This is a genomic window from Ottowia massiliensis (assembly GCF_900240305.1).
Taxonomy (GTDB): Bacteria; Pseudomonadota; Gammaproteobacteria; order Burkholderiales; family Burkholderiaceae_C; genus Ottowia; species Ottowia massiliensis.
The window spans coordinates 1-56145 of the sequence record NZ_LT964854.1; the positions used below are offsets into that span (position 1 = coordinate 1).

The window sequence follows — 56145 nt, forward strand, 5'->3', positions numbered from 1 at the left end:
CGCGATCTGTGGTCCGTTTGTTTGTGTACAGCTGCCGCGTCCACCGATATCTCCCTCATCCTCTTTGTCGGCAGCGTCAGATGTGTATCAGAGACATGATCGCGACTGCTCGTCCGCAGCGTCAGATGTGTATAAGACACATGGCAACACCCACTCCGACGCCCACCCCGACGCCCACTTCCACTCCCGCGCCTGCCGCAGCCAACCCTTTTGACGCCCTCTACGCCAGCAACTTCCAGCTCAAAGCCTTGTCAGCGGATGCCATTGCGCCGCTGGCGCGGCCCGCGCGGGCGCAGACCCTGGAGCAGGCCACGCTTGACCCGGCCTACGGCACGCGCATCTACCGCGCCACGGACGCCAGCGAAGGCAGCAGCGGCAGCACTTTCGTGCGTCACGCCTACAGCCGCAAGCAGGCATTCAATGCCGACAGCACGCGCTATCTGGTGCGAGACAGCAAGAGCTACTGGCACTTGTACGACGCCAAAACCCTGCAAAAAATCAGGCAGCTGCCCAAGCTGCTGGGCGAAGCCGATCCCATCTGGCACCCCACTGATCCCGGCAAGCTCTACATGACCAGCAACAACGGCGGCAGCGCCTGGTGGCTGTATGACGTGAACACGGACGCCATCGAAACCGTGTTTGACTTCACCCTGCCCGCCACCGGCTCGCCCTGGCCGCAAGCCACCCAGTACTGGACGCACAACGAAGGCACGGCCAGCGCCGATGGCCGCTACCTGGCGCTGATGGTTTCGTCTTATGACAGCGCCACCCGGCAGACCACCATGCACGGGCTGATGACCGTGGACCTGGCGGCCCGCAAAATCATCGGCACGCTGCCAGCCTCCCGGTTTCCCAAACCCGGCGCAGCGCCCGATCACGTCAGCATCTCGCCCAGCGGCAAATACGTCGTGCCCTCCTGGCCTGCCGAAAACAGCGGCGACACCGGCGCAGGCACCTACGCCTATGCGCGCGACTTTTCCGGCGCGCCCAAGCGTTTGCACACCACCTCCGAACACTCCGATCTGGCCTACGGCCCCGCCCGGCAGGATTACTACGTATTCGCCGATTACCAGGCGGGCCGCATCCGCGCCGTGGACATGGACACGCTGCAATCCATCGACATCGAAGCGCTCTACCCGCAGCCGGGCGAAAGCTACGCGCTGCACATCAGCGGGCAGGCCTTCGACAAACCGGGCTGGGTCGTCATCTCCACCTATCAGGACTACAGCGGCTATGACCAAACCAGGCCCGCCGCCGAGCTGCGCGCGCCCATGCGCAAAGTCTGGCTGGCCGAGCTGAAAGCGGGCGGCCGCAAGCTGAACGTGACGCACACCCGCCTGGCGCGCTACCCCGTGCCCTACTTCTTCGAGCCGCAAGCCAGCGCCTCGCGTGATTTGAGCCGCATCATCTTCACCAGCGACTTCGGCGCTGGCGGCAACGCCGACGACTACATCGCCGGCCTGCCCAGCTGGCTGGGCCGCTGAGGGAAGGCACCCGGGCCCTGACTCCAATGGCCCGGGCCGCCTGCCGCAGCCGGGATGGCCTGAAAGAGCTTTACAAAGCTTCATCAGGCTTTGACTGGCGCGGCTGATGGTGACAAGCAGAATCAAAAATTTTCCGGTTTCCAACTGGCCTTCAACTGTTTCCGCTTTTGCCATGACTTCACCCTCTCTGCCCGAAGCCACCTCCGCCTCTGCACGGCCTGCCCGCTGGCGGGGGGCGCTGGGGGTGCTGGCGCTGCTGGCCGCGCTGGCGGCGCTGGGCTGGTGGCTGGTGGAGCGCGCGCAGGCTGGCCCGCAGGCATCCACGCAGGGGTTTGGCCCGGGCGGCGGCGGGCGCAGCCGGGTCACGGTGGGCACGGCGCTGGCGCAGCAGGGCAAGCTGGCGGTGCAGGTGCAGGCGCTGGGCACGGCCACGCCGCTGGCCAGCGTGACGCTGGCGCCGCAGGTGTCTGGCGTGCTGACCGAGGTGCTGTTTGAAGAAGGGCAGATGGTGAAAAAGGGCGATGTGCTCGCCCGCATTGACCCGCGCCCTTTCGAGCAGGCGCTGGCGCAGGCCAGGGCGCAGCGCGCGCAGCAGCAGGCGCAGCTTCAGGCCGCGCAAGTGACGCTCAGGCGCTATGAAACGCTGTGGAAGCAAGACTCCATCGCCCGCCAGGAGCTGGATACGCAGGCCGCGCAAGTTCAGCAGCTGCAAGCGGCCGCGCAGGCCGCCGCCGCCGCCGTGGAGACGGCGCAGATCAACCTGGGCCACACGCGCATCACCGCGCCCATCACGGGCCGCATGGGCTTGCGGGCGGTGGATGCGGGCAACCTTGTTTCCAGCGCCACGGCCCTGGCCACGCTCACGCAGATGCATCCGATGGACGTGCTTTTTTCCGTGCCGCAAGACCACGTGCCCGCCGTGCTGGCCGCGCAGCAGGCCGGGCAGGCGCTGCCCGTGACGGCGCTGGACCGCGCCCGCGCGCACGTCCTGGCCGAAGGGCGCTTTGCCACACTGGACAACCAGATTGACGCCGCCACGGGTTCTGCACGCGCCAAGGCCCGTTTCAGCAACGAGGGCGCAAGCCTTTTTCCGAACCAGTTTGTGAACGTGCGCCTGCAACTGGGCGAGCGCGAAGGCGTGCTGATTCCCGTGACCGCCGTGCGCACCGGCCCCGAAGGGCACTATGTGTATGTGGTGGATGAGGCGGGCGTGGCGCACACGCGCGCCGTCACGCCCGGCATGGCCTCGGCCGAGGCCGTGCAGATTGAAAAGGGCCTGCAAGCGGGCGAGCGTGTTGTGACCGAAGGCGGCGACCGCGTGCGCGACGGCCAGCCCGTTCAGCTTCAGGGCCAGGCGCAGCCGCAAGCCGCCCCCGGGGCAGGCGGCGAAGGGCGCGGTCAGCGGCGCGGGCGCGGCGCGCAGGGCCAGCCGCCAGCGGTTTGACAGGAAGGGAGACTTGAAAATGATCAGAAAAATATCGTGGTGGATTTTGTTTTTGTTTTATGGGATACCGCTTCTGGTGAATGTCCCGTGGAGTTTTATTTCAATCAGCCGCATATTGATTACAGATTCAAATATATGGCAAGAGGCTATGGCTTTTCCATATCCGCTTCCAGAGTTTCTGGCGAAAATGATGCCGAGCAGACTCGGCACGATGCTCGTGGCGCTTTTTCTTCTGAATCTGCTGTTGGCTGTTTTTCCGGCGCATCGCGTGTGGCTCATGCTTTCAGGCCGGGAAAAAGGTGTGCCGGCGGCCTATAACGGGCTGGCGCAATGGCTGGGCATGGCGGGTGCGTTTTTCATTGCGGCTTTTGTTCTGGGAATCATTGTGACCATGGTTTTGCGGGCAGGCTCTGGCGTGCCAGCCGCCATGCTGCTGATTCCCACGCCCTATTTGATGCCCACGAGTTTTGTGCTGACGGAAATCAAGAGTTTCATGCAGCACCGGGCGGGAAAACGCCGCAAGGCGCGCGCCATGCGCCCAGAAAGATAATGGCCGGAAATGATTTTCAGGATGCGCCGCTGAACGCATGCAAAACAAGGTGATCAGCCCGCCGCAGGCAGGCAGAATTGCTTCAAAATAAAGAGCGAATTCAGGCTATCTGAAAAGCTGCCCACCGCACATTCCTCTAGGACGTATTGCTATGAATCAAGGAGCGGAAAAATGGTTTGCCGGGCTTCAACGGGAGCGGGCGGCATGATCAGAAAAATATCGTGGTGGCTCATTTTCATCTTCTCGGGCCTGCCGCTGCCCCTGATTTTGCTGCTGACTTTGGCGCGTTCCATGTTTCATCCGGCGTGGTCGTTTTTGTCGGATGCGGAATCCGTGCTGATGCCGTTCCTGATCTTTCCCGCCATCGTCCATACCGGTTTGTTCAGCTTTATTCATCGAATGATTCTGGAGCCGCTGGGGCTGGCTTCTTCTTCTGAATGGCTGTTGGGGTGGATGTTTTTTTTGCTTTCAGCGCTGCTGGTGTGCGCCGTGCTGCACCGGCTGTGGCAAATGGCGGCGCGGCGTGAAATGACGCCTGCCGTTTACCGGGGCGGTTTGCAATGGGCAGGCATGGCGGGCATTTTGATTTTCGCCATGCTTTTTGTTTTTGTACATTGGCCGTATTTTGGGCTGGAAAATCTGGAAGATGTTTTTCCGCTGGACTGGTTTTTCGTGCTTGCGGGCGTGCTGCTGCCCTGGAGTTTCATATTGAGCGAATGGGCCAGTTTCAGGCAGCGCCGGGCTGAAATGCGGGCTGGCAAGAAAAACGCCCTTGAAAATCATGCCCAAAAGGGCGGCTGATGGCGCGGGCGGCTGAAATGCAGTCTGAAATGCGGATAGGTTTGGCGCGGGAGCGCGCAGCGGCGCGCATGCATGCGCGGATGCATGCGCGCGTGGATGGCGGGCTGAAAAAACTGTCGTGGTGCGCGTGCTGGCTGGGCGCGGCCTGGCCGGGCGCGGCGGCGCTGCTGGCGGCGCTGGTGCTGGCGGCCAGCTGGCCGCCCTTGCTGGGGCAGTGGCAGGCGCTGGCGGCGGCGGCGTGGATGTTTTCGTTTTCGGCGGCGTGGACGGCGCTGCCGGGCCTGGCCGGGCTGGCGCTGGCGCTGGTGGCGCTGCCGCTGGCAGTGCGGCGGGCGTGGCGGGCGGCGCGGGGCCGGGGCGCCGTGCCAGCGGCCTATGACGGGCTGTTTGAGACGGCGGGCGTGGCGGGGGGGGTTTTTTTTCTGCTGGCGCTGGCGCTGGCGGCGGCGGGCGCGCTGGGCTGGCCGGTGAAGGCGGTGTGGCAGCACCGCGCGCTGTGGCCCGCTGGCGTGCTGCTGCCGTGGGCCTTTGTGTCGGCGGAGCTGGCCGAATGGTTTGGAGCCGGGCGCGAGGGCCGCTCCATGCAGGAGAAATCAGCAAGATGAACGTTTCGCGCCCTTTCATTCAAAGGCCGGTGGCCACGGGGCTGTTCATGCTGGCCATTGTGCTGGCGGGGCTGCTGGGCTGGCGCTTTTTGCCGCTGGCGGCGCTGCCGCAGGTGGACTACCCGACGATTCAGGTGCGCGCGCTGTATCCGGGGGCCAGCCCTGACGTGATGAGCCGCACGGTGACGGCGCCGCTGGAACGGCAGCTGGGGCAGATGTCGGGTCTGGCGCGCATGGCCAGCACGAGCGCGGCGGGGGTGTCGCAGATCACGCTGCAATTTGCGCTGTCGCAGTCCATGGATTCGGCCGAACAGCAGGTGCAGGCGGCCATCAACGCGGCCAGCGCGCTGCTGCCGGCGGATTTGCCCGCGCCGCCGGTGTATGCGAAGGTGAATCCGGCAGACGCGCCGATTCTTTCGCTGGCCATCACTTCCGGCAGCCTGCCGCTGCCCCAGGTGCAGGACATGGTGAACACGCGGCTGGCGCTGAAGATCAGCCAGATCAGCGGCGTAGGGTTGGTGACGCTGGCTGGCGGCCAGCGCCCGGCCGTGCGGGTGCGGGGCAACGCGCAGGCGCTGGCGGGCATGGGGCTGGGGCTGGATGCGATTTCGTCGGCCATCAGCGCGGGCAACGCCAGCGGGGCCAAGGGCAGTTTTGACGGCCCCGCGCGCAGCTACACCATCAATGCCAATGACCAGCTCGTTTCTGCCGACGACTACCGCGAGCTGATCGTGGCCTACAAAAACGGCGCGCCCGTGCGCCTGAAAGACGTGGCCGAGGTGACGGACGGCGCCGAAAACGACCGCCTGGGGGCCTGGGCCGCCATCCAGGCGGATGCGGCGGATGCGGCGAACGAGGCCCATGCGGGCAGCGGGGCGGCGGCCCTGCCGCTGTCGCCCGCCATCATCGTGGACGTGCAGCGCCAGCCGGGCGCGAACGTGATTGCCACGGCCGACGCCATCAAGGCCCGGCTGCCCGAGCTGGCGCAAAGCCTGCCGGGCAGCGTGCAGGTGGCCGTGCTGGCCGACCGCACGCTGGGCATCCGCGCCTCGGTGGCGCACGTGCAAATGGAGCTGGCGCTGGCAGTGGCGATGGTGGTGCTGGTCATCTTCGGCTTTCTGCACAGCGCGCGCGCCACGGTGATTGCGAGCGTGGCGGTGCCCATTTCGCTGCTGGGCAGCCTGGGCGTGATGTACCTGCTGGGCTACTCGCTCAACAACCTGAGCCTGATGGCGCTGACCATTGCCACGGGCTTTGTGGTGGACGACGCCATCGTGATGATCGAAAACATCGCCCGCCACCGCGAAATGGGCAAGCCGCCCATGCAGGCCGCGCTGCAAGGGGCGGGGCAAATCGGCTTCACCATCGTCTCGCTCACCATCTCGCTGGTGGCGGTGCTCATTCCGCTGCTGTTCATGCAGGAAGTGATCGGGCGGCTGTTTCGCGAATTCGCGGTCACGCTGGCCATCACCATCCTCATCTCCGCCGTGGTCTCGCTCACGCTCACGCCCATGATGTGCGCGCGCTGGCTGGAGCCGCTGCAAGAAGGCGCGGGCCGCCTGGGCCGCGCCATGCAGCGCGCGCTGCACGCCACCGTGGCCGCCTACGGCCGCGCCCTGCAAGCCGTGCTGGCGCGCCAGACGCTCACGCTGCTGGCCGCGCTGGGCACGGTGGCGCTCACGGCGCTGCTCTACGTGGTCATCCCCAAGGGCCTGTTCCCCACGCAAAGCAGCGGGCAGCTCATGGGGCGCGTGCAGGCGGCCAGCGACGCCTCCTTTGCCCGCATGGCGCTTTTGCAGCAGGCCGCCGCGCGCGTGGCGCTGGCCGATCAGGCCGTGCAGTCCGTCAGCGCCGTGGCCGGCGTGGACGGGGCCAACAACACCGCCTTGAGCGAAGGGCGGCTGACCATCAACCTGCGCCCGCGCACCCTCTTTGGCGACAGCGAAGCGGCCATCATGCAGCGCCTGCGCCAGGCCGTGGCCGCGCAAGTGCCCGGCGCCACGCTCTACCTGCAACCCACGCAGGATTTGACGGTGGACAGCGCCACCGGCCCCACCGAATACCGCTTTGACCTCGAAGGCGCAGACACCGCCCTCGTCAATGAATGGGCGCAGCGCCTGGCGCAAGCCTTGCAAACCGTGCCCGAAGTGCGCCACGCCACCACCAGCGCCGGCGCGCAAGGGCTGGCCGCGCAAGTGCAGACCGACCGCGAAACCGCCTCGCGCCTGGGCGTGACGGCCAGCAGCATCGACAACGCGCTCTACAACGCCTTTGGCCAGCGCATCGTCTCCACCATCTTCACGGAAACCAACCAGTACCGCGTCATCCTCGACGCGGCGCGCCCGCCCGCCTCCGGCCCGTCTGCTTCAGGCCCGTCTGCTTCAGGCGCGGCAGGCGGCGCCAGTTTGCAGGCGCTGCAAGAGCTGCCTGTCAAAACCAGCAGCGGCGCCAGCGTGCCCCTGGGCAGCATCGCCGCCATCACCGAAGCGCCCGCCGCCCTGCAAATCACCCGCGTGGGCCAGTACCCGGCGGCCACCGTCGGCTTTGACGTGGCCCCCGGCGCCAGCCTGGGCGCGGCCGTGCAGGCCATCCGCCAGGCCGCCAGCGCAGCGGGCCTGCCCGCCGCCCTCACCCTGCGCTTTACCGGCGCGGCCGGGGCCTGGCAGCAATCGCTGCAAGGGCAGCTGTGGCTCATCGCCGCCGCGCTGGTGTGCGTCTACATCGTGCTGGGCGTGCTGTATGAAAGCTACGTACACCCGCTCACCATCCTCTCCACGCTGCCCTCGGCGGGCGTGGGCGCGCTGCTGGCGCTGTGGGCCACGGGCCACGCGCTCGACGTGGTGGGCATCATCGGCCTCATCCTGCTCATCGGCATCGTCAAGAAGAACGCCATCATGATGATCGACTTCGCCATCGACGCCGAACGCACCCAGGGGCTGCCTGCCGCGCAGGCCATCCACCAGGCCGCGCTGCTGCGCTTTCGCCCCATCCTCATGACCACGCTGGCCGCCCTGGCCGCCGCCTTGCCGCTGATGCTGGGCTGGGGCGACGGCGCCGAACTGCGCCGCCCGCTGGGCCTGGCCATCTTCGGCGGCCTCGTGCTCTCGCAGCTGCTCACGCTCTTTACCACCCCCGTCATCTACCTCTGCTTCGACCGCCTGGGCCGCGCCCGCGCTGGCAAGCCGGACAACGAACCCGGCGAGAAGGCCCCCGCATGAGCGCCGTTCGTATCAATAAAAGGAGCGAATTTGCACCCCTCAAAAAGGCATCTGTCGCACGTTTTGCGGAGACCTCATGCTATCGAACCAGGAGCGAATTCATGAGGGATTCAGACCCTTGCCTGCGGCCAGACGGCAAACAGGCTCTGGGCATCCGGCCAGCGGCATGAGGGGCGCGGCATGAACCTCTCGCGCCCCTTCATCACGCGGCCCATCGCCACCACGCTGCTCACGCTGGGGTTGGCGCTGGCGGGGCTGGCGGCTTACTTTGTGCTGCCGGTGGCGCGGCTGCCGAATGTGAATCAGCCGGTGATCACGGTTTCGGCCAATCTGGCGGGGGCTTCGCCGGCGGACATGGCGCGCACGGTGGCCACGCCGCTGGAGCGCACGCTGGGCGTGATTGCGGGGGTGACGGAGATGACCTCCAGCAGCGATTCGGGCAGCACACGGGTGACGCTGATGTTCGAGCAGTCGCGTGATATCGACAGCGCCGCGCGCGATGTGCAGGCGGCCATCAATGCCGCGCGGGCCGATTTGCCGGCCACGCTGCGCGCCATGCCCGCCTGGCGCAAGCGCAATCCGTCGGCGCAGCCGTTCATGATCCTGGCGCTGTCATCGGCCACGCGCTCGCCGGGGCAGATTTACGACGTGGTGAGCAACCTGGTGAGCCAGCGCCTGTTGCAGGTGCCGGGCGTGGGCGATGTGGAGCTGGGCGGCGGCTCGCTGCCGGCGGTGCGGGTGGCGCTCAACCCTTTCGCGCTGGATGCGCTGGGCATGAGCAGCGAGGATGTGCGCGCCGCCATTCAGGCGGGCACGGCCAACCGGCCCAAGGGCGTGCTGGAAACGGACGCAGGCGAAGGCAGCGGCGCTGCGCAAGGGCGGGCGCTGCAAATCGTCACGCCCGCGCCGGGGCTGAAGGCGGCTGACTGGCGCGATCTGATCGTGGCCGTGCGCAATGGCGCCGGGGTGCGCCTGTCTGACGTGGCGCAGGTGAGCGACAGCGTGCAGAACACGCGCACGCGCGGCATGTTCAACGGGCAGGCGGCCATCATCGTCTCCATCACGCAGGAGCCGGGGGCCAACCTGATTGCCACGGCCGACGCCATTCACGCCCTGCTGCCGCAGCTGCGCGCGCAGCTGCCGGGCGATATTGCGCTGAACGTGGCCAACGACCGCACGGCCACCATCCGCTCGTCGGTGCATGAAGTGGAGCTGACGCTGGCGCTGGCCGTGCTGCTGGTGGTGGACGTGGTGGGGCTTTTTCTGCGCAATCTGCGCGCGGCGCTGATTCCGGCGGCGGCCACGGTGGTGTCGCTGCTGGGCACTTTCGGCGCGATGCACGTGCTGGGCTATTCGCTGAACTATCTGACGCTGATGGCGCTGACGGTGGCCACGGGCTTCGTGGTGGACGACGCCATCGTGGTGCTGGAAAACATCTCGCGCCATCTGGAAGAAGGCATGCCGCGCCGCCAGGCCGCGCTGCGCGGCGCGCGAGAAGTGGGCTTTACGGTGCTGACCATCAGCGCCTCGCTCATTGCGGTGTTCATTCCGCTGTTGTTCATGAGCGGCTTTATCGGGCTGATGTTCAGGGAGTTCGCCGTCACGCTCTCGATTGCCGTGCTCATCTCGCTGCTCGTTTCGCTCACCACCACGCCCATGATGTGCGCCGCGCTGCTGCCGCGCAGCCTGGCGCGGCCCGCCGCAGCGCCGCAGCGCCAGAGCCTGCTGGGCCGCCTGCGCCAGCGCGTGGCGGGCGCCGCCGTGGCCGCCTACCTGAAGGCGCTTGACGGCGCGCTGGCCGCGCCCTGGCTGGCGGTGCTGGCGCTTGCGGCCGTCATCGGCATGAGCGGCTGGCTGTTTGCGCACATGGCGCGCGGCTTCTTTCCGGAGCAAGACAGCCGCCAGATGCAGGGCCACATGCGGGCCGACCAGAGCATCTCCTCCAGCCTGCTGGCCGACAAGATTCAGCAGGCCGTGGACATCGTGCGCGCCGACCCCGCCGTGGGCGACGTGGTGGCCTTTTCCGGCGGCGGGCGCGCTGGCGGCGGCTTTCTGGCCGCCGCGCTCAAGCCCGCCAGCCAAGCGCCCGAAAGCTCGCGCGCCGTCATCAACCGCCTGCGACCGCAGCTGGCGCAAATCACGGGCCTGAGCGTGTTCATGAACCTGGAGCAGGAAGTGCGCATGAGCGCGCGCAGCAGCAATTCCGGCACGCTCTACGTGCTCAAGAGCGACAGCGCCGCCAGCCTGCGCGAGTGGACGCTCAAACTCGCCGCGCAGCTCAAAACCGACCCGCGCCTGACCGACGTGGACGAAAGCCAGAGCGACAACGGCGTGGAAACGTTCATCACCGTCCATCGCGACCGCGCCACGCAATACGGCGTGAGCAGCAGCGCCCTCAATGCCGCGCTCTACAACGCCTTCGGCCAGCGGCAAATCGCCACCCTGTATGCCGACCTGAACCAGTACGCCATCGTCATGGAATGGCTGCCGCGCCTGGCCCAGTCGCCCCTGGCCCTGCAAGACGTGCGCGCGCCCTCCAGCTTCAGCGCCAGCGCCAGCGCACCGGCCAACCCCGGCCTGCGCGACGCCTCCACCGGCCAGAGCCTGTCCACCAGCGCCCGCAGCCTCGTGCCCCTGACCTCGTTTGCCAGCTACGCCGAGCGCGCCGTGCCCACCAGCGTGCAGCACGACGGCGGCGAGCTGTCATCCACCCTCTCTTTCAACCTGGCCGACGGCGTCAGCCTGCAAGCCGCGCAAGAAGCCGTGCGCGAAGCCGAAAACGCCATCGGCATGCCCAACAGCGTGCGCGGCCAGTTCGCGGGCAACGCCGCGCAAATGCAGCAGCAGCAAAGCGAGCAAATGTGGCTCGTCATCGCCGCCGTCGTCGTCATCTACCTCGTGCTGGGCATCCTGTACGAGAGCCTGATTCACCCGCTGACCGTGCTCACCACCTTGCCCAGCGCGGGCTTCGGGGCCGTGCTGGCGCTTTTGGCCATGAAGATGGAATTCACCATCATGGCCCTCATTGGCGTGTTCCTGCTCATTGGCATCGTCAAGAAAAACGCCATCCTCGTCATCGACTTTGCCCTGAGCGCCGAACGCGAGCGGGGCCTGGACGCGCGCAGCGCCGTGCGCGAAGCCTGCCTCAAGCGCCTGCGCCCCATCCTCATGACCACGCTGGCCGCCGGCCTGGGCGCGCTGCCGCTGGCCATTGGCTTTGGCCAGGGGGCCGAGCTGCGCCAGCCCCTGGGCGTGACCATCATCGGCGGCCTGCTCGCCAGCCAGTTCATGACCTTGCTCACCACCCCCGCCATCTACGTGCTGCTGGACGGACTGCGCCAGCGCGCGGCGGGGCGCGAAAAGCCGGACGCCTGCAATTAATTGCTGGACAAAAGATTCAGGCAAGAGCGATGCGCAACCATCATTGACTTTTTGAAAGCGCCTGCCATGAAAGCCCCATCCGTGCTGCTGGCCATTGCTGTTTTCGCGAATTTTTTAACGCCGGTTTCCGGTGCTGAAAACGCAGCTTCCAATCATCGCCTGCGCGCCTACAAGGAATCGCTCGCCAGCGATCTTTCAGAAACATTCCGGCAAAAGCATGGCGAAAATGCAAAAACGCTGACGGCCGATCATATTTCTGACGCGGCCGTCATGAATCACATGCAGAAAGCCAATGCGCTGAACAGGCTGGAAAATGAAATAAAAACCCGGTTCGCCGACCGGTTTACCTCCAGTTATGTTGAAGAAAGAGACGTTGGCGATCTGGTATTGCACATTTCCATCAAAAATCTTCAGGATGAAGAGAAAACGCGGCTTTTACACGATTATGAATCCGTCATTTTTCACGCATCTCCCTACAGCAGGCCTGAAATCAGGCATCTGGTTTCCAGAATTCTGAACAAGATACGCGATGCAGGTGCACTAGGCCTGCTGGGCGGCGGATACGCAGATCAGTCCGGCCATTTCATCGTTTCTGTTCTGGATGGATGGGAAACATTCGTCCGCCACGTGATTCAGGGCGATTCCGAACTCAGTGAATTACCTATAAAAATAGAAATATCCAGGCCGCTGGTAGCCAATGCATCGCCCAATTTATGGGCCGGCATGCCTATTAACAACTTTACGCAACACGGAGGTTCTTTTTAGGCAATTAATTGCACAGCTGGATTCAATGTGGTGGGAGGCATATACCCTTTTACCATTACTGCGGGCCATTGTGGCAATACGGGCGATAAAATTTACACAGTAAAACATCCTAATACTGCCGGAGAATTTTATGGCACTATCACTGAATCAGTCTTTAGGTCGGGCGATCGGTCTGATGATGCCATCATAGGAAATGACAATTTTAAACATAGTACACCCGGCAAATATGTTTATATTACGCATCCATTTTACGCAGGTTTTCCTGTTTATTGGAATGGTGGGGTTCAAATATCTCAAGACGTTCACGCTTATTTTGATCCGGTTATTGGTATAAGATATTGTGCTTTTGGCTCCGTAGGAGGATGGAAATGCGGTCTCACAATTCAGAATGGAAGGCGAGAAACATACTTTGGCAGAACGATAGATAACCTCTCTATTATGAAGTTCTGCAGCAAACCGGGGGATTCGGGAGGGCCTCTGGTTACTGGAGAAGAGGTAAGAGGCGGCAATTTTGCTGTAGGTATCGTTGTTGCATCAACTGATGCCTGTGCTTCTGCAGGCCAATTTGGAAGCGCTCCATCTCCCATTACGGCTGTGATACCCATAAGCTTTATATTGAATAATCTTCACGTGAATTTGGCTCCAGTCTATTGATGATTCATAAATGATTTCATCTGAAATCGTCGCTTTAATGAATTACCTTGCGCAGCAAGCCGTGAAGTTCACGACCTTGCTCACCGCCCCAGCCATCTACGTGCCGCTGGACGAGTTGCGCCAGCGCGTGGCGGGGCGCAAGAAGCCGGACGCCTGTGATTAATCGCCAGACCAAAGATGCGGGCAAAAGCAATGCGCAACCATATTGCACAACAAAGAAATCAAGCAATTGGCTGGAATTTCTGTAAGGTAGCAAGGTTGTTATCATGTTTTATGTCGGACCAGATTTTGGCAAATAGTTGTATGCGGAAAAATTCGCCAAAAAGTGACGAAAGGACAGGGTAAATGCATGGCATTATTGCCTGTACATTTCATGGTTTCTATCTTGGATGGATGGGATGCGTTCGATCGTAATATTATCCAAGGCGACTCCTATCTCAGCAGGTTGCCCATAAAACTGGAAATAAGGTGATACTGCAGTATCGCGACATTGCAACTTTTGTGGGTGTATTCACTCATCACAAAAACTCACGCCACAAGCAGCGGGCAATCTGGCCGCCAAAGATTCAGGCCCCCGTTGCCATCACAACCACGGCAAGGACGGGCATGCCTTGAAGCTCGTTTTACTATGAAATAAATAGCTGCCCGCGCCCATTCCACCAGGACTTGAGGCCGGTTTGATGCCTGAAATCCAGCCCTGTAATCCAAACCCGAACTCCGCTTCTGAACGCCATGCGCTCCACCCCTTGCGCCGCCTTGCTTGCCCTGGCCGCCCTGCTTGCCGCCTGCTCGCAAGCAAGCCGCCACGAAACCCCGGCCATCGACTTGCCTGCCACATGGAAAACCCTGCCCGCCGCCAACGCCGCCCCCGAAGGCTGGATCAGCGCCGATCAGGCCGCCCGCCCGCTGGCCGCCGACTGGTGGCGCGGCTGGCAAGACCCCGTCCTCTCGGCCCTGATGGAGCAGGCCGCCGCCCATAACCAGACCGTGGCCGCTGCCGCCGCCAGCGTGCGGCAGGCCCAGGCGCTGCTGGAGCAGCAGCAAGCCGCGCTCTGGCCCACGCTGGGCCTGCAAGGCAGCCAGCAGCGCAGCGGCGGCGACGCGCGCGCAGCTGGCGGATCGGGCAGCCTGAACCTGTCGGCCAGCTGGGCGCCTGACCTCTGGGGGCGCGCCGCCAGCGCCGCCAGCGCCCAGGCCGCCGCCGTGCAGGCCAGCCAGGCCGACCTGGCCGCCGCCCGGCTGGCCGCGCAAGCCAGCCTGGCGCAAAGCTACTTCGCCCTGCGCGAGGCCGATGCCGAGCTGGCCCTGCTGGACGACATCATCGAAGGCTACGAACGCAGCGCCGCCATTGCCCAGCGCCGCTTTGAAAGCGGCACGGTGGCCCGCACCGACGCCCTTCAGGCCCAAAACACGCTTGAGTCCGCCCGCGCCAGCCGCGCCGCGCTGGAGCGCAACCGGCATCTGGCCGAAAACGCCATTGCCGCCCTCACGGGCCAGCCGGCCGCCGCCTTCAGCCTGCCGCCTGCCCGTTCGCTGCATGACTGGCAGCGCGCCCTGCCAGCCATCCCGGTGGATGTGCCCGCCACCCTCTTGCTGCGCCGCCCCGACGTGGCCGCCGCCGAGCGCGCCGTGGCCGCCGCCAACGCCCGCATTGGCGTGGCCCGCGCCGCGTGGTTTCCCACACTCAACCTCAATGCCAGCGCGGGCGGCAGCGGCGCAACGCTGGCCGATGTCATCTCCGCCCCGCAATTGCTGTGGTCGCTGGGCCTGAACCTGGCGCAAACCCTGTTTGACGCTGGTGCGCGCTCCGCCGCCGAAAAGCAGGCCATCGCCGCCCACGAGCAAGCCGCCGCCGCCTACCGCCAGCGGGCGCTGACGGCCATGAAAGAAGTGCAAGACCAGCTCGCCACCTTGCAAACCCTGGCCCGCCAGCAGCGGCACGCCGCCGCCAGCGCCGAAAACGCCGCCGCCATCGAGCAGCAAATGCTCAACCGCTACCGCGCCGGCCTGGTGGCCTACACCGAAGTGGTCACCGCCCAGGCCAGCGCCCTCACCGCCCGCCGCTCGCTCATGCAGCTGCAACTGCAACGCCAGCAGGCCGCCATTGCCTTGATTCAGGCGCTGGGCGGCGGATGGCAAACGCCGCAGCAAGCGCCGCAGTAAACGCCTTGAAATGCAGCCTTCATGTGTCCGGGCGCTTGAGCTGCTTGAGCCGTCCGGGGCCGCGCGCGCTGGCCGCCTTGCGTCCCGTCTATTGCGCAAAAAGCGCGGTCCGGCTGGCAAGGCGCAAAAAAAGCGGGGCCTGGCCCCGCGTTCATGCCGGCTCCAGGCCCGCTCCTACTGCATCACCACGCTGGCGCCCTGCGGCGGCTTGAACTGGAAGCGGCTGGCGGGCAGGCTGGGCTTGAGGGTGAAGCGCTCGAAAGTGATGAGCGACTGCTGGCCGAAGCTGTCCACGATTTCAAGCGTGGCCAGTTGCGGCGCGCCGCCTTCGCTGGCGGCAGGCGCAAAGCCGATGCGGATGCTCTGCAACTGCCCGTCTTTGGAGCGCGGCAGGGCCTTGACCCAGTCCTGCCCGTTGCGGCGCGGCTCTTCGCTCAGCTCAAAGTCTTTTTGCAGCGCCTGCATGGTGGTGGCCGAGGCGATGATGGCTGCCGGACTGGCGCCCAGGGCCTGCTCCTGCGGGCGGGCCGTGACCTGGTCCAGATCGGCGTCGTACATCCATAAAGTCGTGCCGTCGGCCACGATGGTTTGCGTGAAAGGCTTCTGATAGTCGAAGCGAAAGCGCCCGGGCCGCTGGAACTCGAATTGCCCGCTGGAGGTTTTGCTGCGCGCGGCCTGCTCCTGCCGTGGCGGGGTGGTCACCACCTGCGTGAAGGCGGCCTGCCCGGCGCGGGCGGATTCCACGAATTGCGCCAGCGCCTGCATGCCGCCAGCGTGGGCGGGCAGCGCGGCAGACAGGCTGGCGGCAAAGGCGGCGGAGGCAAGAATGAGCGTGCGCAAGGTTTTCATGGCTGGCGTGGAGCTTGGGGCATCCGGGCAAGTTCCGGCCCGCAGCCGGGCCGTCGGGAAAAGGGCGAAAGGCGGCAGCAAAGCTACCGCCCCAGGGCATGCAGCAGGCGGTCAAGGCCGCCTTCGTTGATGAGCACGGCGGCCCGCTCGCGCACCCTGGGCTTGGCATGGTAGGCCACGGAAAGGCCGGCGGCGGCCATCATTTCAAGATCATTGGCGCCGTCGCCCACGGCGATGGCCTGCGCAGGGGCGATGCCCAGCAGGCCGCACACGTCCAGCAGGGTCTGGCGCTTCATGGCGCCGTCCACGATGTCGCCCCAGCTTTGCGGCAGCAGGCGGCCCGTGAGCTGGCCCTGCCGGATTTCAAGCTGGTTGCTGCGGGCGAAATCCAGCGCCAGGCGCTGGCGCAGACGCTCGGCAAACCAGGTGAAGCCGCCGCTGAGCAGCAGCGTTTTCAGCCCCGCCGCCTTGGCGGCCAGAATGAGTTCCGCCGCGCCGGGGCTGGGGCGCAGGCGCTCCTGCCACACGCGCTCCAGCTGCGCCTCGCTCACGCCTTGCAGCAGGGCCACGCGGCGGCGCAGGCTCTCCTTGAAATCGGTGATTTCGCCGCGCATGGCCGCTTCGGTGATGGCGGCCACTTCAGCGCCGCGCCCTGCGGCGGCGGCGATTTCGTCCACGCACTCGATGTTGATGAGGGTGGAGTCCATGTCAAAAGCGATGAGCCTGAAATGGCCCAGCGGCGGCAAGGCGGCGGCGCTGCGCACGAGCAGGCCAGGGGCGATTTCGTGCAAGGGCGCGGACGGTGAGGCGGTCATGATGGGCGGAAGCGGTTGATCATTAAAAAAAGGAGCGGATTCAGAGCGTGAAAAACGTGTAACGTCTTAGTGGAATCGAGAGAGCTTGCTATGGTTTTCAAAGCTATTTCCGGCTTGCCTGGGAACCTGTTCAAAGAGCGGGACGGGTAAGACGCAAGGGGCGCAAGGGGCGCTCATTCGCGGCCCGCATCTGCCGCCGCCAGCGTTTCCGCGCGGATTTCTTCGGTCAGGCGGGCCTTGAGCTGCATGAATTCGGGCGAAGTCTTGAGCGTGTAGTGGCGCGGGTGCGGAAAGTCCACGGCGATTTCACTCTTGATGCGGCCCGGGCGGGCGCTGAAAACAGCCACGCGGCTGGCCATGAAGATGGCTTCGTCAATGTCGTGCGTGACAAAGAGCACGGTTTTCTGCGCCTGCTCCCAGATGCCCAGCAAAAGCTCCTGCATGAGCACGCGCGTCTGGTTGTCCAGCGCGCCGAAAGGCTCGTCCAGCAGCAGCATCCTGGGGTCGTTGGCCAGGGCGCGGGCAATGGCCGTGCGCTGCTGCATGCCGCCGGAGAGCTGCTTGGGGTAATGGTGTTCAAAGCCGCGCAGGCCCACTTTGGCAATGAAGAAGTCGCTGCGCTCTTTTTGCTGCGCCGCGCCCATGCCGCGCTCGCGCAGGCCGAAGCGGATGTTCTGCTCCACCGTCAGCCACGGAAAGAGCGTGTAGCTCTGGAACACCATGCCCCGGTCCGCGCCGGGGCCGCGCACGGGCGCGCCTTCCAGCAGCGCCTGGCCTTCGGTGGGAAAGTCCAGCCCCGCAATGATGCGCAGCAGGGTGGACTTGCCGCAGCCGGAAGGGCCGAGGATGGTGATGAAGTCGTTTTCGCGCACTTGCAGGTTGATGGGGCGCAGCGCCTGCGTGGGCGGCTTGCCGCGTGCGCCGGGAAAAATGCGCGTGACGCCCTGCACATCCAGCTGAACGGCGGGGGCGGCGGGGGCGGAGGAGAGCGCTGGCGGGCGCGGCAGCGCCTGCTCTGGCGCGTTCGTGGCAGCTATCGCGGGGGACATCATGGCGGTCATCGTGCTGATCAGGGCGGTCACGCGGTTTTCAAAAGCCTGGCCTGGCGTGGAAAAGCAAGGCGGGCAAAAGCGGGAAACAAACGGTATGGGAAACAGGGCGGAGGCGTTCCATGCACGCAGCTCGTTGGCAGGGTGAAGGGCGGGGCGGCATGCGGTTATTTTGCTTCGCTATTCATAGCAATATGTCCTAGTGGAAACTGCGCGAAGCGGCATTTTCGGCCTCTTGAATCTGCTCTTTTTTATGAAGCATTCTGGCGAGTGGAGCCGGAACCTGTTCTCAAAGTTATCCCGGAAGTTCGATCATGCGCCGAATGCAAGCGATCTTGACGCAGGCTTCACCGGGGCCGCGCTGACCTGGCCGTCCTTGCTCAATCTTCTCGATTGACTCAGCCAGGTGAAGGCTTTCTCCACAATTCAGCGCTTGGGCAGCACTTTGAAGGCGCGCTGTTGGCTGCGCTTGATCACTTGCATCTTCCCGCCAAGCATGTGCCTGGCGCCTGTCCGATAAGCGTGCCCGTGTAGCCGCCATCCACAAAAAGGGGCTGGAGGCACTCAAAGCGCATGAACAGCCTCTCAGGCCGAAGCATGAATGTTCATCTCGCGGCGGTACCACTCGTGGAAGTGGCGCATGCCGTCCTCCATTGGGCTTTGGTAGGGGCCGGTTTCGCTGGCGCCGCGCTCGAACAGGGCGCGGCGGCCCGCGTCCATGCGCTCGCCAATTTCGTCGTCTTCCAGGCAGGTTTCCATGTAGGCGGCGCGCTGCGCCTCCACGAATTCACGCTCGAAAGCGGCGATTTCCTCGGGGTAGAAAAACTCCACCATGTTCAGCGTCTTGTCCACGCCCATCGGAAAGACGGTGGAAATGGTGAGCACATGCGGATACCACTCCACCATGATGTGCGGGTAGTACGTCAGCCAGATGGCGCCGCGCCCTGGCTTTTGCCCGCCCTGGTAGTCCAGCAGCACCTGATGCCAGAGCCTGTAAACGTCAGTGCCCGGCTTGAAGCCGGGCGACACGCCCACGGTCTGCACCGAATAGTCGCGGCCAAACTGCCATGCCAGATCGTCACAGGTCACGAAATTGCCCAGGCCGGGGTGGAAGGGCGCCACGTGGTAGTCCTCCAGATAAATCTCGATGAAGGTCTTCCAGTTGTAGTTGCACTCGTGCAGCTCCACGTGGTCGAGCACAAAGCCGTCAAATGAAAGCTGCGGGGCCACGGCCATGTCCGCCAGGTCGGCCCGCACGTCGCGGCCGTTGTCTTCAAACAGCAGGCCGTTCCATTCGCGCAGGCCGTAGTTGTTCAGGCTCAGGCCAGGGTCCTGCGGAAAGTGCGGCGCACCCAGCAGCTGGCCGCTGGGGCTGTAAGTCCAGCGGTGTATGGGGCAGACGATGTTGCCCCCCGCGTGCGCCTGCCCCTGCTCGCGCAAATTGCCCCGGCCCTTGAGCATGATGGCCTGACGGTGGCAGCACACGTTGGAAATCAGCTCCAGGCCGCCATGCGCGTTGCGCACCAGCGCGCGGCCGCCCTTTTCCTGCGGCAGCGTGAAGTAGTCGCCCGGGCGGGGCACGGCCAGCGCATGGCCCACATAGCGCGGCCCGGCGTCGAAAAGCCGGTTTTTCTCGCGCGCAAGCAGCGCCTCGTCAAAGTAGAAAGGGACGGGCAGCTGGCTTGCCGCCTGCTGCAATGGAAGACTTAAGTCAGACATCGTGGGTTTTCTCGCAAGCGCGCCGCTTCCGTGCTCCGGCAAAGGCGGCGCGTCATCGCTAGCGCGCTCTTCCGGAGACTGGCGCATGAAAAAGAAAAAGCCCCGCCAACACAGAAGGCCAAGCGGGGCGGGCGCATTCTAGTCAGCCCCCCGCCAGCGGGCAGCGCCACAGGCGCATGCCCTGGGGCGCGTCCCTACAATTGCCCGCTTTACCTTCTCATCACCGCCAGCCGCCATGCCGCCCCGCAAAACCGCTTCTCCGCCGCTGCCCGCCACTTATGGAGAGGCCGTGGCGCAGCTCGAGCAAATCGTCTCGGGTCTGGAATCGGGCCAGTTGCCGCTGGAAGACTTGCTGGGGCAATACCAGCGCGGGGCGCAGTTGCTGGCGTTTTGCCGCGAGCGGCTGCAAGCGGTGGAAGAGCAAGTCAAGCGCCTGGACGGCGATGTGCTGCGCCCCCTGACGCAAGGAGACGAGGCATGAGCGCGGAGCAAGGCGGCTTTGCCGCCTGGCAGGCCGCGCAACTGGCGCGCGTGGAGCGGGCGCTGAATGAATGGATGCCCGCGCAAGCCCCCGCCGGCCTGGGCGAAGTCATGCGCTACGCGGTGCAAGGCGGCGGCAAGCGCTTGCGCCCGCTGCTGGCGCTGGCGGCGTGCGAGGCGGTGGAAGGCGCGCCGCAGGCGGCCTTGCGCGCAGCCTGCGCGGTGGAGCTGATTCACGCCTATTCACTGGTGCACGACGATATGCCCTGCATGGACAACGACGTGCTGCGCCGTGGCAAGCCCACGGTGCACGTGCAATTTGGCCAGGCGCAGGCGCTGCTGGCGGGCGATGCCTTGCAGGCGCTGGCCTTTGAAATTCTCACGCCCGAACCTTCGGCAGCCACTTCAGCCGACATGCCCGCCGCCATGCAGGCCGCGCTGTGCCGCCTGCTGGCGCGCGCCGCCGGAGCCGACGGCATGGCAGGCGGGCAGGCGATTGACCTGGCCAGCGTCGGCCTGCCGCTGACTGAACCTGAACTGCGCGCCATGCACCGCCGCAAAACCGGCGCGCTGCTGCTGGCCAGCGTGCGCATGGGCGCCGCTTGCGCAGCGCACCCGCTGCCCGCCGCCGCGCTGCAAGCGCTGGACGCATACGGCCAGGCCCTGGGCCTGGCCTTTCAGGTGGTAGATGACGTGCTGGACGTGACCGCCGATTCCGCCCTGCTGGGCAAAACGGCGGGCAAAGACGCGGCAGCGGGCAAGCCCACCTACGTTTCGCTGCTGGGGCTGGAGGCGGCCCGCCAGCTCGCCGCCGATTTGCTGGCGCAAGCCGAAAACGCCCTGAACGCCTTGCAAGCCAGCGGCCTGGCGCACACGCAGCCCCTGCACGCGCTGGCGCGGCAGGGGGGGCAGCGCCAGCACTGAAGCGCGCGGCCACAGCGGGCCACCTCCTCAAAAAACGCCCGCAAGCCGCCCGCCGCAGCGCCACACCGCAAAAAAGCCGCTTCACAAGAAGGCAGCCATGACCGACAAACCCACACTGCTTGAAAACGTCCATTTCCCGTCTGATCTGCGCCAGCTCACCCGCGCGCAACTCAAACAACTGGCCATCGAGCTGCGCGAGTGCATCCTGCAAAACGTCTCGCGCACCGGCGGGCACCTCAGCTCCAACCTCGGCACGGTGGAGCTGACCCTGGCGCTGCACTACGTGTTCAACACGCCCGAAGACCGCCTGGTGTGGGACGTGGGCCACCAAAGCTACGCCCACAAAATCCTCACCGGCCGGCGCGCGCGCATGCCCACGCTGCGCCAGCTGGGCGGCCTGTCGGGCTTTCCCAGGCGCGCCGAAAGCGAGTACGACGCCTTTGGCACAGCGCACTCATCCACCAGCATCTCTGCCGCGCTGGGCATGGCGCTGGCGGCGCGGCAAAAGGGCCAAGCGCGCAAGGCCGTGGCCGTGATTGGCGACGGCGCCATGACGGCGGGCATGGCTTTCGAGGCGCTCAACCACGCGGGCGTGGAGCGCGACGCGCGCCTGCTTGTCGTGCTCAACGACAACGACATGAGCATCAGCCCCCCCGTGGGCGCGCTCAACCGCTACCTGGCCCAGCTCATGAGCGGCCAGTTCTACGCCGCCGCCCGCAACGTGGGCAAAACCGTGCTCGGCCCCGTGCCGCCGCTGCTGGAGCTGGCGCGCCGCCTGGAAGAAGGCGCCAAAGGCATGGTCACGCCCGGCACCCTGTTCGAGAAATTCGGCTTCAACTACATCGGCCCCATCGACGGGCACGACCTGGACGCGCTCATTCCCACGCTGGAAAACATCCGCAGCCTCATGAGCGCGCAGTCCGGCCCGCAATTTCTGCACGTCGTCACCAAAAAAGGCCACGGCTACAAGCTGGCCGAAGCCGACCCCATCGCCTACCACGGCCCGGGCCGCTTCGATCCTGCCGTGGGCCTGGTCGCCCCCGCCGCGCCGCGCCAGACCTTCTCCCAGGTTTTCGGCCAGTGGCTGTGCGACATGGCCGCCCAGGACGAGCGCCTCGTGGGCATCACCCCCGCCATGCGCGAAGGCTCCGGCATGGTCGCCTTTCACCAGCGCTACCCCGCGCGCTACTTCGACGTGGGCATCGCCGAGCAGCACGCCGTCACCCTGGCCGCCGGGCTGGCCTGCGAGGGCCTCAAACCCGTTGTCGCCATCTACTCCACCTTCTTGCAGCGCGCGTATGACCAGCTCATCCACGACGTGGCCCTGCAAAACCTGCCCGTGGTCTTTGCGCTGGACCGCGCGGGCCTGGTCGGCGCAGACGGCGCCACGCACGCGGGCAACTACGACATCGCCTTCTTGCGCTGCATCCCCAACATCAGCATCGCCTGCCCCGCCGATGAGCGCGAATGCCGCCAGCTGCTGACCACCGCCTACGAACAAAACCACCCCGTGGCCGTGCGCTACCCGCGCGGCGCAGGCGCGGGCGCCGCGCCCCTGCCCGATCTGTCTGCCCTGCCCTTTGGCCGGGGCGAAACCCGCCGCCAGGGCCGGCGCATCGCCATCCTCGCCTTCGGCACCCTGCTCTACCCTGCCCTGCAAGCGGCTGAAAAGCTGGACGCCACCGTCATCAACATGCGCTGGGCCAAGCCGCTCGATCTGGCCCTGCTGCGCGAAGCGGCCGAAGCGCACGAAGCCCTCGTCACCCTTGAAGAAGGCTGCATCGCAGGCGGCGCGGGCAGCGCCGCCGCCGAAGCGCTGCAAGCCATGCGCATCACCCGCCCCATCCTCCACCTGGGCCTGCCCGACCGCTTCATCGACCACGGCGACAGCGCCCAGCTCCTGGCCCTGCACGGCCTGAACGCCGAAGGCATTGAAGCCGCCGTGCGCCAGCGCTTTGCGCAGCCCTGAGTTCCATCCGGGAAAAGGAGAAAGAGCGAATCGAGACGAAACAGAGCAACAGCACGTGCCAGCCAAGCTGAATATGTGCTTATTTTCGCTCTTTAAACCATAGCAATATGTCCTAGTAGAAACTGCGCGAGACGGCATTTTGACCCCATCAAATCAGCTCCTTTTTTTGATGGTATCAGGCTACCCAGGCGCGTTCCCTTTCTTTCGTTCGGCGAAGATTCGCCACGCCGCGCACCGCCCTGCCAGCCTCGCGCCCGCATGGCGGCCCGGCCCTCGTTGCGGCCCTCGCTGCGGCCCTGTTTCCCGCTCCATTTCCCGCCTCACTTTCGCACCCTCGCTCCATGCGCGCCGCTCTTGAACGCACCCTCACCGCCGCCTGGCAGCGGCGCGGGCCTTTGGCGGTGGCGCTTTGGCCGCTTTCGCGGCTGTATGGCGCGCTGGCGGCGCTGCGGCAGGCGCGGGCCGTGCCGCAGCGCCTGCCGGTGCCGGTCATCGTGATTGGCAACGTGGTGGCAGGCGGCGCGGGCAAAACGCCTGCCACGCTGGCTGTGGCGCAGCACCTGTTGGCGCGCGGCTGGCGGCTCGGCATCGTCTCGCGCGGGCATGGGCGCGCCAGCCGGGCCTGCCTGCCCGTGCAGCCCGGCAGCGATCCGCGCGAGGTGGGCGACGAGCCTTTGCTGCTGCGCCGCCGCGCGGGCGTGCCCGTGCAGGTGGCCCCTTGCCGCGCCGAAGCGGGCCGCGCGCTGCTGGCCGCGCACCCGCAAGTGAACATCTTGCTGTGTGACGACGGCCTTCAGCACCACGCCCTGGCGCGCGACGTGGAAATCTGCGTGTTTGATGGCCGTGGCATCGGCAACGGCTGGCTGCTGCCCGCCGGGCCGCTGCGCGAAGCCTGGCCCCGGCCCGTGAGCCTGGCGCTGTTCACCGAAGGCCGCATCAGCCTGGCCGCTGCCGGGCTGCCCTGTCCCGCTTTTGCCGCCACGCGCCGCCTGGCATCCAGCGCCTGCCGCGCCAATGGCCAGGGCGTGCCGCTGGCCCGCTTGCGCGGCCAAAGCGTGGTGGCGCTGGCGGGCATTGCCCGCCCGCAGGCTTTTTTCGACATGCTCCGCGCCGAGGGCCTGACGCTGGCGGGCCCCATCGCCTTGCCCGACCACGCCCCACTGGAGCGCCTGCCGCCGCTGCCGCCGCAAGAAGCGGCCTTGCCGCTGCTGTGCACGGAAAAAGACGCCGCCAAGCTCTGGCCCCATGCCCCGCAGGCGCTGGCCGTGCCGCTGCGGCTGCAAGCGCCCGCCGCCTTTTTTGACGCGCTGGACGCGCTGCTGCCTCCGCCGCCCGGCAATCAGCCCGATGCCGCCTTGCCACAATCGCCCCTTTCACCGCCCTGAAGGAAAACCGGCATGGACTCCAAGCTCCTTTCCCTGCTCGTCTGCCCCGTCACCAAAGGCCCGCTGGACTACGTGCGCGGCCAAAACGAACTCATCTCCCGCTCCGCCCGCCTGGCCTACCCTGTGCGCGACGGCATTCCCATCCTGCTCGAAGGCGAGGCGCGCGCCGTCACTGAAGATGAAATCGCCCAGCTGCCCGCCCGCGCCCCGCTGGTGTGAGATTCATGATCTGGCCGCAAAGGGCGGGCAAGGGGCCGAAAGCGCCAGAGACGGTTTGCGCCTTGCGCCCCGCTCCGGTCCGCAGCCCTCGCAGCCAGGACAGGCCCTGAAAGGCATGGCGGCCAGCGCCTGAAAATGCTCCTTGATTCATAGCATGAAGTCTTAGTGAAACGTGCGCTGGCGCCGTTTTCAACCCTCTGAATTTGCTCCTCTTTTAAAACCCCAATCTTCCGCTCCGCATGGCGGAATCCATGCGGGCGGCGGCAGGGGCCACTGGCACACAAGAAACCATGACCTCCCCCACGCTGCAAGGCCTTATCGAGCGCCTCAACCAGGCCCCTTTCATCCTGCCCAATGAGCAAGTCATCTGGGCGCCGCGCCGCGCCACGCCCGAAGCCATTGCGCAAGTAGAAAACGCGCTGGGCCAGCCCATTGCTGGCGCGCTGCGCGAGTTTTTGCTGCTGCGCGGCGGCGGCGGACTCAAAAGCCTGCCCCTGTCGGGCATCGACCCGCTGCACCCGCTGGCGCGCAATCGAGGCTCCATCCTCGGCGACACCCTGCACTGGCGCGCGCACGGCATGCCCGGGCGCTACATCGCCATTCAGCGCGACGCCGCCGACCAGGCCCCGCTGTGCCTGGACGCCCAGGGCGGCAGCGAGCCGCCCGTCATCCGCTGGGCCAGCGGCCAGGCGCAGCCCGTGGCGTCCGGCTTCATTGACTTCTACGCCGCCAGCCTTGAACCCGTCTTCAGGCAGGCGGGCATTTGAGAGGCCTTTGTTCAAAGTCTGGCCGTGGGCGCAAAAAGCGCCGCTCCGTGCGCTTTGCCGCGCTTTGCCGCGTGTCTGCGGCCAGCCTGTGAACAGATGACAAAAACCGGAAAACAACCGCCCCCATGAACCTGCGCCCCCTGCATCACTGGCCGATTGAAGCCGTCATGGCCGTGCAAGCCAGCGCCTACGAGCCGCACTTGCTGGAAAGCGCCCACGTGCTGGCCGCCAAGATGGCAGCGGGCCGCAACCTGTGCCTGGGCCTGGGCGCGCCGCCAGCCACTGGCGGCGGCGAGGCCCTGCGCGGCTACGCCATCGCCCTGCCCTGGCACAGCAGCCGCGCGCCGCAGTGGAACCACGCAGCCGCTTCAACCGGCGGCCCGGCTGCCGCCTCCGCGCCGGACTGCGTGTATCTGCACGACTTCGCCATTGCGCCCGCGCATCGCGGCCAGCGGCTGGCGGCCCTGCTGCTGCGGCAGGTGCTGCAAAACGCCCGCGCCGCCGGTTTGCGGCAAGCCGTGCTGGTGGCCGTGCAGGGCGCCGATGCCTGGTGGCTGCGCCACGGCTTCACCCCCGCCGCGCCGCCCCAGCCGCTGGCCAGCTTCGGCGCGGCCGCAGTGTGGATGACGCGCGGGCTGAAGGAGCCGTGAACTTGCCTGCGGCCAGGCCGGGGGCGGCTTGCCAGAACATCAAAAACAAGAGCGGATTCAGGGCCGGTAAAAACGGCGTTTGCGCCCGTTCCACCAGGACCTCGCGCTATGGATAAAAGAGCGAAAAACTGCCGTCCGCCCAAGCGGCGCGCAGCCCGGGGCCGTCTGCGGCCTTGTGCCTATCCCGGCCGCCCCTCGCGGCCAGACGCTGAACGGGTTCCAGGGGCAAGACCTTCGACCCTTGCTGCCAAGCTCTTGAAGCACTCTTTGATGCTGGGGCGCTGCCGCCCAGCACTCTTGCGCAAGGCGTCATGGAATTGGGGCACAGCCAGCGCTGAACCGCCCTGGCGCGCATTTTTGCTGGCACGCTGAATTTCTTTCACTGGCGTCAGCGTCAGGATGTGATCGCCTATTCTGGTTATTTTCCATTCCACAACGCCGCCATTTATCCGCCTGATTTGATCTGCGGAATATCTGGAGGTATCTGCGCGGCAAGATATTCCGCCAGCGTGCGCAGCAGCGTTTCGGGGCAATCCGGGTTTTCAGAAAAAAAGAGGAAATCGCCATAAATGCTGTGGGCGCTGAACCGATGGCCGCGCCAGCGCCAGTCGATCCATGTTTCGCCTGTCACCAGATCAGGAAGATAGGCGGTGGGCAGCGCGGGCAAACGCAAGATGAGCCACAGCAGGCGCAGCGGCGAGCAGTTTTGCGGCCATGTGAAAAACAGGCGCGAGCCGCCCGGCATTAACTCGTTGGTCAGATGAACTGGCATGGGAAGCGATGTGGAAATGCCGGGTTTTGCTGGTTGTTGCCCGTTGCCGTTTGATGCTGGATTGCCATGATGATGGCGGCATGAAATCAATCGTGCGCAAATCCGTTAAATTGAATCCAACCGATTAGGTCTGCCCGAATTGCCGCTCCATGTGCCTGCCTGATTTTCAAGGATATATGCCGAACGGCAGAAAATAACAGCGCCAATCAAAATGGCTGGTTTTTGTTTTGCCAGCCTCCATCTTGTTTATTGGCTTCGTCTTTCATCCAGGCAGGCATTGCGCAAGGCCCCAGGCGGCCAGGGCGGCGGCCATGTCGGCGGGCAGGGGGGCTTCAAAAGCCAGCGGCTCGCCGGTGACGGGGTGGGCCAGCGCCAGGCGGCGGGCGTGCAGGGCCTGGCGGGCCATGCCTGCGGCGGGCGCGCCGCCGTAGAGCGCGTCAGCCACCAGCGGATGGCCGATGTGCGCCATGTGCACGCGAATTTGATGGGTGCGGCCCGTGCCCAGGCGGGCGTGGACGAGGCAGCCTGGCTCATGCGGCGCGTTGCCCAGCAGGGTGAAAGTGGTCAGCGCGGGCTTGCCTGCGTGCCGGGCCAGATCAACCACGGCCATGCGCTGGCGGTGGCGCGGATCGCGGCCAATGGGGGCCTCCACCACGCGCTGGGCCGCGCCCTGCCACGGACGATGGGCCAGCGCAAGGTATTCGCGGCTCACTTGCCGGGCGGCGATGGCGGCCACCAGCGCATCCATCGCCGGGCGGGTTTTGGCCACGGCCATCAGGCCGCTGGTGTCTTTGTCCAGCCGGTGCACGATGCCCGCGCGCGGCAGACGGGCAAAAGCCGGGCCGTGGGCCAGCAGGCCATTGAGCAGCGTGCCGCTCCAGTGGCCGGGCGCGGGGTGAACCACCAGTCCGGCGGGTTTGTTCAGCACGAGCAGGTGCTCGTCTTCATGCAGCACGGCCAGCGGCATGGCCTGCGCGGTGAAAGCCTGCGCCTGCGGCGTGGGGCGCAGCGTGAGGGTCAGCGGCTCGCCCGCCTTGACGCGCCGGGCGGGTTTGAGGGCCGGGCAGCCCGCCAGCGTGACGGCGCCCTCATGGATCAACTGGCTGAGGTAGCTGCGTGAAAACTCGGGCGCCAGCGCGGCCAGGGCGCGGTCCAGCCGCTGGCCATGCCAGGCGGCGGGCACGGCCAGCTGGCGCTCTTCGGCCAGCGCCGCGCCGTCCTCCTGCGCGTCATCCGCAGCGCTGGCGGCATCAAAAGCTGCATCAAAAGCGGCTTCAGGGGCGGGCGCAAGAGTGGATGCAAGGGGCGCGATAGACTCCATCGTTTCGTTTCAGCTTCGTCTCAAGAGGGGAAAGACCCGTGAATTTCTACGCCAGATTATCGGCAGCCGCCCTGGCCGCAGCCCTTGCCGCCGCGCTGGCTGGCTGCGCCTCCAAATCGGGCAACAACATGGAAAACTGGAGTCCGGGCCGCATCCACTCCGAAGCCAAGGAAGAAATGAGCGCGGGCAGCTACGACAAGGCCATTCCCATGCTTGAAACGCTGGAAGGGCGCGCCGCCGGTACGCCGCTGGCCCAGCAGGCGCAGCTGGAAAAAGCCTACGCCCAGTTCAAAAACGGCGACAAGGCCGAAGCCGTGGGCACGCTCGACCGCTTCATCCGCCTGCACCCGGCCAGCCCCGCGCTGGATTACGCGCTTTACATGAAGGGCGTCATCCATTTCAACGACGACATGGGGCTGTTTGCCTCCATCGCGCGGCAAGACCTCTCCGAGCGCGACCAGAAAGCGGCCAAGGAAGCGTATGAGTCCTTCAGCGAACTCGTCACCCGCTTTCCTGACTCGCGCTACGCGCCCGACGCCCGCGCGCGCATGCGCTACACCGTCAATGCCCTGGCGCAGTACGAAGTGCACGTGGCCCGCTACTACTACCGCCGCGCCGCCTACGTGGCCGCCATCAACCGCGCCCAGCAGGCCCTCAAGGACTACCGCGACGCCCCCGCCCTGGAAGAAGCCCTGCACATCCTGGCCGATTCCTACGACAAGCTGGGCATGACCGACCTGCGCGACGACGCCCGCCGCGTGCTGGAACTCAACTACCCGGGCGGCAGCGTCAAAACCAAAAGCAAGCCCTGGTGGCAAATCTGGTAAGCGCCCGGCTTGCCTTCCCGCCCATGCGCATGCCAAAGCCGCCCAAGGGCGGCTTTTTCAATGCTTCAATGCAATAGAGCCAATAGAGCGCCCCAATCCGCGCTTTCGCGCCCACAAACCGGCTGCGCGCAGGTTCTGAAAATAACCAGCCTTCCAAGACATGCAAGCGGCTTGACGGCCGCTCACCATCACGCACCCAGGCACAGAACGCATCAAAAACATGAGCGAATTCAAAGGCCTCAAAGTGCCGCCTCGCGCAGTTTCCACTAGGACATCATGCTATGGAAAAAGGAGCGAAACAATGCGGCATGCCTGTCGTCCCTGCCTTGTCTCCTGATCCGTTTTTCCGGCGGGCGAAAAGCACGGCGGCAATCAAGCAGGCCAATGAAGCGGGCCGCAATAAGCGTTACTCACAATAGGCGCCGCTCACAATGCAACGCCTGCACAGCGGAAAATGAAAAAAATGCCGACAAACATGCGTGAACGCATTTGCAGACGCCTGCCATTTCATTCACCAAAATGGCGCAAAACCGCAATCCGCTTTCGAGCAAAAGAAGAAGTATTCCTGATAGTCTCCTCCATCAATTCTGATGAGAGCTGAACGGTTGGGGCTAATACCCCAGCGCGCTCTGCGCCCATCTTCCAGCGTCATGGAGCCAGAAGCGCTGCATGAAATCATGGTTAGCTTATGCGTCCAGTCCCAGCGGCTAATTTGCCACGCTTTTGAGAAATAGCGCCGCACTGTAGCGGCGTCCGGATGAAATGTATTGCAATCCGGCTCCCCTAATCCCTTTTTGCTCTCACTATAACGTTCCACCTGAATGGTCTTGATGGGCGGCAGTGACGAGGGGCATAGCGTGATCGTGTCGTCTGCAAAGTCCTCTTCCAATATATCTACGCAGGCATCATGAACAGGCATTTCTTGGGCCAAGGACAAAGCGCTAGGCGTCAGAATGAAAGGCAGGCAGACTAGCCATTTGGAATTCATGATGATCTATCTCCATCGAGCTGTCAGCGCTTCCGAACCTGTTTTGCGGAAAACTGTTGGATGAGCGAAGACTTCCGATTCTGGTATTGAATATTCACCGCGCGGATTCCTGGCGGGGCATTGGGGCTTATGCGTTTCATCGTCCCCAAAACAAATTGCCTTCATGCACTGTGCTTGAAGGCAATTGTCGAGATAGCCGCTTGCTACCAGAAGGGCGGAAAATCGCAATCCACTTCTGGACAATAGAGGTAAAAAACCTGTAGCGGCGGCCCTTCAATCGCAATCCGGGCTGAACGGGTTGCGCTAATACCCCAGCGTGCCTTGCGCCCATCTTCCAGCGTCATTGAGCCATAAGCACTACACGACACCCAGGTTAGCTTATGCATCCAGTCTTGCTCGCTGATTTGCCGCGCTTTTGAAAAATAGCGTCGCACCGTGGCAATATCTGGTTTAAACGTATTACAGTCTGGTTCCCGCTCTCTATTCTCATCTCCCAAGCTGCCCTCCATATGAATGGTTTTGACCGGCGGCAAGGGCGATGGACACAACAGAACCGTGTCTTCTGCAAAATCGTCTTCCATGCTTTCCACGCAGGAATCAGAGATAGGCATTTGCTGTGCTAAAGCCATGACGCCAGGCGTCATAATGAAAGGCAGGCAGACTAGCCATCTTGAATCCACAATTGTTTACCTCCATTGGGCTGTCAGCGCTTCCGAATCCGTTTTATAGGAAACTGTCGGATGAGCAAACACTTCTGATTCTGGTATTGAATATTCGCTGCGAAGCTGCTGCGTCAGCCATTGGAGGGCCTCATTCTGATCGTTTGTGACTTGCTCAAATAAATAATATTTGTCCGTAATCCTGCTTTTCTTGATCTCTTTTCGCATTTGGCTAGCAATCTCGACCGACAGGTTTTCATATTTCAGCTCCCTTCCTTCCTGAGTAGCAACGGAAAAATTGAAACTGCCATCCGGATTGCTAGTTTCCTGATGACTTTTTGCCTTGTAAGCCATGCCCACCAGTTCAATTCCAATGGAGTCGTGGTTGGAGGGGAAACGCTCTCTTGCCGGTTTCTTGCTTTCCCGCAAGCCCTCTTGTATAGGATCAAATTTTTCATTCAGCTTTATTTCTTGAGGCGAACAGCTTTTTTCCTGCGCACAGCGGCTCCTGAGCCGCCCCACATGGTTTGTTTTTCGCTTCAGCGAAGCCGTCTGATAAATGGTTCCGTCCTTGTCAATCAGAAAGTGCGCGCCATTGGCCCCGTCCTGTGCGTAGCTGTTCAAGGTGGAATTGACAGAAGAAGACTGGGTCTGGTGGATGATCAATCCATTCACCGCTGGCATTTCCTTGCGCTCAATCTTCGGGCTGATGGTTTCGCGCCCTGCCGCCGTTTTCAGCAGCACCCTTTCATGCTGAACATGGCCTTTGTCGTCAATGTTGAGCTGGGAGGCGCCGGTTGCCGTGCCTTTGGCGTTTGCCGCTGCGGCTTGCTGCTGGCCTGCCAGGGGCGGGCGGGCATCGCGTGCCATCCGCGTGAGCGTCTGGCTGTTGCCGGGCGTGGAAGGGCTGGAGGCTGGCTGCGGGCTGTCTGCGCCGGTGGGATGCGGCTGGGGCGCATCGGGCAGGGATTGAAGGCTGCTGCGGGAGGCAGTGCTGGATATGCCGTTCGTGGCCATGATTGCTCCTTGATGAAAAACCCTGACATTCGGGCAAGCCGAAGGATATACGTAATACCAACTCACCACAATCAATATGTTTCATCGCGATTCATTGGTTCGCAAAAACATATTATTTGTTGCTTTATGTGGTTTTCAGGTGTTCAGCTTTCTTGCCGCAGCTCTTGCGGAGGCTTTGAGGGGGAAAAGCGGTTTGGAATGAGGAGGGGAAGACGGAGAAAACATGCCTCATTCAGCTCCTGTATTTATAGCTGGATGTCCTAGTGGAATCTGCGCGGAATGGCATTTCACCCCTTCAGATTTGCTCCTGTTTTCGATGCCATCCGGCAGGCTGGATCAGCCTGGGGGCTGCGGCGTTCACGCTGGCTGCGCTTGCCTGCCCGGGGCCTTCATGCCTGTCTGCGCCCCATCAGCCCTTGCGGGCGGATGGCCAGCACCAGCACCAGCAGCAGGTAGGGCAGCACGGGCGCGATTTGCGCCAGCGGCAGGCGCAGCAGGGGCGAGTCGCTGGCGGCGGGAGCCAGATGCAGGGCCTGGAGCGCGTCAAGCACGCTGGCATTGACGGCCACGGCGGCGGTTTGCAGCAGGCCAATGAGCAGCGAGGCGGCCAGCGCTCCGGCCAGCGACCCCAGGCCGCCCACCATGACGACGACGAAGATGATGGGGCCAAGGGCCTGCGCCATGCCTGGCTCGGTGACGAAGGCGCTGCCGCCCAGCACGCCCGCCAGCGCCGCCAGCGCCGTGCCGCAGCCAAATACCAGCATGAACACGCGCGGCACGTTGTGCCCCAGCGCCTGCGCCATCTGCGGGTGCGTGAGCGCGGCTTGCACCACCAGCCCCAGGCGCGTGCGCGCCAGCAGCAGCCACAGCGCGCCCAGCATGCCCAGCGCCACGGCCGCCATGAAGGCGCGCATGGCGGCAAAAGGGGTGCAGATGGCCGTCTGGCAGACCGTGGCGCTGGCCGCGCCCGCAACCCATTGCAGCTCTGGCAGGCCCAGCAGGCCCTGTTGCGGAGGGCCGACCAGCGTGAAGGCCGCGCCTTGCAGCCAGGCGGGCGGGGCAAATTCCAGCGGCCCGCGCCCCCAGGCCAGTTGCACGGCTTCCTGCACCACGTAGGCCAGGCCAAAGGTGGCGAGCAGCTCGGGCACATGCCCGAAGACATGCACGCGCCGCAGCACCCAGCGCTCGAACGCGGCGCCAGCCAGCCCCACGGCCAGCGGCGCGAGCGCCAGCGCGGGCGCAAAGCCCAGCCAGCCCGCAAGCGACCAGCCTGCATACGCGCCCAGCATGTAGAAGCTGGCATGGGCGAAATTGAGCACGCCCATGAGGCTGAAGATGAGCGTCAGCCCCGCGCTGAGCATGAACAGCAGCAGGCCGTAGCTGATGCCGTTGAGCAAGGTGACGATCAGGTATTGGGCGGACACGGAGCGGGAGACGGGCGTGGCGGATGCGGATGCAGACTCGGGCGCGGTCTTGGCTGGACTGCGCGGAAGGCGGCGGCGATTCTATGAACGGCCTGCGGGCTGCCGCGCGCCTCTTCTACACTCCGCGCCCTGATGAAATTCCTGCTTGACTTCTTCCCCCTCGTCTTTTTCTTCATTGCCTACAAGCTGCAAGGCATTTACGTGGGCACGGCCGTGCTCATGGCCGCCACCGCGCTGCAAATGCTGGTGGTGTATTGGATGGACAAAAAGCTCAGCGCCATGCACAAGGCCACGCTGGCGCTGGTGCTGGTGTTTGGCGCGCTCACGCTGGCGCTGCAAGACGAGCGTTTCATCAAGTGGAAACCCACGGTGCTTTACGCGGGCATGGCGCTGACCCTGGCCGTGGCGCTCTGGGGCTTTGGGCGCAACTTGCTGCAAATGATGCTGGGCAGCCAGCTGGCCTTGCCTGAAAACGTGTGGCGCAAGCTGTGCCTGGGCTGGGTGGCCTACTGCCTGTTCATGGCTACGCTCAATGGCTACGTGGCGCTGTTTTTCAGCACCGACGCCTGGGCCAGCTTCAAGCTCTGGGGCTTCGTGTTTCCGCTGGTTTTCATCGTGGGTCAGGGCTTTTACGTGGCCCGCTACCTGGAAACGAATGTGGAAACAAAGGACACCCCCGCATGAACGCCCCCGACGCCCTGGCCCGCCGCATGGCGCAAACCTTGCACCAGGCCCTGGCCCCCACTGCGCTTGAAGTGCTGGACGAAAGCTGGCGCCACGCCGGTCACGCAGGGGCCAACGGCAGCGGCTATGGCACGCATTTTCTGGTGCGCCTGGCCGCGCCCGCCTTTGCCGGCAAAAGCCGCGTGGCCTGCCATCGCCTTGTGTATGATGCCCTGCGCCCTTATATCGATGGCGAGGGCGTCCATGCGGTTGCCATTGAAATACTGACCGCATGAACCTGGAACCTGTTCATGGTCTATCCGTGGGCGCGAACAGGTTCTGGCAGCCTCAGCTTGGCTTGCGTTGTCATCCGGCGCCCGCACTTGCTGCGGCGCTTTTCCTTTTTTCTTCAACCTTTCCCCGCTTCAAATGCAGAAAAAACTGATTGCAGCCCTGATCGCAGGCGCGCTGGCCGCGCCCGTTTTGGCCCAGAACGTGGCCGTCATCAACGGCAAACCCATCCCGCAGGCCCGGCTGGATGAACTGATCACGCAATTCAAGGATCAGGCCAAGCGCCAGGGCCGTCCCGTGCCCGATGACGTGACCAAGATCATGAAAGAAGAGCTGATCCTGCGCGAAATCTATTTGCAGGAAGCCGCCAAACTGGGCCTGGACAAAAAGCCCGAATTCGCCAAGCGCCTGGAAATGGCGCGCGAGAGCATCCTCATCTCTGAGCTGATGGACAACTATCAGAAGACCCACCCCGTCAGCGACGAGCAGGCGCGCGCCGAATACGACCGCATTGCCAAGCTCCAGCGCGAATCTGCCAGCGACCAGGAATACAAGGCCCGCCACATCCTGGTGGAAAAGGAAGACGAGGCCAAAGCCATCATCGCCAAGCTGAAAAAGGGCGAGAAATTTGAAGCCATCGCCAAAAAGCAATCCAAAGACGCCGGCTCCGGCGCCAATGGCGGCGACCTTGGCTGGGCCTCGCCTTCCAGCTACGTGAAGGAATTTTCAGAGGCCATGCAGAAGCTGAAAAAGGGCGAAACCACCCAAGAGCCGGTCAAATCCCAGTTCGGCTACCACATCATTCACCTGGATGACGTGCGCAAAGCCACGCCGCCCGAGCTGCCCAAGTTTGAAGCGGTCAAGCCGCAAGTCGTGCAGCAGCTGGAGCGTCAGAACCTCGCCAAATACCAGGAAGAGCTGCGCGAAAAGGCCAAGGTGGAATAAGCGCCAGCGCCTTGTTTCTTCCACTCCAGCGCCTGCGCGGTCTTCACGGCCCCGCAGGCGCTTTTTCGTGGCCGTGACTGCCTTGGGGTTCAGGCGCAAGCTTTCGCCGCCTGGAGATGTGCCACGGCCAGCCCGTGGACGCGCAAAGGGCGGAACAGAATGTGCAAGACGCAGACAGTTTGCAGACAACAGGCAGACGGCAGACGGGCTGTTTTGCTTGCACCTCGCTCATCTATCAATAGCATGATGCCCTGATGGAATGGGCGCAAAAGCCGTTTTCCGGGAGTTGTATCCGCTCTTGTTTTCTGCAAATCTTTCAACATCGCAGGCGCGTGCCCTGGCGCAGAACGCAGCCTGCGCCCGCCTTCAGGCGTTAGCGATGGCCGTGCGTGGTGCAGGCGGTGAGCACGGGCGGCGCTTCACCGCAGGCAGTCAGAGCGGTATCAATACAAGCGGCAGGGCGCGTCGGAAAGGGAAAAGGGCATCAGAAAAAGGAGCGAATTCAAAGGGGGTAAAAAGCCGTTTCTCGCTCTTTCCACTAGGACATCATGCTATTGGAAATAGAGCAAAAACAGCCTTTCTGCAACCCTTCCACGCCCTCCCTTCATGCGCTGCCCTCATGCGCCGCCGCCTCGCGTGCGGCGCTGATTGCGGCGCTGATGAGCGGCTCTTGCCGGCGTTCGCGCAGGCAGGCGAACAGCAGGGCGACTTCGCGCACGGGGCCGCCCAGCAGTTCGGCTTCGCCCTTGGCTTGTGCGCGCTGGGCGGTTTCGGCGTGCAGCAGGCCGATGCCTACGCCGCCGGCGATCAGCGTGGCGGTCACGCTTTCCTGGTCAATGCTCACCATGCGGGCGGGGCGAAAGCCCTGGCTGTCGAACCACTCATCCAGCACCTGGCCGCAGCAGGTGCCTGGCTGCGGGCAGATCCAGGGTCTGCCCGCCAGGGCGCGCCAGTCGGGGCTGGCCGCGTTGGCCGCCCAGCCCGGCGGCGCGGCCAGGCGCACGGCAAAGCGTCCGGCTTCGATGGCGTGCAGGATGTCATCGGGCGCGCCCGCTTCGGCGTAAAAGCCTGCGTCCAGGCTGCCGCCGCGTATGGCGCGCGCGATTTCGCCAGATGTGCCGTGCGTGAGGGCCACTTCGATGTCAGGGCAGGCGTGCGAGAGCCGGGCCAGCAGCCGCCCCAGAACGCGGGCGCTGGGGTTGCGGATGGCGCCCAGGCGCACGCGGCCGCTGATGCGGCCTTTGATGCGCCGCGCCTCTTCGATGAACTCGCGGTGCAGGGCCATGATGCGCCCGGCCCGCTCCAGCAGCTGCGCGCCATTGGCCGTCAGGCTCATGCCGCGCGGCGTGCGCTCGAACAGGGCGATGCCCAGCTCGTCTTCCATGGCCTTGATGTGGGCGCTGATGGCGGGCTGGCTGAGAAACAGCCGCTCGGAGGCGCGCGTGATGCTGCCTTCGCGCGCCACGGCCAAAAGGGTGCGCAGTTGATAGATTTCCATGAGCCTGTGGCCGGTGTTCGCGGCGTGTGGTTTGCGGCTTTCGCCTGGGCGCTTGCGCGCGGTTTACGGCGCGGGCACGGAGGCGGGAGCGGCGGGCTGCCACGCCAGCGTGGCGCCGGGCACGCAATCGGCCTGGGGCAGATAGGGCTTGATGTCGATGAGCGGCGTGCCGTCCAGGCAGTCCAGCCCGCTGACGAGCAGCCTTGCGCCCTCGCGCCGCAGCCGCTGCGCGACGGCCATGCCGATGGGGTTGGGCCGCTGGGGCGAGCGCGTGGCGAACACGCCGCGCAGCACGCCGTCATGCGGCGTGGGCCTGCGCAGCGTCTGGCGCGGCGCCTGGTGCAGCCAGTACAGCACGTGCAGGTGCGAGGCTTGTTCGATGCCCAGCAGCGCGTCTTCAAAAGCCGGGTCAATTTCCAGCCAGGCCGGCTCGCCCAGGCCGCGCACGCCGCGCGGGCAGTCCTGCAACTGCCGCCAGGGCGTGCGCACGCAGCCTATGGGGCGGAGCGTTAAAGCGTCATTCAAGTCAGGCGTGTTCATGCCGCCGCACTATGCCGGGCCGGGCGCGGCGCGTCCATTCAAATCTGCCGGGGGCGGCCCTCAGCCTTTGCGAAAGCGCGCGGCTTTCAGCTCCTTGATTCATGGCGCGGACTCCCCGCCGGATGGGCGCAAAAGGCGTTTTTTGCGTGTGCAGATTCGCTTCTTTTTCCGCAGCGCGGCCTGCCTCGGATTTTCTGAATGCCGCTTTCAGAAAATGCAAATTGCTTTCATGCCCTTGCCTTCCTAGCATTTGCGCGATGCGAATGATTCGCTTGTTTTGGCAGCGCGAATCCTTCGTTTGTGACAAGCACGCAGATGGAGTAAAGGCAGGTTCACATGAAAGGCTGGCAGACGAGAGCGCCTCTGGCGGGGCATGGGCATTTTTCGCGCCTTTGGCGGGGCGCGGCGCTGGCGGCGCTGCTGCCCGTGGCCGCAGCGCAGCAGGCCGCAGATGGCGGCGCGCTGCCGGGCGTGACGGTGCGCGCCACGGCGGGCGCGGCCAGCGGCGATTCGCCCCTGGCGCCTTCCGCGCCGCGCGAGCGGCGGCGGCTGGCGCGCATTGCGGGCGGCACGGCGCTGGCGCTGCCGCAAGACGAAGGGCGCCTGACGGGCCTGCGCGACGCGCTGGGCGTGCAGCCGGGCGTGATCGTGCAAGACCTGTTCGGCGGCTTTGACGCGCCGCGCCTGAACATGCGCGGCTCCGGCCTGCAAAGCCACCCGGTCAATCGCGGCGTGACGCTGCTGCTCGACGGCCTGCCGCTCAATGACGCCGACGGCACTTACGTCAGCGGCCTGGCCGATCCGCGCAACACGGCGCAAATCAGCATCCGCCGGGGCGCGAACGCACGCTCGCCTGCTGGCGAGTCGCTGGGCGGCGAGATGGACTTTCAGTCGCTCACGGGCTACGACGGGCGCGGCCTGGCGCGGCTTCAGACCGGCAGCTTCGGGCGGCGCGCCTGGCAGGCGGCCCTGGGCGCGGCCAGCGCCGAAAGCGGGCTGGATGCGCGCGTGAGCTTCAGCGGCGAGCGCTACCGGGGCTTTCGCCATCACTCTGATGGCCAGCGCAAAAGCGTGCAGGCCAACGCGGGCTGGCGCGGCGCTGGCGGCCTGGAAAGCCGCCTGTGGCTGGGCTGGACGGACCTGGGCTACCACATCGCCGGCCCGCTGCCGCCCGGCCGCGCCTATGGCGACCCCAGCCAGGTGCTGGGCGACGGCAACACGCCGCGCGACCGGCTGCTCAACCTCTACCAGCGCAACCCTCACCGCAACGCGCGGCAGTGGCGCGCCGCCAGCCGCACCAGCTGGGGCGGCGAGCGCCTGCGCCACGAGCTGGGCCTGTGGTGGCAGCACACCGACGTGCAAGAGCAAAACATGGTGCGCGCCGCCCTCTGGAGCGCCCGCACGCGCGGCGTGCAGTGGCAGAGCTTTTTCACGCCCTCGGCGGCCTGGCGCTGGCGGCTGGCCGCCGCGTGGGAGCGCAGCGGCACCGGGCGCGACTTCCATTCCATCCAGCCGCGCACGGGCGCGCTGCTGCAACGCTTTGGCAGCTTTGATTTGATGGCCGAAAACGCGCGCGCCAGCGCCGGGCTGGACGTGGACGTGGCCCCCGGCTGGACGCTCACGGCCGATTTGCGCATCACCCGCAGCCGCCGCAACGCGCAAAGCCGCACCAGCGCCGCCGCGCAGCGGCAAAGCTGGCGCTACGCCACGCCCAAGGCGGGCCTGATCTGGCGGCCCCGGGCAGACCTGCGCCTGTTCGCCAACCTCAGCCGCAGCCACGAAGCGCCCACCTTCACCGACCTGGTGACCGGCTCCGTGGCGGCAAACAACCCCGCGCGTGCCGCCACGGCGCTGGCGCGGCTGGGCATGCAGCGCGCCACCACCGTGGAAGCGGGCGCCGAAGGCCGCCTGGGCGGCCCCGGCCAGGCCTGGGATGCGCGCTGGCAGCTTGCGCTCTACCGCAGCGCCATCCGGGGCGAGCTGCTGCGCACGGCGGATGCAAGCGGCTTGCAGGCCAGCACCCGCAACTACGCGGGCGGCACGCGCCACCAGGGCCTGGAAGCGGGCATGGAAGGCCGCTTGCGCCTGCACGGTCTGCCCGAAGGCTGGCCGGGCGGCGCTTTCGACTGGCGCGCCGCATGGACGTGGAGCGACTACCGCTTTCGCGGCGGCCCGCTTGCGGGCAAGCGCATCGCGGGCGCGCCCCGGCACTTCATCCAGGCCGAGCTGCTGTGGCGCGCGGGCGGCTGGCGCGCGGGGCCGACGCTACTGTGGCAGCCGCTGAATGAATACGTCGATCACGCCAACACCCCTGGCTACGTGCAAAGGCGCTACGCCCTGCTGGGCCTGCGCGCCGAATACCGGCGCGGCCCCTGGCGCGTGCAGGTGCGCGGCGAAAACCTCACGGGCAGGCGCTACGTCAGCACCTTCGTCGTGGCCGACCGCGCCAATCCCAGCATCAACCTCTTTCCCGGCAGCGGCCGCAGCGTGACGGTGAGCGTCAGCCGCGAGTTTTGAGCGCTGGTTCCGAAAGCCCGCCTTGCGCCCTGCGCTCGCCTTGCGGCCGGGCCTTGGAGCGCGCCCGGGAGCATCGAAAACAGGAGCAAATCCGTGGGCTTGAAAACGGCGCTTGCGCACATTCCACTAGGACATCACGCTATGGATTCAAGAGCGAAAAAATGCCTTCTTTGTCTGACGCTGCTGGCCGCCTTGTGCGGCAGCCTGCCCGCCGCGCTGGCCCAGCCTGTTGCGTCTGCTGCGCCTGCTGCGCGCGCTGGACGCATCGAGCGCGTCACCATCGCTGACGAGCGGGGCGACCACGGCCTGCCCTCGCCCTTCACCCACGCGCCCGACGGCGTGGGCTACGCGCTGACGATGCTGGTGTTCGACTCGCTGCTGTGGCGCGACCGCCAGGGCCATCTCGTGCCCGCCCTGGCGCGCCAGTGGCGCGAAAGCGAAGACCGCCTGGCCGTGGAGTTCGAGCTGCATCCGCAGGCGCGCTGGCACGACGGCCAGCCCGTGACTGCGGGCGACGTGGCCTTCACCTTCGATTACTTCCGCCAGCACCCCAATCCCTTCATGGACGTGAGCGCCGTTGCGGGCGTGGACGCGCTGGCGGACGGCCGCGTGCGCGTGCGGCTGAAGCAGCCCAGCGCCTCTTTCGTGCCGCAGCTGGCGGCCACGCTGCCCATCCTGCCCCGGCACGTGTTCGCGCCGCTGGCCGACCCGCGCCGCATGAGCATGCAGGGCGTTGTGGGCAGCGGCCCCTACCGCGTCACCGGCTACGACAAGGCGGGCGGGCGCTACCGCTTCAGCGCCGTGGAGGGCCACTGGCAGGGCGCGCCGCGCGTGCGCGAGCTGGTGTTCGTGCGCATGGAGCCATCGCTGGCGCTGGGCGCGCTGCGCCGGGGCGAGGTGGACATGATCCGCGCCCTGCCAACGCACTTGCTGGACGAGGCCGGGCGCTTTGCCACGGTGGTGAAGGCGCAGTCCGGCCACCCCGTGCGCCTGCGCTTCAACCACGCCCGCGCGCCCTTTGCCGACAAGCGCCTGCGCCACGCCATCGCGCGCGGCATTGACCGGCAGGCGCTGCTGCGCATCGTGGAAAACGGCCAGGGCGAAGTCAGCGCCGGGCGCTTTCTGCGCGGCAGCCCCTGGCAGGCGGGCGAGCCGCTGGCCGCCTATGCGTTTGACGCGCAGGCCGCGCGCCGCCAGCTCGCGCAAGCTGGCTACGCGCCTGATGAACAAGGCCGCCTGCGCAGCGCCCAGGGCGAGCCGCTGGCCGTCAGCCTGCTGGCCCTGCGCGGGCACGCGCGCCTGGCCTCGGCGCTGGCCGCGCAGCTGGAGGCGCTGGGCCTGGCCGTGCAGGTGCAGCTGCTGGAGCGAAGCGCGCTGGCCGCGCGCCTCAGCGCGGAAGATTTCGATCTGGCCCTGGTCTCGCAAGGCGTCAATGGCGACCCCGGCAACATGGCGCGGCAAATGGCGGGCAAGGCGCCCTTGAGCGACGCTTTCCGCAGCCGCGCCGATTTGCTGGAGCTGCTGGAGCGCCAGGAGCGCGCGGCCAGCGCGGACGAGCGGCGTGCCCTCATCGAGCAGGCGCAGGCCATTTACGCCGAGGAGCTGCCGTCCTTTTACCTGTACTCGCCGCTGTGGGCGGCGGCTTGCGGCCCGCGCTTTTGCCCCTGGTTCACGCCCGGCGGCTTTGCCTTCGGCGTGCCGCTGCCGCTGAACAAGCTGATGTTCACGCAGTGAGCCTGGCCGCCGCCCCTGCCCCCGCTTCTGAAGCCGCTTCTGAAGCCGCTTCTGGCGCGGCAGGCCTGGCCGCGCGCCTGCCCGCCTATGCGCTGGCCGTGCTCGCGCTGCTGGGCCTGGACTTCGCGCTGCCGCTGCTGATGCCCGGCGACGCCGTCACCGCCTTTTTGGGGCAGGACGCCATGACCGAACTCAGCGACGGGCAGCGCCGCCAGATGCTGCAAGAGCTGGGCCTGGGCCAGCCGCTGTGGCGGCAGGGCCTGGCCTGGCTGGGGCAGCTTGCGCGGCTGGATCTGGGCTACTCGCCGCGCCACGGCATGCCCGTGGCCGCCCTGCTGGCGCAGCACCTGCCCTGGACGCTGCTGCTCACGGGCTGCGCGCTGGCCCTCTCGCTGGCGGCGGGCATGCTGCTGGGCCTGGAGGCGGCTTTCTTCCAGCCGCCCCCGTCACACCCATCGCCCCAATCTCCATTGCGCTGGCTGGACCGCGCCCTCACCGCCGCCATGCTGGCGCTGCAAAGCCTGCCCGCCTTTGCCGTGGCCATGGGGCTGGCGCTGCTGTTCGCGCACGGGCTGCCGTGGTTTCCGGCTTCGGGCGCGGCCGCGCCGTTTTCGCAGGCCACGGGCCTGCAAGCCGTGCTGGAGCGCGCGCATCACCTGGCGCTGCCCGTGGCCGCGCTGGCCCTGCCAGCGGCCGCGCGCCTGTTTCTCATCACGCGCGCGGCCGCCGTGGCCCTGCGCGGCGCGCCCTTCATGGAAATGGCGCTGGCCAAAGGCGCCAGCCCGCTGGCGCTGCGCTGGCGGCACCTGGCGCCCAACGTGTGGGCCGTGGCGCTGGCGCGGCTGGGCGGCATGGGCGCGCGCCTCATGGCGGGCGGCATCTACGTGGAAACCGTGTTCGCCTACCCCGGCATCAACCTGCTGCTGACCGACGCCATCGCCCGCCACGACTACCCGCTGGTGCGCGGCGTGCTGCTGGCCTCGGGCCTGCTGGCGCTGGCGCTGAACCTGGCCGCCGACGCCCTTGCCGCCCGCTACGCGCGGCGCACGCAGCGGCTGGCATGAAGCCGCCTTGCATATCAGAAACAGGAGCAAATCAAATGGGTCAGAAAAAGGCATCTGCGCACATTCCACTAGGACATCATGCTATGGATAGAGGAGCGAAATCAGCCCCCGCTTTGGCATGCGGGCAGGCATGGGCGCGGGCATGAACGCCAGCGCCCGCCTGGGCCTGGCCCTGCTGCTGGCGCTGGCCGTGGGGCTGGGCGCTGCGCGCGCGGCGCAAGCGTGGTGGCAGCCGCAGGCCGCCGCCCTGGCCGATGCAGCGCTGACGGCCCCCGACGCCCGCCACTGGCTGGGCGTGGACGACCTGGGGCGCGACGTGCTGGCCCGCCTGGCCGCCGCCGCGCCGCTGACGGCGGGCGTGGGCCTGGCCGTCAGCGCGCTGGGCATGGCGCTGGCCGCCGCTTTGGCGCTGCTGGGCCTGCGCAGCCCGCGCGCCGATGCGCTGACGCTGCGGCTGGCAGACGTGTGCAGCGCGCTGCCGGGCACGCTCATCCTCATTGCCCTTTCATCGGCCTTCCGCCCCGGCGCGGCGGCGCTGGCCGCTACTTTGGCGCTGCTGGGCTGGGATGCGGAGCTGCGCACGCTGCGCGCGCGGCTGCGCCAAGTCTGGCGGCATGAAAGCCTGGACGCAGCCCGCCTGGCCGGCGCGGGCGCGCCCTGGCTGCTGCGCCGCCACGCGCTGCCCGCGCTGGCGGGCCTGCTGGCCGCGCAGGCCGTGGGGCTGGCGCGGCGCGGCGTGTTCCATTACGCGGGGCTGGCCTTTCTGGGGCTGGCCGATCCGCGCCAGCCCACCTGGGGCGGCATGCTCAACGAGGCCATGCCCTGGCTGGCGCACCCGGCGGCGCTGTGGTGCGCGCTGCCTGCGGCCTGCTGCCTGGCGTGCCTGCTCATCGGGCTGGCGCTCATCGGGCAGGGACTGGAAGAGGGGCGATGGAAAGCCTGGTGATCGAAGCCGAAGACTTCGGCGTGAGCGCGGGTGGCCGGGCGCTGCTGCGCGGCCTGCGCTTTCGCGCCGCGCAAGCCGGGCCGCTGGTCATCGTGGGCGAATCGGGCGCGGGCAAAAGCACGCTGGCGCGCGCGCTGGCGGGCCTGGCCCCCGGCCCGGCCACGGGCGCGCTGCGCGTGGGCGGGCTGAACCTGGCCGCTGCCAGCGCCGCCGAGCTGCGCGCCTGGCGCGGGCGGCGCGCCAGCATCGCCTTGCAAGACGCAGCCAGTGCGCTCAACCCGCAGCACACCCTGCTGGAGCAAGTGGCCGAGCCGCTGCGCCTGCACCGCGCCATGGGCGCGCGGCAGGCCCGCGCCGCCGCCGCTGATTTGCTGGCCTCGCTCGATCTGCCCGCCAGCCTGCACGCGCGCTACCCCGCCCAATGCAGCGGCGGCCAGCTCCAGCGCGCGCTGCTGGCCGTGGCGCTGGCGCCGGAGCCTGAGCTGCTGGTGCTGGACGAACCCACTTCGGCGCTGGACGCAGCCGCGCGCGATCTGGTGCTGCGGCGGCTGCGCGCCGAAGCGCGGCAAAGGCGGCTGGCTGTTGTGACGCACGATCTGGAGCCGGCCCGCGCGCTGCAAGGCCAGACGCTGGTGCTCTACGGCGGCAGCGTGATGGAAACCGGCCCCGCCGCGCGCGTGCTGGCCGCGCCGCGCCACCCCTACGCGCGCGGCCTGCTGCGCGCCTGGCCGCGCGAAGGCGGCAAAGACCTGCAAGGCATCCCCGGCGAGCCGCAAGACGGCGCCAGCGGCTGCCCCTTTGCCAACCGGTGCAGCCAGCGCATCGAGCGCTGCCTGCAAGAGCGCCCCGCGCCTGATGCGCACGGCGTGGCCTGCCTGCGCGGCGGCATCGTGACCGTGCTGGCCGCGCACGGCCTGCACAAGCGCGCTGGCGGCCAGCCCGTGCTGCGCGGCGCCTCGCTGCGCGTGCAAAGCAGCGAAACCGTGGCCATCACCGGCGCCAGCGGCGCGGGCAAATCCACGCTCGCGCGCGTTCTGGCCGGCCTGCTGCGCCCCGATGCCGGAACGGTTGAAATGCCCGGCCTGGCCCGCGATGGCGCCAGCGGCCCGGCCCGCAACGGCCTGGGCGGCCAGGGCGGCCAGGGCGGCCTGGCTTTCGTGCCCCAGCACGCCGCCGCCTCCGTGGCCCCGCACTTTTCGGTGTTCGAGGCCGTGGCCGAGCCGCTGGCCATTGAGGGCCGGCTGGACGCGGCGGCGCTGCAAGCGGCCGCGCGCCAGGCGCTGACGGATGCGCGCCTGCCTGCGGCGGATGACTTTCTGCGCCGCCCGGCGCGCCGCCTCAGCGGCGGCGAGCTGCAACGCCTGGCCATCGCCCGCGCCCTCATCACGCAACCCGCGCTGCTCATTGCCGACGAACCCACCGCCGCGCTGGACGCCAGCGTGCAAGCCAAGGTGCTGCGCCTGTTTCTGCACTTGCAGGAAACGCGCGGCCTGGCCCTGCTGCTCATCACCCACGACCTGCCCGTTGCCCGCCACGTGGCCGACCGCATCCTGCGGCTGGAAGGCGGCGTGCTCACGCCGGTTGCCCCGGCCCCGGAAGACCTGTCCGGGCAGGCTTTGAACAGGTTCTAAAGCGTCAGCCGCGCCAGTTTCAGCCCCGCCATCACCATGCCCACGACGCCCAGCGTGTGCAGCGCCGCCGTGGCCAGCGCGGCCAGCCAGCGCTGCGTTTGCAGCATGTGCACCACTTCTACGCCAAAACTGGAAAACGTGGTGAGCGCGCCCAGAAAGCCGGTCATCACCGCCAGCCGCCAGGCCGGATCCAGCCCCGGCCAGCGCTCAAATGCAGCCAGCGCCACGCCCGCCAGCAGGCCGCCTGCCAGATTGGCCGCCAGCGTGCCCCAGGGCAGCCACGCGCCGGGCGTGTTCAGTGCCTGCGTCAGCGCCCAGCGGGCCAGCGCGCCCGCGCAGGCGCCAAGGCAAAGGGCCATCAGGTTCATGTTGCCGTGGTTTCAGGTGGCGGGCGGGCGCTCAATACCGCTCGAACAAGGCTTGCAGCGCCGCTGCGTCTTGCGTGCGCGTCAGCCCCAGGGCCATGAGCAGGCGCGCCTGCGCGGGCGTTTGGTCATCAGCGCACAGCCACAGCGGGCTGCGGGCCGAGGCGGGCAGCGCGCCGCTGCCTGCGCGGCTGGCGCGCACCAGCCACACGCCTTGCGCGCGCAGGCGCCGGGCTTGGGCTTGCAGCGCTTGCGGCACGGTGCCGATGCCAAAGCCCGCGTGGACGATGGCCTGCGCGCCTTCAGCGGCCAGCGCCCGCCAGGCGGCCGCGCTCATGCCGCCATAGCTGGCGGCCACGGCCACGGCGGGCAGTGCGGGCAGGGCGTCGGCGTCGAATTCGCTGGCCAGCGTGTGCGGGCGGCAGGGGGCGCGGTAAAAGCGCGGGCCGTCGTCGGCCACCAGCCCCAGCGGGCCGTAGGGCGATTGCAGGGCCTGCACTTGCGCGGCGTCGCGCTTGGCCACGTCGCGCCCGCTCCAGATGGCGCCGTTCATCACCACCAGCGCGCCCTGCCCTGCCGCGCGCGCGCTGGCGGCCACTTGCACGGCCTGGTAGAGATTGAGCGGCCCGTCGGCGCCCAGCGCAGTGGCTGCGCGCATGGCGCCGGTGAGCACGACGGGCTTGGCGGTTTTGAGCGTCAGGTGCAGCAAATAGGCGCTTTCTTCCAGCGTGTCGGTGCCGTGGGTGATGACGATGCCGTCCACATCGCCCTGCCGCGCCAGCGCCGCCACGCGCTGCGCCAGTTGCAGGCGCTGCGCGTCGCTGATGTCCGCCGAGTCCAGCGCAAACAATTCATGCACTTGCACCTGCGCCAGTTGCGCCAGCTGCGGCACGGCTTGCAGCAGCGCCTGGCCCCGCAAGGCCCCGGCCACGTAGGCGGCTGCCGTGCTGTCAGGGCCTGCTCCGGCAATGGTGCCGCCCGTGGCGAGCAAGGCGATGCGGGGCAGGCGGCGAGGGCAGGCGTGGGCGGAGGCGGCAGTCATGGCAGGGCGAAAAACGGCGGCAAAGCGCGGCAGCGGATACGCGCTGGCGAAAAGCGGCGATCGTATTCGCGCCATGGCCCGGTTGGTTCAGTTGGCACAGGGCCGCTTTTTCCGCTGCCGGGCGGCCTCTGCGCCTGCGGCGCGCGCCCGTGGTTCTCGGGGAATTCCCAGAGGAATGGGCGGCTCAATTCAAGAATCGTTCTCATATACTTGCCGCGCACCTTGCCCGCTCCGCTCTCTTGGGAAAGCCCGCCATGCGTCATCCAGCCCCCGCCGCCGAACAAACCGCGCCGCCCAGCTTCCAGGCCCTGTTGATCAACACGCTGACGCTGATGACGGGCTACGCGCAGACGCCCGCCGGTACTTTCCATCGCAGCCTGCTGGCCGGACAGGTGGCCCAGCAACTGGGCGAACTGGCCGCGCGGCCGCGCATCAGCCCCGCCATGCGCGCGCTGTTCATGCGGCTGGCAGGTGAATGGGTGCTGCTGGCCCCCGCTGCGGAAGCCGCGCCCGCCCAGCCTGCCGGCGGCACGGGGCGCCACAGCCCGGCGGGCGTGCAATGAAAGCCATGGTTCAGGAGGTTCAACCTATGAGCGCACGCTTGTCCGCTTCCCGCTTTCCCGCTTGCGATCTGGCCCATGAACACGGCGTGCTGCTGCGCCAATGGGCGGGCGCGCAGCAGCGCATCAGTGACATGGCCGCCGCCCACGCCCGCCGTTGCGCGGCGCTGGAGACCGAACTCATGCGCCAGCGCGCCCGCTGGGTTATCGCCACCACGCGCCTGCTCTGGGGCCTGGGCTGGCCCGGGCTGACGCCGCTGCCCGGCCCCGCCCGCAAGGCCGCCAGCCCGCGCGGCGGCATGCCCCCGCTGCGCAGCGTGCAAGACGTGCTGTGCCAGACCGGCTGCGCCAGCCACGGCCACGCCTGGCTGGATGAAGCCTCCGGCGACTGCCGCCTGAATGGCCAGCCCTGCGCGCGGCAAAAAAGCGCAGACCGGAACGGGCAAGACGCAGAGCAGAACATGAGCCGGGAGCAGGAAACGCCCGCCCGCATCAGCTCCTCTATTCATAGCAATACGTCCTAGTGGAAACTGCGCGAAACGGCATTTCCACCCCCTTCAATTCGCTCCTTTTTTGCGAATAGCCTTGGCGGGCCTGATGGCCGTGATCAGGCCGTGATCAGGCCGTGATCAGGCCGTGAGCGGGCTGTAAGCCGCGCCAGTCAGCCAGCCGCCACGGCTTGGCCCTGCTCCGTTTGCTCCGTCTCGCGCCGCAGCGCCTCGCGCGCGCCCAGCACCACATCGCCCACCACCACGATGGCGGGGCTGCCCAGGCCGCCTGCTTGCATCGCCTGCGCCAGGCGGCCCAGCGTGGTCACGCACTGGCGCTGGCCGGGCCAGGTGGCGCGCTCGATCACGGCGGCAGCCGTATCGGCGGGCAGTGCGCGCAGCAGCCCGGCCTGTATTTCGGCGGCATGGCCCGCGCCCATGTAAATGACCAGCGTGAGCTGCAAATCACGCACGGCCTCGCCCATGCGCTGCCAGCGCGCGGCTTGCTGCTGCGGCTGGTGCGCCTGCGCATGCAAATGCCCGCTGGCAAAAATCACGCCGTGCGCGCGCTCGCCATGCGTGAGCGGCGCGCCCAGGCTGCCCAGCGCCGCCAGTCCGGCGGTGATGCCATGCACCACGCGCGGCTCGTAACCAGCTGCGCGCAGCTGCTGCACTTCTTCGCCGCCCCGGCCAAAAATGAACGGGTCGCCCCCTTTGAGGCGCACCACCGCCCGCCCGGCACGCGCTTCGCACAGCATCAGTTCGCCAATGCGCGCCTGCGGCGTGCTGGCCTGCCCGCCGCGCTTGCCCACGCGCAGCACGTGCGCGCCAGGCCGCGCGTGGGCCAGCACGGCTTCGTGAACCAAGTCATCCACCAAAAGGACATCGGCGCTGGCAATGGCCTGCACGGCCTGGAGCGTGAGCAGTTGCGGATCGCCCGGCCCCGCGCCCACCAGCGTGACGCAGCCCGGCGGGCCTGGCCTGGCCGCCATCACGCCTGAAGCGATTCATCAAACGGCATCACCTGCACCAGCTGCGGGTGATTCACCTCGTCCACCAGCATGGTTTTCACGCGCGCCTGCCAAAGCTGCGCAAAGCGGGCCAGCTCCTGCTCGTTGGCTGCGCCCGCCACGGCGCGGGGCATGAGCGCGCGCATCTCGTCGCCAAAAGGCGCAATGCTGGCGTCCAGCGCCACCTGCACGGCCTGGCCGCTGTCCAGCCGGCGCAGCGCCAGCACGCCCCGCATGGGCACATCAAAGCGCAGCAGGTTGCGGCGGCCAAAGCGGTGCGCCGGGCCTATGCCCGCAAAACCCGTTTCGGGCGCGGCGCCCGTCAGCAGCGTGGCCACGGCGGCCACCACGCCCGTGGCGCCGTCTTCGCGGCCTTCGGCCATCATCACCTCAATGCCGCCGCGCTCGGGCAGCTGGCCATCGGCATACAAATGCCCCAGCCCCTTGACGACCATGAGATAGGCCCCCGCCACCGTCGGGCACGAATGCCCGGCCAGCCGCACCGCATCCACATACCGGTAGGTGATGACGCCGCCAGCGGCAGCCCCCAGAAACTGCGCCAGCGCGTCATGCACGCGCAAAACAGGCGCCTGGTCAAAAAAAGCGGGAAATTCATCGGCAGGCTGATGAACGGACATGGCAAAAGCGCCTTTCACGCGAAGAAGTGGATGGAATGAAACAAAGCGCGGCATTGTCCACGCAAGCCCTTTGCCCGCACGCGCCGCAAGCCCAAAGCCAGCCGCCTGCACGCACGCCGCTTACATGCCGAATGCCATCAAAAACAGGAGCTGAATCAATGGGTGCCAAATACCGTTTGGCGCGCGTTTTACCAGGACGTCATGCTATGAATGAAGGAGCGAAATAGAGCTGTGCATTCCGCTTGCCTTTTCTGCCCGCTTTGCTCATCGCTGGCGCTTTCAAGCCGCCCGCTCCTTCATGGATCGCTCCTGGAGCGCGCGCAGGGCTTCAGCGCCTGTCCTTCAACACCCAATGAATAGCAAAACCCCCTCCATGTACCCAAGCGGCATAACCGACGCGTAGTGGCAAGTGCTGGCCGTGTGGGATGTGCTGCTGCGCCAACAAGTGCGCACCAAGGCGGGCAGGCGGGCCAGACCCAGCGTGGCCGTCATCGACCCCATCGCTCAAGACTGTCTCAAAAGGGAGCAGCGCAGATATGACCGCAGACAAAAAGATCAAAGGCACGATGGGCTGCTGCTGGCTGTGCTGGTGCACTCGGCAGACATTCAGAACCGGATGGGAGCCGGGGCTTTACTGGTGAGGCTGGGCAGGCTTGCTCGCCTCTGGCTTTGCTGTACGCGCACTGGCCGCAACAGCGTCAGCGCCAAGGTCAAAACTGGCGCTGAAAGTGGGGCAAGAGCATGAGGGGCTTCAGTTTGGCGTCAGCAGGCAGGCTGACAGTGGCAGGATGAGGGTCTGCCGCATCAGAAACAGGAGCAAATTTCGGGGGTATGAAAACGGTTTTCCCGCACATTCCACTAGGACGTATTGCTATTGAATAAAGAGCAAATAGGCGGCAATGGAAAGGTGCGAGCGCTTTCTTGCGCGGGCGGCATGAAGCGGCGCAGGCGGGGCAAACAAGGCCGTGGTCATGGCCTTTGGCCTGGCTGGCGCCGCCAAAAAAAGCGCTGATCCATTAGGCCCCGAATGGCTGGCATGAAAACATGCTTTTCGCAACAGGCCCGGCGCCATGATTTTCTTGGGAATTGAATCAACGCAAATGATGTTTTCTGATTTGAATGTTAGTTTCTGGCGTCTTCTTTTGTCCGCAAACCCGGCATTCAATAAACCATCCTCAAGAGGCGGCAAGGCGGTTCATGGCATGAACAAGCACCACTATTCCAGTTCGGTTGTGAATATCTGAAAAAGTCTTACAACAAGGCGGCCCAAAAAATATATTATCGGCAGCAGATAAATCAATACCGTCTGATCATGTTTAAGGCTTTTAAGCCAAGAGCTGCCTAATAGCATTAACCATATGCCACCAAAATAATGCGCCCATTCCCCACGAAATTCAGACCATTTCTTGCAATACGGGCATTTGACATCTCCAGATAGACGAAAGAAAGTAAATAGCCACATATGGAGATACACCTTGAGACGCAAATTGATGGTCCGCTTGCAAAAAGAGCATGTTTTCTTTATTCTCATAAAACATCTCAATGATATATTGACGCCATCAATGCAAACATGACATCTGCATCACGCGCTAAAATGCAACATACGCTCGGCTAAATCAATCGAAACTTGTAAAGTCATCATCCCAATGCATATACTCCTCGTGAGTCATAAGTCTGATGCTGTATATATTAATGATCTTTGATGCAATCCATACCGCTGGCCATGTGGCAAATGCACACAATAACATATATCCGCTAACCTTTGATAGGAGCCAAGAAAAAAAGAGGAAAAATGGGTAGCTCATCACCAGCAGACTAATGAAAAGCCATAAATAAAATGAAGTGAAATAAGATTGTTTCTTGCAATGCGGACAAACAATGCGGCGAGCCATTCTTCTGGTATATTTTCGAAACTCTGGCAGCGGAGAGTCCAGATACAAATCCTTGAAAATCCATTCGCGCAGCGGAAATTCCATCTCATAAGAGCAATAAGGGCATTTCTTGACCGTCATTTCGGCAGCCTTTCCTTGTTTCCGTACAGTTGAAAATGGTTTTATCGAAATGGCTCATTCCGGAATCTGTTGCTCTCGATCATCCCTGCAAAACCGGCAGATTCCAGAACAAGGGCTATTTTTTGGCTTTTATTCTTTCTCCCCATCCCGGTTTTTCATGGCTTGCCGCCCGTTTATCAAGCCAGTTTCCGGGATTTGGCTGTTTTGCTTTCAAGGCGCGCCGGGTTCGCGCTTACGCGCATTGCTGCGCGATGAAGGCTTTGATGGCTTGCGCGTCCGCTGGCATGACGCGCACGCGGCGGGGCAGGTTTTCGATGCCGTTGAAGGCGGCAGGGCGGTCCGGGTCGCGGCCCAGGGCTTCGCGGATGGTGGCGGCAAATTTGATGGGCAGCGCCGTTTCCAGCACGATCATGGGCGTGTCTTTTTGCGCAAACTGGCGGGCCACTTTCACGCCGTCGGCGGTGTGGGTGTCCACCAGCACGCCGTACTGCCCGTGCACGCTGCGGATGGTGGCCAGACGGTCGGCATGGGTGCTTTTGCCGCTGGCAAAGCCGAATTGTTCGCGCGCGGCGGCAAAGCGCGGGTGGCGGCTCAAATCAAACTGGCCTTGCTGCGCCAGCGTTTGGCCAAAGAGGGCGCGGGTGGCGGCGGCGTCGCGGCCCAGCAGGTCGAACACGAAGCGCTCGAAGTTGCTGGCCTTGCTGATGTCCATGCTGGGGCTGCTGGTTTCAAACGTTTCGGCGCTGCCGCGCACGCGGTACAGGCCCGTGCGGAAGAATTCATCGAGCACGTCGTTTTCATTGGTGGCGACGATGAGGCGGCGGATGGGCAGCCCCATCATGCGCGCCACGTGGCCCGCGCAGATGTTGCCGAAGTTGCCGCTGGGCACGGTGAAATCGACGGTTTGCGCTTCGCTTTGCGTGGCCTGCATCCAGCCCGCGAAGTAATAGACCACTTGCGCCAGCAGCCGCGCCCAGTTGATGCTGTTGACGGTGCCGATGCTGTAGCGGCGTTTGAAGGGCAGATCGGCGCTGACGGCCTTGACGATGTCCTGGCAGTCGTCAAACACGCCTTCGACGGCGATGTTGTGGATGTTGGCGTCTTGCAGGCTGAACATTTGCGCCTGCTGGAAGGCGCTCATGCGCCCGTGCGGGCTGAGCATGAACACGCGGATGCCGCGCTTGCCGCGCATGGCGTATTCGGCGGCGCTGCCAGTGTCGCCGCTGGTGGCGCCCAGGATGTTGAGCTGCGCGCCCTGGCCGCCGTTTTTGCGCGCCAGCTCGTATTCAAACAAGTTGCCCAGCAGCTGCATGGCCATGTCTTTGAACGCGAGCGTGGGGCCGTTGGACAGGGCTTCGAGATAAAAGCCTTCTTCCAGCTTTTTGAGCGGCGTGATGGCGCGCGTGCCAAACACTGCGGGCGTGTAGGTTTTGACGCACAGCTGCCGCAGGTCGGCGGCGGGGATGTCGTCGATGTAGAGCGAGAGGATTTCAAACGCCAGCGCGGCATAGCCTTCATCGCGCCACACCTGGCGCAGGCGGGCCAGACCGGCAGCGTCCAGCTGCGGGTAATGCTGCGGCAGATACAGCCCGCCGTCGGGCGCCAAGCCCTCCAGCAAGATGTCGCAGAACTTGCGGGCAGTGGCATCGCCACGGGTGGAGAGGTAGTTCATGGGAGCCGGCTTTCTGGTTGCTTGTTCATTCATGGCTGGCGGCCTTTGCTGGCCTTGGCCGAGCTTTGCCTTTGGGCGTCAAGCCAGCTCTTCCTTGCGGATGCGCACGATGGGCGCGAGCACGGCGGGCAGTTGTTGCAGGCGCGCCAGCGCGGCGTTCATGCTGCCTTCCAGGGCGTTGTGCGTGAGGATGATGAGGTCGGTTTCGTGCGCGTTTTGCGCGGCGCTGCCTGTGCCGCGCTGGAGCACGGCGTTGATGCTGATGCCGGCGTCGGCCAGGATGCGGGTGACTTGCGCGAGCACGCCCGTCTCGTCTTTCACGCGCAGGCGCAGGTAGTAGCTGGTGATGACTTGTTCGATGGGCAGCACTTGCACGTGGCGCAGCGCGCCGGGCTGGAAGGCCAGGTGCGGCACGCGGTGCTGCGGGTCGCTGGTGGCCAGGCGGGTCACGTCCACCAGGTCGGCGATGACGGCGCTGGCCGTCGGCTCGCTGCCCGCGCCTTTGCCGTAGTGCAGCGTGGCGCCCACGGCGTCGCCTTGCACGAGCACGGCGTTCATCGCGCCTTCCACATTGGCAATCAGCCGCCGGGCGGGAATGAGCGTGGGGTGCACGCGCAGCTCCACGCCTTCGCCTTCGCGCCGTTTGCTCATGCCCAGCAGCTTGATGCGGTAGCCCAGCTGCTCGGCGTATTGGATGTCGGCGGCGGCCAGCTGCGTGATGCCTTCCACGTAGGCGCGGTCGAACTGCACGGGAATGCCGAAGGCAATGGCGCTCATCAGCGTGGCCTTGTGCGCGGCGTCGATGCCTTCGATGTCGAAGGTGGGGTCGGCCTCGGCGTAACCCAGGCGCTGCGCCTCTTTGAGCGCCACGTCAAAGTCCAGCCCCTTGTCGCGCATCTCGCTGAGGATGAAGTTGGTGGTGCCGTTGATGATGCCCGCCAGCCACTGGATGCGGTTGGCCGTCAGCCCCTCGCGCAGCGCCTTGATGATGGGAATGCCGCCCGCCACGGCGGCCTCGAAGGCGACCATCACGCCTTTTTTCTGCGCCGCTTCAAAAATTTCCGTGCCGTGCACGGCCAGTAGCGCCTTGTTGGCCGTGACCACGTGCTTGCCCGCCGCAATGGCTTCCAGCACCAGCGTGCGCGCCACGCCATAGCCGCCAATCAGTTCCACGACGATTTCGATGTCCGGGTTGGCGATGACCTCGCGCGCGTCGGCCACCACCTGCACGTCAGGCCCCACGATCTGGCGAGCGCGCTGGGTGTCCAGATCGGCCACCATGACAATTTCAATGCCCCGCCCGGCGCGGCGCTTGATTTCTTCCTGATTGCGACGCAGCACGTTGAAAGTGCCGCTGCCCACGGTGCCGATGCCCAGAAGGCCGACCTGGATGGCTTGCATATGGTTTTTCCCTATGGTTGAGCGAGTGCGAAAAAGGCGGGATTATTCCTGAGCGCCTGTCCGGCGCCTGGCTGTGAGGAGAGGAAATGACGGGCCGCAATCAGGGCGGCCCAGGCGCAGCCGGTGAATGGCCGGCCTGAACGCGCGAAACCGTATTTCGCATTGAGTGCGCCAGGCCATTCGAGGCGGCTGCCCCTAAATACATAGCGTGACGTCTTGGCGGAACCTGTTCTGGACGGCATTTCATACCCCAAAAATCTGCTCCTGTTTCCGATGCTGTCTGGCTGGCAGAAGGCATGAAGGACAATGCCGCGTTGCCATTTTTGTCAGGAGACTGAAACATGACCGCACGCCGTTGCTTGCTGCTGTCCGCCCTCGCGCTGGCGGCGGCCTGGGCCGCGCCTGCCGCCTGGGCGCAGGAGACTGCGCCGCTGCGCATCGTGGTGCCGTATCCGCCTGGCGGGCCGCTGGACGCAACGGCGCGGGTGCTGGCCGAGCGAGTGCAAGGCGAGCTGGGCACGGTGGTGGTGGACAACAAGCCGGGCGCGGGCGGCAATATCGGCATGGCCGCCGTGGCCAAGGCTGTGCCCGACGGGCGCACGCTGGGCGTGGCGGCGGTGGCCACGCTGGCCATCAACCCCTGGCTGTTTCGCAAGATGCCGTATGACGCGGCCAGAGACTTCGCCCCCGTCACTGCCGTGGCCCGTGTGCCCAATGTGCTGGTGATGAATGCCGAGGTCGCCCGGCAGCTGAAGATTGCCAGCGTGGCCGATCTGATCGCCCATGCCCGCGAAAACCCCGGCCAGCTCAACTACGGCTCCGGCGGCAACGGCAGCGCGGGGCATCTGGCGGGTGAGCTGTTCAAGCAGCAGGCGGGCATCGAGGCCACGCACATTCCCTTCAACGGCGCCAACCCCGCGCAGCTGGCGCTGCTGGGCGGGCAGGTGGACTTCAACATTGACAACCTGGCCAGCGCCGCGCCCAACATCAAAAGCGGCAAGCTCGTGGCGCTGGCCGTGACCAGCGCAAGCCCCAGCCCCATGCTGCCGGGCGTGCCGCCGCTGGCCGACACGCTCAAGGGCTTTGAGATTGACACCTGGTGGGGTCTGGTGGCCCCGGCGGGCACGCCCGCGCCGGTGCTGCAAAAGCTCTCGTCGGCTTTTGGCAAGGCGCTGGCCAGCCCGCAGGCGCAGCAGCGCTTTGCCGCCATCTGGGCCGAGCCGCTGCCCACCACGCCAGAGCAGTTCGGCGAGCTGGCCGAGCGCGAGCGCGGCCGCTATCAGGGCATTGTCAAGCTCTCGGGCGCGCGGGTGGACTAGGAACCTGCTTCAAAGCGCGCTTTCTCTTTTCTTCATCAACCCACGACAGACTTTTTCAATGCGCCTTCTTCACACCATGCTCCGCGTGGGCGATCTGGACCGCTCCATCCGCTTCTATACCGAGGTGCTCGGCATGACGCTGCTGCGCCGCTCCGAGAACCCCGAATACCGCTACACGCTGGCCTTTCTGGGCTACGAAGGCGGCAACCCCGGCCAGGCCGAAATCGAGCTGACCTACAACTGGGGCCAGACCCAATATGAAATGGGCACGGCCTACGGCCACATCGCCATTGGCGTGCCCGACGCCCGCGCGGCCTGCGAAAAAATCAGCGCCGCTGGCGGCTGCGTCACGCGCGAGGCCGGCCCCGTGATGGGCGGCAGCACTGTCATCGCCTTCGTGAGCGACCCGGACGGCTACAAGATCGAGCTGATCGAGCGCGCCGACGACACGGCCAGCGGCCAGGGCCTGCGTTAATTGGCGTTCGCTGCCGCAAGGCTTTTTCCGCCATGACGCCCGCGCAAATCGAGCGCTTTTTCGCCATCTTGCAAGCGGCCAATCCGCACCCCGAAACGGAGCTGGAATACGGCAGCGCCTTTGAGCTGCTGGTTGCCGTGCTGCTATCGGCGCAGGCCACCGACGCGGGCGTGAACAAGGCCACGCGCATTCTTTTTCCGCTGGCGCGCACGCCGCAGCAAATGCTCGACCTGGGGCTGGAGCGGCTGGAAGCGGCCATCAAAACCATTGGCCTGTATCACAGCAAGGCCCGCCACCTGCTGCAAACCTGCCGCATCCTCATGGATGAGCACGGCGGCCAGGTGCCGCGCACGCGCGCCGCGCTGGAGGCGCTGCCCGGCGTGGGCCGCAAAACGGCCAATGTGGTGCTCAACGTCGCCTTTGGCGAGCCGACGA

Annotated in this window: 53 protein-coding genes (1 of these 53 only partly in view); 33 read left to right on the top strand and 20 right to left on the bottom strand. The window is 65.8% G+C overall.

Features of this window, described 5'->3' with window-relative positions; translation table 11 throughout:
- Positions 1 to 140: 140 nt before the first annotated feature.
- The 11 genes from C1720_RS00005 (at position 141) to C1720_RS00045 (ending at position 15065) form a co-directional block, all read left to right on the top strand.
- Entirely contained in the window at positions 141 to 1484 is a 1344-nt protein-coding gene (locus tag C1720_RS00005) for a YncE family protein (RefSeq protein ID WP_199170908.1), read from the top strand.
- Positions 1485 to 1656: 172 nt separating this feature from the next.
- Entirely contained in the window at positions 1657 to 2928 is a 1272-nt protein-coding gene (locus tag C1720_RS00010) for an efflux RND transporter periplasmic adaptor subunit (RefSeq protein ID WP_102282785.1), read from the top strand.
- Positions 2929 to 2941: 13 nt separating this feature from the next.
- Complete coding sequence (locus C1720_RS12580) at positions 2942 to 3478, top strand: hypothetical protein (RefSeq protein ID WP_146006776.1); 537 nt, start codon at positions 2942 to 2944, stop codon at positions 3476 to 3478.
- 291 nt (positions 3479 to 3769) lie between these two features.
- Positions 3770 to 4279, top strand: coding sequence for a hypothetical protein (locus C1720_RS13910; RefSeq protein ID WP_146006777.1), 510 nt, complete (start codon positions 3770 to 3772; stop codon positions 4277 to 4279).
- A 68-nt stretch (positions 4280 to 4347) separates the two neighbouring features.
- Positions 4348 to 4884, top strand: a complete 537-nt coding sequence (locus C1720_RS00025; RefSeq protein ID WP_146006778.1) for a hypothetical protein — start codon at positions 4348 to 4350, stop codon at positions 4882 to 4884.
- On the top strand, positions 4881 to 8102 hold the full coding sequence (locus C1720_RS00030) for an efflux RND transporter permease subunit (protein WP_102282789.1): 3222 nt from the start codon (positions 4881 to 4883) through the stop codon (positions 8100 to 8102). Before C1720_RS00025 ends, C1720_RS00030 begins: the two co-directional genes overlap by 4 nt.
- Before the next feature lie 180 nt (positions 8103 to 8282).
- A complete protein-coding gene (locus C1720_RS00035) occupies positions 8283 to 11483 on the top strand; it encodes an efflux RND transporter permease subunit (protein ID WP_102282790.1) in 3201 nt (1066 codons plus the stop codon).
- 66 nt (positions 11484 to 11549) lie between these two features.
- Positions 11550 to 12248 (top strand): hypothetical protein, encoded by a 699-nt coding sequence (locus C1720_RS00040; protein WP_146006779.1) that lies wholly within the window; start codon positions 11550 to 11552, stop codon positions 12246 to 12248.
- A gap of 30 nt (positions 12249 to 12278) precedes the next feature.
- Positions 12279 to 12902 carry a S1 family peptidase gene (locus C1720_RS12585; RefSeq protein ID WP_146006780.1) on the top strand — a complete coding sequence of 208 codons (624 nt, stop codon included), beginning with the start codon at positions 12279 to 12281 and terminating at the stop codon, positions 12900 to 12902.
- A 10-nt stretch (positions 12903 to 12912) separates the two neighbouring features.
- Complete coding sequence (locus C1720_RS13525) at positions 12913 to 13065, top strand: hypothetical protein (RefSeq protein WP_158241588.1); 153 nt, start codon at positions 12913 to 12915, stop codon at positions 13063 to 13065.
- 569 nt (positions 13066 to 13634) lie between these two features.
- A complete protein-coding gene (locus C1720_RS00045; protein WP_102282792.1) occupies positions 13635 to 15065 on the top strand; it encodes an efflux transporter outer membrane subunit in 1431 nt (476 codons plus the stop codon).
- A 174-nt stretch (positions 15066 to 15239) separates the two neighbouring features.
- On the opposite strand, the gene lolA is transcribed toward C1720_RS00045, so the two are convergent.
- The 3 genes from lolA to C1720_RS00060 all read right to left on the bottom strand — a co-directional run bounded on the left by lolA (position 15240) and on the right by C1720_RS00060 (position 17781).
- Positions 15240 to 15914: an outer membrane lipoprotein periplasmic chaperone LolA gene (lolA, locus tag C1720_RS00050; protein ID WP_050716124.1), complete on the bottom strand. Its 675-nt coding sequence runs from the start codon at positions 15912 to 15914 to the stop codon at positions 15240 to 15242.
- Positions 15915 to 15997: 83 nt separating this feature from the next.
- On the bottom strand, positions 15998 to 16729 hold the full coding sequence (serB, locus tag C1720_RS00055; protein WP_102282793.1) for a phosphoserine phosphatase SerB: 732 nt from the start codon (positions 16727 to 16729) through the stop codon (positions 15998 to 16000).
- 173 nt (positions 16730 to 16902) lie between these two features.
- The gene (locus C1720_RS00060; protein WP_233199708.1) at positions 16903 to 17781 is read right to left on the bottom strand and encodes an ABC transporter ATP-binding protein; all 879 of its coding nucleotides are present in this window, start codon (positions 17779 to 17781) and stop codon (positions 16903 to 16905) included.
- A gap of 232 nt (positions 17782 to 18013) precedes the next feature.
- On the opposite strand from C1720_RS00060, the gene C1720_RS13535 reads away from it, so the two are divergent.
- On the top strand, positions 18014 to 18175 hold the full coding sequence (locus C1720_RS13535; RefSeq protein WP_156304191.1) for a hypothetical protein: 162 nt from the start codon (positions 18014 to 18016) through the stop codon (positions 18173 to 18175).
- Between the two features lie 188 nt (positions 18176 to 18363).
- On the opposite strand, the gene C1720_RS00070 is transcribed toward C1720_RS13535, so the two are convergent.
- Positions 18364 to 19497, bottom strand: a complete 1134-nt coding sequence (locus C1720_RS00070; RefSeq protein ID WP_102282794.1) for an aromatic ring-hydroxylating oxygenase subunit alpha — start codon at positions 19495 to 19497, stop codon at positions 18364 to 18366.
- A 235-nt stretch (positions 19498 to 19732) separates the two neighbouring features.
- Here C1720_RS00070 and xseB point away from each other — a divergent pair, with 235 nt between their 5' ends.
- From xseB to C1720_RS00105, 7 genes are all read left to right on the top strand, one after another.
- On the top strand, positions 19733 to 19978 hold the full coding sequence (gene xseB / locus C1720_RS00075; RefSeq protein ID WP_050716120.1) for an exodeoxyribonuclease VII small subunit: 246 nt from the start codon (positions 19733 to 19735) through the stop codon (positions 19976 to 19978).
- A complete protein-coding gene (locus C1720_RS00080) occupies positions 19975 to 20901 on the top strand; it encodes a polyprenyl synthetase family protein (RefSeq protein ID WP_102282795.1) in 927 nt (308 codons plus the stop codon). The genes xseB and C1720_RS00080 overlap by 4 nt, the downstream gene beginning before the upstream one ends.
- A gap of 97 nt (positions 20902 to 20998) precedes the next feature.
- Complete coding sequence (dxs, locus tag C1720_RS00085) at positions 20999 to 22870, top strand: 1-deoxy-D-xylulose-5-phosphate synthase (RefSeq protein WP_050716118.1); 1872 nt, start codon at positions 20999 to 21001, stop codon at positions 22868 to 22870.
- Positions 22871 to 23211: 341 nt separating this feature from the next.
- A complete protein-coding gene (gene lpxK, locus C1720_RS00090) occupies positions 23212 to 24255 on the top strand; it encodes a tetraacyldisaccharide 4'-kinase (protein ID WP_102282796.1) in 1044 nt (347 codons plus the stop codon).
- 12 nt (positions 24256 to 24267) lie between these two features.
- On the top strand, positions 24268 to 24474 hold the full coding sequence (locus C1720_RS00095) for a Trm112 family protein (RefSeq protein ID WP_102282797.1): 207 nt from the start codon (positions 24268 to 24270) through the stop codon (positions 24472 to 24474).
- Between the two features lie 290 nt (positions 24475 to 24764).
- Positions 24765 to 25241, top strand: coding sequence for an SMI1/KNR4 family protein (locus C1720_RS00100; RefSeq protein WP_158241590.1), 477 nt, complete (start codon positions 24765 to 24767; stop codon positions 25239 to 25241).
- 125 nt (positions 25242 to 25366) lie between these two features.
- Positions 25367 to 25891 (top strand): GNAT family N-acetyltransferase, encoded by a 525-nt coding sequence (locus tag C1720_RS00105; RefSeq protein ID WP_102282799.1) that lies wholly within the window; start codon positions 25367 to 25369, stop codon positions 25889 to 25891.
- 445 nt (positions 25892 to 26336) lie between these two features.
- Here C1720_RS00105 and C1720_RS00110 read toward each other — a convergent pair whose 3' ends face one another.
- On the bottom strand, positions 26337 to 26753 hold the full coding sequence (locus tag C1720_RS00110; RefSeq protein ID WP_199170909.1) for a hypothetical protein: 417 nt from the start codon (positions 26751 to 26753) through the stop codon (positions 26337 to 26339).
- A 172-nt stretch (positions 26754 to 26925) separates the two neighbouring features.
- Entirely contained in the window at positions 26926 to 27984 is a 1059-nt protein-coding gene (locus C1720_RS00115) for an RluA family pseudouridine synthase (protein WP_102282801.1), read from the bottom strand.
- Between the two features lie 38 nt (positions 27985 to 28022).
- Here C1720_RS00115 and C1720_RS00120 point away from each other — a divergent pair, with 38 nt between their 5' ends.
- Complete coding sequence (locus tag C1720_RS00120; protein ID WP_082203290.1) at positions 28023 to 28811, top strand: outer membrane protein assembly factor BamD; 789 nt, start codon at positions 28023 to 28025, stop codon at positions 28809 to 28811.
- Positions 28812 to 29322: 511 nt separating this feature from the next.
- Here the strand turns inward: C1720_RS00120 and C1720_RS12590 are convergent.
- The 4 genes from C1720_RS12590 to C1720_RS00130 all read right to left on the bottom strand — a co-directional run bounded on the left by C1720_RS12590 (position 29323) and on the right by C1720_RS00130 (position 32899).
- Positions 29323 to 29799 carry a hypothetical protein gene (locus tag C1720_RS12590; protein ID WP_146006781.1) on the bottom strand — a complete coding sequence of 159 codons (477 nt, stop codon included), beginning with the start codon at positions 29797 to 29799 and terminating at the stop codon, positions 29323 to 29325.
- A gap of 203 nt (positions 29800 to 30002) precedes the next feature.
- Positions 30003 to 30380 carry a hypothetical protein gene (locus tag C1720_RS12595; protein WP_158241591.1) on the bottom strand — a complete coding sequence of 126 codons (378 nt, stop codon included), beginning with the start codon at positions 30378 to 30380 and terminating at the stop codon, positions 30003 to 30005.
- Positions 30381 to 30485: 105 nt separating this feature from the next.
- Positions 30486 to 31475, bottom strand: coding sequence for a peptidoglycan recognition protein family protein (locus C1720_RS00125; RefSeq protein ID WP_102282802.1), 990 nt, complete (start codon positions 31473 to 31475; stop codon positions 30486 to 30488).
- Between the two features lie 389 nt (positions 31476 to 31864).
- On the bottom strand, positions 31865 to 32899 hold the full coding sequence (locus tag C1720_RS00130) for a branched-chain amino acid ABC transporter permease (RefSeq protein ID WP_082203289.1): 1035 nt from the start codon (positions 32897 to 32899) through the stop codon (positions 31865 to 31867).
- 132 nt (positions 32900 to 33031) lie between these two features.
- Here C1720_RS00130 and C1720_RS00135 point away from each other — a divergent pair, with 132 nt between their 5' ends.
- The 3 genes from C1720_RS00135 (at position 33032) to C1720_RS00145 (ending at position 34798) form a co-directional block, all read left to right on the top strand.
- Positions 33032 to 33583 carry a septation protein A gene (locus C1720_RS00135; protein WP_102282803.1) on the top strand — a complete coding sequence of 184 codons (552 nt, stop codon included), beginning with the start codon at positions 33032 to 33034 and terminating at the stop codon, positions 33581 to 33583.
- Positions 33580 to 33858: a BolA family protein gene (locus tag C1720_RS00140; protein WP_050716108.1), complete on the top strand. Its 279-nt coding sequence runs from the start codon at positions 33580 to 33582 to the stop codon at positions 33856 to 33858. The genes C1720_RS00135 and C1720_RS00140 overlap by 4 nt, the downstream gene beginning before the upstream one ends.
- Positions 33859 to 33991: 133 nt before the next feature.
- Positions 33992 to 34798 carry a peptidylprolyl isomerase gene (locus tag C1720_RS00145; protein WP_050716107.1) on the top strand — a complete coding sequence of 269 codons (807 nt, stop codon included), beginning with the start codon at positions 33992 to 33994 and terminating at the stop codon, positions 34796 to 34798.
- A 604-nt stretch (positions 34799 to 35402) separates the two neighbouring features.
- Here C1720_RS00145 and C1720_RS00150 read toward each other — a convergent pair.
- Together C1720_RS00150 and tsaA are read right to left on the bottom strand one after the other, a co-directional pair.
- Positions 35403 to 36296, bottom strand: a complete 894-nt coding sequence (locus C1720_RS00150) for a LysR family transcriptional regulator (protein ID WP_102282804.1) — start codon at positions 36294 to 36296, stop codon at positions 35403 to 35405.
- 63 nt (positions 36297 to 36359) lie between these two features.
- Positions 36360 to 36821: a tRNA (N6-threonylcarbamoyladenosine(37)-N6)-methyltransferase TrmO gene (gene tsaA / locus C1720_RS00155; RefSeq protein WP_199170910.1), complete on the bottom strand. Its 462-nt coding sequence runs from the start codon at positions 36819 to 36821 to the stop codon at positions 36360 to 36362.
- A gap of 351 nt (positions 36822 to 37172) precedes the next feature.
- On the opposite strand from tsaA, the gene C1720_RS00165 reads away from it, so the two are divergent.
- From C1720_RS00165 to C1720_RS00185, 5 genes are all read left to right on the top strand, one after another.
- Complete coding sequence (locus tag C1720_RS00165; protein WP_102282807.1) at positions 37173 to 39353, top strand: TonB-dependent receptor domain-containing protein; 2181 nt, start codon at positions 37173 to 37175, stop codon at positions 39351 to 39353.
- Positions 39354 to 39494: 141 nt separating this feature from the next.
- Positions 39495 to 41087: an ABC transporter substrate-binding protein gene (locus C1720_RS00170; RefSeq protein ID WP_102282808.1), complete on the top strand. Its 1593-nt coding sequence runs from the start codon at positions 39495 to 39497 to the stop codon at positions 41085 to 41087.
- Positions 41084 to 42151: an ABC transporter permease gene (locus C1720_RS00175; RefSeq protein WP_102282809.1), complete on the top strand. Its 1068-nt coding sequence runs from the start codon at positions 41084 to 41086 to the stop codon at positions 42149 to 42151. The genes C1720_RS00170 and C1720_RS00175 overlap by 4 nt, the downstream gene beginning before the upstream one ends.
- 142 nt (positions 42152 to 42293) lie before the next feature.
- Positions 42294 to 43097, top strand: coding sequence for an ABC transporter permease subunit (locus C1720_RS00180; protein WP_146006783.1), 804 nt, complete (start codon positions 42294 to 42296; stop codon positions 43095 to 43097).
- Entirely contained in the window at positions 43082 to 44728 is a 1647-nt protein-coding gene (locus C1720_RS00185; protein WP_102282811.1) for an ABC transporter ATP-binding protein, read from the top strand. Before C1720_RS00180 ends, C1720_RS00185 begins: the two co-directional genes overlap by 16 nt.
- On the opposite strand, the gene crcB is transcribed toward C1720_RS00185, so the two are convergent.
- Together crcB and C1720_RS00195 are read right to left on the bottom strand one after the other, a co-directional pair.
- Complete coding sequence (crcB, locus tag C1720_RS00190) at positions 44725 to 45096, bottom strand: fluoride efflux transporter CrcB (RefSeq protein ID WP_102282812.1); 372 nt, start codon at positions 45094 to 45096, stop codon at positions 44725 to 44727. The genes C1720_RS00185 and crcB overlap by 4 nt on opposite strands.
- Positions 45097 to 45127: 31 nt before the next feature.
- Positions 45128 to 46135 (bottom strand): asparaginase, encoded by a 1008-nt coding sequence (locus tag C1720_RS00195; RefSeq protein WP_050716098.1) that lies wholly within the window; start codon positions 46133 to 46135, stop codon positions 45128 to 45130.
- 254 nt (positions 46136 to 46389) lie between these two features.
- On the opposite strand from C1720_RS00195, the gene C1720_RS00200 reads away from it, so the two are divergent.
- Positions 46390 to 46698: a hypothetical protein gene (locus C1720_RS00200; RefSeq protein ID WP_102282814.1), complete on the top strand. Its 309-nt coding sequence runs from the start codon at positions 46390 to 46392 to the stop codon at positions 46696 to 46698.
- 26 nt (positions 46699 to 46724) lie between these two features.
- On the top strand, positions 46725 to 47219 hold the full coding sequence (locus C1720_RS00205; protein ID WP_102282815.1) for a hypothetical protein: 495 nt from the start codon (positions 46725 to 46727) through the stop codon (positions 47217 to 47219).
- A gap of 137 nt (positions 47220 to 47356) precedes the next feature.
- On the opposite strand, the gene cobA is transcribed toward C1720_RS00205, so the two are convergent.
- The 6 genes from cobA to C1720_RS00230 all read right to left on the bottom strand — a co-directional run bounded on the left by cobA (position 47357) and on the right by C1720_RS00230 (position 53916).
- Entirely contained in the window at positions 47357 to 48175 is an 819-nt protein-coding gene (cobA, locus tag C1720_RS00210) for a uroporphyrinogen-III C-methyltransferase (RefSeq protein WP_102282816.1), read from the bottom strand.
- Complete coding sequence (locus C1720_RS00215) at positions 48175 to 48831, bottom strand: hypothetical protein (RefSeq protein WP_102284412.1); 657 nt, start codon at positions 48829 to 48831, stop codon at positions 48175 to 48177. The genes cobA and C1720_RS00215 overlap by 1 nt, the downstream gene beginning before the upstream one ends.
- Positions 48832 to 49702: 871 nt before the next feature.
- Positions 49703 to 50020: a hypothetical protein gene (locus C1720_RS12600; RefSeq protein WP_146006784.1), complete on the bottom strand. Its 318-nt coding sequence runs from the start codon at positions 50018 to 50020 to the stop codon at positions 49703 to 49705.
- Positions 50021 to 50447: 427 nt separating this feature from the next.
- Positions 50448 to 50843 carry a hypothetical protein gene (locus tag C1720_RS12605; RefSeq protein ID WP_146006785.1) on the bottom strand — a complete coding sequence of 132 codons (396 nt, stop codon included), beginning with the start codon at positions 50841 to 50843 and terminating at the stop codon, positions 50448 to 50450.
- A 232-nt stretch (positions 50844 to 51075) separates the two neighbouring features.
- The gene (thrC, locus tag C1720_RS00225) at positions 51076 to 52515 is read right to left on the bottom strand and encodes a threonine synthase (RefSeq protein WP_102282818.1); all 1440 of its coding nucleotides are present in this window, start codon (positions 52513 to 52515) and stop codon (positions 51076 to 51078) included.
- Between the two features lie 78 nt (positions 52516 to 52593).
- Entirely contained in the window at positions 52594 to 53916 is a 1323-nt protein-coding gene (locus C1720_RS00230; protein ID WP_050716093.1) for a homoserine dehydrogenase, read from the bottom strand.
- 341 nt (positions 53917 to 54257) lie between these two features.
- On the opposite strand from C1720_RS00230, the gene C1720_RS00235 reads away from it, so the two are divergent.
- The 3 genes in view from C1720_RS00235 to nth are tightly spaced (at most 58 nt apart) and all read left to right on the top strand, a layout consistent with a single transcriptional unit that may run on beyond the window.
- On the top strand, positions 54258 to 55235 hold the full coding sequence (locus C1720_RS00235; RefSeq protein WP_102282819.1) for a Bug family tripartite tricarboxylate transporter substrate binding protein: 978 nt from the start codon (positions 54258 to 54260) through the stop codon (positions 55233 to 55235).
- A 58-nt stretch (positions 55236 to 55293) separates the two neighbouring features.
- Positions 55294 to 55710 (top strand): lactoylglutathione lyase, encoded by a 417-nt coding sequence (gene gloA, locus C1720_RS00240; RefSeq protein ID WP_102282820.1) that lies wholly within the window; start codon positions 55294 to 55296, stop codon positions 55708 to 55710.
- A gap of 32 nt (positions 55711 to 55742) precedes the next feature.
- Positions 55743 to 56145, top strand: partial view of an endonuclease III gene (gene nth / locus C1720_RS00245; protein WP_102282821.1) — the 5' portion only. Its footprint extends 248 nt past the window's final position; the window shows 403 of its 651 coding nt (coding positions 1–403); the start codon lies at positions 55743 to 55745; its stop codon lies beyond the right edge, outside the window.

Excerpts from the sequence above, each read along its gene's own strand:
- C1720_RS00005 (WP_199170908.1), top strand. The coding sequence starts at position 141 with ATGGCAACACCCACTCCGACGCCCACCCCGACGCCCACTTCCACTCCC.
- C1720_RS00010 (WP_102282785.1), top strand. The coding sequence starts at position 1,657 with ATGACTTCACCCTCTCTGCCCGAAGCCACCTCCGCCTCTGCACGGCCT.
- C1720_RS13910 (WP_146006777.1), top strand. The coding sequence starts at position 3,770 with ATGTTTCATCCGGCGTGGTCGTTTTTGTCGGATGCGGAATCCGTGCTG.
- C1720_RS00025 (WP_146006778.1), top strand. The coding sequence starts at position 4,348 with ATGCATGCGCGGATGCATGCGCGCGTGGATGGCGGGCTGAAAAAACTG.
- C1720_RS00030 (WP_102282789.1), top strand. The coding sequence starts at position 4,881 with ATGAACGTTTCGCGCCCTTTCATTCAAAGGCCGGTGGCCACGGGGCTG.
- C1720_RS00035 (WP_102282790.1), top strand. The coding sequence starts at position 8,283 with ATGAACCTCTCGCGCCCCTTCATCACGCGGCCCATCGCCACCACGCTG.
- C1720_RS00040 (WP_146006779.1), top strand. The coding sequence starts at position 11,550 with ATGAAAGCCCCATCCGTGCTGCTGGCCATTGCTGTTTTCGCGAATTTT.
- C1720_RS13525 (WP_158241588.1), top strand. The coding sequence starts at position 12,913 with ATGATTTCATCTGAAATCGTCGCTTTAATGAATTACCTTGCGCAGCAA.
- C1720_RS00045 (WP_102282792.1), top strand. The coding sequence starts at position 13,635 with ATGCGCTCCACCCCTTGCGCCGCCTTGCTTGCCCTGGCCGCCCTGCTT.
- lolA (WP_050716124.1), bottom strand. The coding sequence starts at position 15,914 with ATGAAAACCTTGCGCACGCTCATTCTTGCCTCCGCCGCCTTTGCCGCC.
- serB (WP_102282793.1), bottom strand. The coding sequence starts at position 16,729 with ATGACCGCCTCACCGTCCGCGCCCTTGCACGAAATCGCCCCTGGCCTG.
- C1720_RS00060 (WP_233199708.1), bottom strand. The coding sequence starts at position 17,781 with ATGATGTCCCCCGCGATAGCTGCCACGAACGCGCCAGAGCAGGCGCTG.
- C1720_RS00070 (WP_102282794.1), bottom strand. The coding sequence starts at position 19,497 with ATGTCTGACTTAAGTCTTCCATTGCAGCAGGCGGCAAGCCAGCTGCCC.
- xseB (WP_050716120.1), top strand. The coding sequence starts at position 19,733 with ATGCCGCCCCGCAAAACCGCTTCTCCGCCGCTGCCCGCCACTTATGGA.
- C1720_RS00080 (WP_102282795.1), top strand. The coding sequence starts at position 19,975 with ATGAGCGCGGAGCAAGGCGGCTTTGCCGCCTGGCAGGCCGCGCAACTG.
- dxs (WP_050716118.1), top strand. The coding sequence starts at position 20,999 with ATGACCGACAAACCCACACTGCTTGAAAACGTCCATTTCCCGTCTGAT.
- lpxK (WP_102282796.1), top strand. The coding sequence starts at position 23,212 with ATGCGCGCCGCTCTTGAACGCACCCTCACCGCCGCCTGGCAGCGGCGC.
- C1720_RS00095 (WP_102282797.1), top strand. The coding sequence starts at position 24,268 with ATGGACTCCAAGCTCCTTTCCCTGCTCGTCTGCCCCGTCACCAAAGGC.
- C1720_RS00100 (WP_158241590.1), top strand. The coding sequence starts at position 24,765 with ATGACCTCCCCCACGCTGCAAGGCCTTATCGAGCGCCTCAACCAGGCC.
- C1720_RS00105 (WP_102282799.1), top strand. The coding sequence starts at position 25,367 with ATGAACCTGCGCCCCCTGCATCACTGGCCGATTGAAGCCGTCATGGCC.
- C1720_RS00115 (WP_102282801.1), bottom strand. The coding sequence starts at position 27,984 with ATGGAGTCTATCGCGCCCCTTGCATCCACTCTTGCGCCCGCCCCTGAA.
- C1720_RS12590 (WP_146006781.1), bottom strand. The coding sequence starts at position 29,799 with ATGAATTCCAAATGGCTAGTCTGCCTGCCTTTCATTCTGACGCCTAGC.
- C1720_RS12595 (WP_158241591.1), bottom strand. The coding sequence starts at position 30,380 with ATGGAAGACGATTTTGCAGAAGACACGGTTCTGTTGTGTCCATCGCCC.
- C1720_RS00125 (WP_102282802.1), bottom strand. The coding sequence starts at position 31,475 with ATGGCCACGAACGGCATATCCAGCACTGCCTCCCGCAGCAGCCTTCAA.
- C1720_RS00135 (WP_102282803.1), top strand. The coding sequence starts at position 33,032 with ATGAAATTCCTGCTTGACTTCTTCCCCCTCGTCTTTTTCTTCATTGCC.
- C1720_RS00140 (WP_050716108.1), top strand. The coding sequence starts at position 33,580 with ATGAACGCCCCCGACGCCCTGGCCCGCCGCATGGCGCAAACCTTGCAC.
- C1720_RS00145 (WP_050716107.1), top strand. The coding sequence starts at position 33,992 with ATGCAGAAAAAACTGATTGCAGCCCTGATCGCAGGCGCGCTGGCCGCG.
- C1720_RS00150 (WP_102282804.1), bottom strand. The coding sequence starts at position 36,296 with ATGGAAATCTATCAACTGCGCACCCTTTTGGCCGTGGCGCGCGAAGGC.
- C1720_RS00165 (WP_102282807.1), top strand. The coding sequence starts at position 37,173 with ATGAAAGGCTGGCAGACGAGAGCGCCTCTGGCGGGGCATGGGCATTTT.
- C1720_RS00170 (WP_102282808.1), top strand. The coding sequence starts at position 39,495 with ATGGATTCAAGAGCGAAAAAATGCCTTCTTTGTCTGACGCTGCTGGCC.
- C1720_RS00180 (WP_146006783.1), top strand. The coding sequence starts at position 42,294 with ATGAACGCCAGCGCCCGCCTGGGCCTGGCCCTGCTGCTGGCGCTGGCC.
- C1720_RS00185 (WP_102282811.1), top strand. The coding sequence starts at position 43,082 with ATGGAAAGCCTGGTGATCGAAGCCGAAGACTTCGGCGTGAGCGCGGGT.
- crcB (WP_102282812.1), bottom strand. The coding sequence starts at position 45,096 with ATGAACCTGATGGCCCTTTGCCTTGGCGCCTGCGCGGGCGCGCTGGCC.
- C1720_RS00195 (WP_050716098.1), bottom strand. The coding sequence starts at position 46,135 with ATGACTGCCGCCTCCGCCCACGCCTGCCCTCGCCGCCTGCCCCGCATC.
- C1720_RS00200 (WP_102282814.1), top strand. The coding sequence starts at position 46,390 with ATGCGTCATCCAGCCCCCGCCGCCGAACAAACCGCGCCGCCCAGCTTC.
- C1720_RS00205 (WP_102282815.1), top strand. The coding sequence starts at position 46,725 with ATGAGCGCACGCTTGTCCGCTTCCCGCTTTCCCGCTTGCGATCTGGCC.
- cobA (WP_102282816.1), bottom strand. The coding sequence starts at position 48,175 with ATGGCGGCCAGGCCAGGCCCGCCGGGCTGCGTCACGCTGGTGGGCGCG.
- C1720_RS00215 (WP_102284412.1), bottom strand. The coding sequence starts at position 48,831 with ATGTCCGTTCATCAGCCTGCCGATGAATTTCCCGCTTTTTTTGACCAG.
- C1720_RS12605 (WP_146006785.1), bottom strand. The coding sequence starts at position 50,843 with ATGACGGTCAAGAAATGCCCTTATTGCTCTTATGAGATGGAATTTCCG.
- thrC (WP_102282818.1), bottom strand. The coding sequence starts at position 52,515 with ATGAACTACCTCTCCACCCGTGGCGATGCCACTGCCCGCAAGTTCTGC.
- C1720_RS00230 (WP_050716093.1), bottom strand. The coding sequence starts at position 53,916 with ATGCAAGCCATCCAGGTCGGCCTTCTGGGCATCGGCACCGTGGGCAGC.
- C1720_RS00235 (WP_102282819.1), top strand. The coding sequence starts at position 54,258 with ATGACCGCACGCCGTTGCTTGCTGCTGTCCGCCCTCGCGCTGGCGGCG.
- gloA (WP_102282820.1), top strand. The coding sequence starts at position 55,294 with ATGCGCCTTCTTCACACCATGCTCCGCGTGGGCGATCTGGACCGCTCC.